This window comes from Streptomyces sp. NPDC005878 (genome assembly GCF_040629815.1).
Lineage (GTDB): Bacteria > Actinomycetota > Actinomycetes > Streptomycetales > Streptomycetaceae > Streptomyces.
In genome coordinates, this window is the sequence record NZ_JBEXWK010000002.1 from 216468 (window position 1) to 270265 (window position 53798).

Genomic DNA, 53798 nt, shown 5'->3' on the forward strand with positions numbered 1-53798 from the left:
ACCACCACTTCCTGGTCGACCTGGAGCCGTTCGGGCTCAAGAACGACAACGAGGTCTACTTCGCGGCCGACCGGCCCTACGGTCTGATCGAGGCAACGATCCTGCGGGACGGTGTCGAGCCGCGCATCCCCGTCGACATGACCAACCTCTGACGCGGAGCGCCCCCGGACTCCGCCGCCCGGGGGCGCGTTCCTCACTCGGCACCCGTGGGCCGCCCGGCCCCGGCACTCAAATCCTCTAGGGTCCTGCCGTGCCCACTCGTCTCAGCAGCAGAAAAAGAGGAAGCACGATGGCACCATCGGCAGCCCAGCGCATCGTCATCGAGAACTGTGCGATCGCGACCGTAGACGCCGACGACACCGAGTACGCCTCGGGACACCTCGTCGTCGCCGGCAACACGATCGAGTCGATCGGCGCGGGCAGTGCCCCGCAGGGCCTGGAAAACGTGGTCCGCCGCATCGACGGCACCGGCCACCTGGTGACCCCCGGCCTGGTCAACACGCACCACCACTTCTACCAGTGGATCACGCGCGGCCTGGCCACCGACCACAACCTCTTCAACTGGCTCGTGGCGCTCTACCCCACCTGGGCCCGCATCGACGAGCAGATGGGCCGCGTCGCGGCGCAGGGCTCGCTCGCCATGATGGCCCGCGGCGGCGTGACCACCGCGATGGACCACCACTACGTCTACCCGCGGGGCGCCGGGGACCTGTCGGGCGCGATCATCGGCGCCGCCTCCGAGATGGGGGTCCGCTTCACCCTCGCCCGCGGCTCCATGGACCGCGGCAAGAAGGACGGCGGGCTGCCGCCGGACTTCGCCGTCGAGACCCTGGAGGGCGCGCTCGCCGGGACCGAGGAGACCGTGGACCGCTTCCACGACGCCTCGTTCGGCGCGATGACGCAGGTGGCGGTGGCTCCGTGCTCGCCGTTCTCGGTCTCCACCGAACTGATGAAGCAGGGCGCGGAGCTGGCCCGCCGCAAGGGCGTACGGCTGCACACCCACGGCTCGGAGACCGTGGAGGAGGAGCAGTTCTGCAAGGAGCTGTTCGGCATGGGCCCCACCGACTACTTCGAGTCGACCGGCTGGCTCGGCGAGGACGTGTGGATGGCGCACTGCGTCCACATGAACGACTCCGACATCGCCGCCTTCGCCCGCACCGGCACCGGCGTCGCCCACTGCCCCTCCTCCAACGCGCGCCTGGCCGCCGGTATCGCCCGGGTCCCGGACATGCTGAAGGCGGGTGTCCCGGTCGGTCTCGGTGTCGACGGCACCGCCTCCAACGAGTCCGGCGAACTCCACACGGAACTGCGCAACGCGCTCCTGATCAACCGTCTCGGCGCCCACCGCGAGGCGGCCCTGAACGCCCGTCAGGCGCTGCGGCTCGGTACCTACGGAGGCGCCCAGGTGCTCGGCCGCGCCGCCGAGATCGGCTCCCTCGAAGCCGGCAAGCTCGCCGACTTCGTGCTCTGGAAGCTCGACACCCTCGCCCACGCCTCCATCTCCGACCCGGTGACCGCCCTGGTCTTCGGCGCCGCCGCCCCGGTGACGGCGTCGTTCGTGAACGGCAAGCAGATCGTCGAGGACAACCGGCTCCTCAACGTCGACGAGGACGCCATCGCCCGCGCCACGCGGGACGAGGCGCAGCGCCTCGCGCGGATCGCCGCGCAGGGCTGATCCCGGACCGGGATTCCCGCCCAGGAGTCCGGCCGAGGGGGACGGCCCTCGGCCGGTCGCCGTGGACCCGAGCGGGGTCCGCGGCAGCCGCGCCCGGGAAGCGCGCACCACCTATACGTGCGCGCTTCCCGGGACGGTGACCCGTGCCCATCCCCGCACGGCGCACCACCCGTACCGCCCGCACCTTCCGTACCCGTACGCGACCCCGCCGTACGCCGTACGCGACACCGCCGCACCCCGCACGCGTCACCCCGCACCACCTCCCTGACACCCGCGTCGCCGCCGACGCGTAACCGACCGGAGGAACCGCCCGTGGCCCCGCAGCCCAGGTTTCGCAACGACGTAAGTGCTCCCGACCCCGCCCAGGAGAAACACCCGGTCGACGAGACCCTGCCTCCCCTGAAGATGTTCACCAGCGGCCTCCAGCACGTGGCCGCGATGTACGCGGGCGTGGTGGCCCCGCCCATGGTCGTCGGACCCGCCGTCGGGCTCACCCCCGCGGAGACCGCGTTCCTGATCGGCGCGAGCCTCTTCACCGCCGGGCTCGCCACCCTGCTCCAGACCATCGGGTTCTGGAAGGTCGGCGCCCGGCTGCCGTTCGTCAACGGTGTCTCGTTCGCCGGGGTCACCCCGATGATCGCCATCGGCAAGGACCGCGGCCACGAGGGCATGGCCGTCATCTTCGGGGCGGTGATCGTCGCCAGCGTGCTCGGCTTCCTGCTCGCCCCGTACTTCAGCAGGCTGCTCCGGTTCTTCCCGCCCGTCGTCACCGGCACCGTGATCACCCTGATAGGTGTCTCGCTGCTCCCGGTCGCCTTCCGCTGGGCCCAGGGCGGCGACGCCGCGGCCCACGACTACGGTTCGATGAAGAACATCGGCATGGCCGCGCTCACCCTGGTGATCGTGCTCGCCCTGCGCAGGCTGCTGCGCGGCTTCCTCCAGCAGATCGCGATCCTGCTCGGACTGGTCGTCGGCACCCTGGTCGCCGTGCCGTTCCACATGACCAGCCTGGACGCGATCCGCGGCGCGGACGCGGTCGGCTTCCCCACGCCGTTCCACTTCGGCGCCCCGCACTTCGAGGCCGCCGCCATCGTCTCGATGTGCATCGTGATGCTGGTCTGTATGACCGAGTCGACCGCCGACATGCTGGCGCTCGGCAAGATCGTCGGACGGCCCGCCGACGAGCGGACCATCGAGGGCGGACTGCGCGCCGACACCCTCGGCAGCGCGCTCAGCCCGCTCTTCAACGGCTTCATGGCGAGCGCCTTCGCCCAGAACATCGGTCTGGTGGCGATGACCAGGGTGCGCAGCCGCTTCGTGGTGGCCACCGGCGGCGGCATCCTCATCCTGCTCGGGCTCTGCCCGGTGGCCGCGTCCGTGATCGCGCTCGTACCGCTGCCGGTGCTCGGCGGCGCGGGCATCGTCCTGTTCGGCTCGGTCGCCGCCAGCGGCATCCAGACCCTGGCCACCGCCGCCCTGGAGCAGGGCGAGAACGCCCTGATCGTCGCCGCGGCGCTCGGCATCGGGCTGATCCCCATCGCCGCGCCGACCTTCTACGACGCCTTCCCCGAGAACGTCCGCGTGGTGCTCGACTCCGGTATCTCCACCGGCTGCGTGGTGGCGATCGTGCTCAACCTCGCCTTCAACCACCTGGGGAGGAAGGCGAGTTCGCCGGACGGGGCCCCGGTGATCGCGGAGCCCGTGGTGGCCGCGCACTGAGCCCGCGCTGCCCGCACGCGAGCGGCGCGTACGACACCTACCCCGTGTCGTACGCGCCGCTCTGTCATACGGCCGGCTCAGCCGATGTGGTACGGATCGCCGTAGACCTTCCAGTCCAGCGGCGTGTTCAGGTTGAGGTTGCCCTTCTTGAGGAACACCCGCTGCTCGGTGTCGACACGGCTGGTGTCGCTGTGCGCCTCCTCCTGCTTCATCGCCCAGACGCGGGCGTCGAGGAAGGCGTTGAGGTACTTCGTCTCGTCGCCGCCCTGGGACGGCGGCTTCGCCTTGGCCAGCGCCTTCTTGCGGATGCTGCTGAAGCTGGTCGGGTCGCCGCCGTCGCCGTGCATGACGATGGCGTCGTAGTAGATGAACTGTCCGAGCGTGCCCACACCGTCGGCCTTGCCCTGCTTGACGGCGGGGTTGAAGTAGACCCGGTCCCGCTCGTCGTTCTGGGCGTTCTTGAAGGCGGTCTCGGAGGCGGCCGTCTTCCAGTCCCTGGTGAAGTTGGGGTCGAGCCCGGCGTGCGAGTCGCTCCCGTTCACCTTGCGCAGCGCGGGCAGGTACTTCTGGAGCACGTTCCCGGGCTCGCGGGCCGAGTACAGCTCGACCAGGTCGAGCATGTCACCGGTGCCGGAGCAGAACCCGATGATGCCGGCCGTGTAGCCCCGGCCGTCGTCGATGTCCTCGATGTACTTGTACTGGGCCTTCCAGTTCAGTGAGGAGTTCTCCGCGCTGGAGACGAGCTCCATCGCGATTTCCTTCTTGGCCGGGTCGTCGAGCCCGGTAGCCGCTGCTGCCATGGGGGCATTGTGGCTGGTCGCGGCGGTGGCGGTGGCCGCGGGGAGCGCGATCACGGCGGCGCCGAGCACGGCGGACGCGGTGATCCGCAGACGTCGTGCGAGGGCGCTGGAGTGGGGGGTGAGCACCTGACCTCCTGGGGGAGTCGGTCGTTCCCTGTTTTGTTAGGAAACTTTCCTACCACTACCGTGGAGAGCCGTACACCCTTGCGGCAAAAGGAAGTTGAAGATTCGGCGCGGTTCGGGTTCAGTTCACCCGGTGAATGAATCGAGCCGGGTGGAGGCCTTCAGCGACGGCGTCTTCGCCATCGCGATCACCCTTCTGATCCTGGAAATCAAGGTGCCCCCGCACGCGGGCGACCACCTCTGGAGCGACCTGGGGCACCAGTGGCCCTCGTACGCCGCCTATGTGGTGAGCTTCCTGGTCATCGGCATCATGTGGGTCAACCACCACACGCTGTTCAGCTACGTGGTGCGCGTCGACCGCACACTGATGTTCCTCAATCTGCTGCTGCTCATGACGGTCGCGGCGATCCCCTGGCCGGCCGGGCTGATGGCCGAATACCTACGGGAGGACGACGCCTCGCACGTGGCCGCCGCCGTCTACAGCGGGCTCATGGTGGTCATGGCCCTCAACTTCCAGGCGCTGTGGTGGCATGTGACCCGCACCGGCCGCCTCTTCGACGAACGCGTCGACTTCACCGCCGCCCGCGCCACCCGCGCCCGTTTCGCCGTCGGCTCGCTCGCCTATCCGGCGACGGTCCTGCTCGCCTTCGTCTCGGCGCCGCTGACGCTCGCCGCGCACGGCGTACTGGCCGTGTACTACGGCTTCAACCAGCTCAAGGTTCCGACCCGGGAGCCCGTCTGACGTCCCGTACGGCCGCGGGCGCACCGGTGCCCGCGGCCGTACGGGCTCAGGCGGTCCAGCCCGGATCCCGCCCGCTGAGCCCCACCACCCGGTCGAGCGCCGGGGCGTCCCGGGGCACCTCCACGACCGGCCCGAACGCGGGTGCGCGCATCGCGTCGTCGCGGCTCGCCTCGAAGAAGCCCTGCACCACCGCCAGGCTCGCCGCGCCCGGATCGTAGGGCTGCCCGGTCGCCCGCGCCAGGTCCCAGCCGTGGACGACCAGTTCGTTGAGCGCGACCACGCCCGCGATCGCGGCGGGGAACGTGAAGCCGCCCGCCTGGGTGTCACCGTCCCAGGCCTCCGGCGCGCGCCACGCCTCGGCCAGCGCCGCGAGACGCCCCGGCAGCCCGGCGCGCCAGTCGGCGGGCGGCACGGGGGTGACCGACCCCGGGTCGGTGGCGGTAGAGGGACCGAAGTCCTTGCGGGCGGCCGCCTCGAAGGCGGTGGTCAGTCCGTCGAGGTGCCCGATGAGCTCGCGTACCGAGTACGCGGGGCACGGTGTACGCGCCGCGAGCTGCTCCTCGCGTACACCGCCGAGCAGACGGGCCACGGCGTCGGCGGCGGGCCCGAGGTCGGGGCGGGGGGACTGCGGGTGAGTGTCCATGCCGGTACAGACCGGCGCGGCGGGCGGAACTCATCGAAGGGCGGGAGGAATTCCCGGCCGGACCCGGAGCGTCCGCCCCCTTGCCGTACGCCGCCGACTGTGCGATATAGGTCTGGACCAACTCGTACGGAGGGAGGTCCCGGCCGTGCACCACCCCGTCCGCCACGCCGTATCGGTGCTCGCCGCCGCCCTCGCCCTCGCCGCCTGCTCCGCGACCGCCCAGGAGCGGGACGGCACGGCGCCGACCGTACCGGGCGCGGTGACCGCGCAGGCCGGCAGCGCCACCTCCGTGCACGTCATGTGGGAGGCGTCCACCGACGACCGGGGCGTCACCGGGTACGAGGTCCTGAAGGGCGGCACCCGGGTCAGGGCCGTTCCGGGCACCAAGCACATGATCGACGTCGACGGGCTCGCCCCCTCGACCGCCCACAGCTTCACCGTGCGCGCCCGTGACGCCGCCGGCAACCTCTCCGCCCCGAGCGCCCCCGTCACCGTCACCACCCCCGCGCCGAGCCCCGCGGACCACGCGCCGCCCACCGCCCCGGGCGCGCTGCGGGGCCGGGCCGAGGGGAGCCGCGCGGCGCTGCTGAGCTGGCGGCGCGCCACCGACGACGTGGGCGTCACCGCCTACGACGTCTACCAGGAGGACGTACGGATCCACAGCGTCCCCGGGCGCGAGACGAGCGCCCGGGTCACCGGGCTGCGGCCCGGGACCGTCTACACCTTCACCGTCCGGGCCCGCGACGCCGCCGACCGCTCCTCGCCGGACAGCGGCGCCGTGGACCTCACCACGGCGTCCGCGCCGGGCGCGCCCGCCAGTACCGCGCCCACCGGGTTCGGCGCCCGCTACGAGGTGGCGGCGGGGGTGCCGACCGTCGCGCTCTCCTGGCGCCCGCCCGGCACCGGCGGTCCGGTCACCGCCTACCAGCTCTTCCTCGACGGACGGCTGACCACGACCATCGTGTTCGGCGCGGCACCGCCCCCGGGCCGGGCGGCGTACAGCCTCACCGTCTCCGCCGAGAAGCCCGGCACCCGCTACCGCCTCCGGCTCCGCGCCCGCCTCCCCGACGGGAAGTGGGGCGACTTCTCGGCCCAGCGCACGGTCGTCATCGGCGGTACGCCTACGAGGTGAGGCGGCGACCGCCGAACGCGCCCGAGCCGTCAGCCTGCCGCCACCACCTCTCCAGGCCGTCCTGGTCCATCGCGCTCCAGTCCGGCGTCCGCTCGACCAGCCCGGCCCCGAGCTGCCGGCCCAGCTCCACCATGGACCTGCCGGTCGCGGCCCGGCTCGTGCCGTACGCGCGCAGCGCCGCCGGCCAGTCCGGTCCGGCGGTCAGGCACGCCTCCAGGGCGGTGGCGTCCTGGAGCGCCTTGACCGCGCCGCCGCCGGTGTGCGGGCGCGCCACCGTCGCCGCGTCGCCCGCCAGGACCAGGCGGCCGGTGGCGTAGTGCGGCGCGGTGAAGTCGTACATCGGCTGGACGAAGAGCTCCTCGGCGGTGGTCGTACGCACCAACTGGCCCCAGTAGGGCGCGAGGCAGGTGTCGGCGATCTCGGCGAGCCGGGTGTGCAGGGTCGCGGCGAGGGTGCCGGGCGGCAGGCTGGTGGGGTTGTCAAAGCGCGGGCCGAGGTCCGGGGGCGGCGCGGTGTACAGCACCCAGTTGATCCGCAGCCCGCCCCGGCCGTCGGGGATGCGGTAGATGATCACGTGCCCGCCGGGGAACACGGCGTACACGCAGTCCTCGTCGGGCCACAACTCCGGCGCCATCAGCCGCTCGGCCGCGAAGGCGCCCCGCCAGGCCAGATAGCCCGCGTAGCGCGGACGCACCTCGGGGCAGGCGGCCGTGCGAACCACCGAGCGGTAGCCGTCGGCCCCGATCACCAGGTCGAACCGCTCGCTGCCGCCGCCGGTCGCCAGCTCCACGCCGTCCGGGGTGACCTCCACCGCCTCGACGGCCGCCCCGGCCCGGAAGTCGGCGGACTTCGGCACCCGTTCGCGCAGCTCGTGCCAGAGGGGACCCCAGTTGTACGTGCGGAAGGGGAACGGCAGCACCCCGATCCGCCGCCCCAGCGGCGCCGAGCCGTCCCGTACGTACCAGCACCGCCGGCTCAACTGGAGCCAGGGCATGGTGGCGTCGAGGTAGCCGGCCGCCTCCAGCTCCGCGTACCGGTCGTTGTGCACGGCCAGTCCCACGCCCCGGTCCGCGAGCCGGCCCGAGGCCCGTTCGAAGACGGTGACCTCCGCCGCGCCGCCCCGGTGGGCGGCCACGGCCGCCGCGCACCCCGCGATACTGCCGCCGACCACGGCGACCCTGCCTGCGCGTACCATCCGCTCATTCTGGCAGGGCGGACGCGGCGCGGGGCCGGAGGCGAAGGATCCGCCCCGGCCCCGCGTGCGACGGCGTCGGGTCAGCCGACGAGCTGCTCGTAGGCGGGCAGCGTCAGGAAGTCGGCGTAGTCCGCGTCGAGGGAGACCTTCAGGAGCAGGTCGTGGGCCTGCTGCCAGCGGCCGGCCGCGAAGGCCTCCTCGCCGATCTCGGCGCGGATCGCGGCCAGTTCCTCGGTTGCGACCCGGCGGGCGAGGTCGGCGGTGGCGAGTTCGCCGTTCTCGAAGACCACCCCCGCGTTGATCCACTGCCAGATCTGCGAGCGGGAGATCTCGGCGGTGGCCGCGTCCTCCATGAGGTTGAAGATGGCGACGGCGCCCAGGCCGCGCAGCCAGGCCTCGATGTAGCGGATGCCGACCTGGACGGCGTTGCGCAGTCCGTCGTAGGTGGGCCTGGCGTCGAGGGAGTCGATGGCGATCAGGTCGCCGGGCGCCACGGAGACGTCCTCGCGCAGCCGGTCCTTCTGGTTCGGCCGGTCGCCGAGGACCGCGTCGAAGGAGGCCATCGCGATCGGCACCAGGTCGGGGTGCGCGACCCAGGAGCCGTCGAAACCGTCGCCCGCCTCGCGGTCCTTGTCGGCCTTGACCTTCTCGAAGGCGACCTTGTTGACCTCGGCGTCCTTGCGGGACGGGATGAACGCCGCCATGCCGCCGATGGCGTGCGCGCCGCGCTTGTGGCAGGTGCGGACGAGGAGTTCGGTGTAGGCGCGCATGAACGGCGCCGTCATGGTCACCGCGTTGCGGTCCGGCAGGACGAACTTCGCGCCGCCGTCACGGAAGTTCTTGACGATGGAGAAGAGGTAGTCCCAGCGGCCGGCGTTGAGCCCGGCGGCGTGGTCGCGCAGCTCGTAGAGGATCTCCTCCATCTCGTACGCGGCCGTGATCGTCTCGATCAGGACGGTCGCGCGGACGGTGCCCTGCGGGATGCCGACGTAGTCCTGCGCGAAGACGAAGATGTCGTTCCAGAGGCGGGCCTCCAGGTACGACTCCGTCTTGGGGAGGTAGAAGTAGGGGCCCTTGCCGAGCTCGATCAGGCGCTTGGCGTTGTGGAAGAAGTAGAGGCCGAAGTCGACCAGGGCGCCGGGGACCGGGCGGCCGTCGAAGCGCAGGTGGCGCTCCTCCAGGTGCCAGCCGCGCGGGCGCATCACGACGGTGGCGAGCTCGCCCGCGTCCTTCAGCGCGTACGACTTGCCGGACTTCGGGTCGGTGAAGTCGATCTTCCGCTCGTACGCGTCGATCAGGTTGAGCTGGCCCAGGACAACGTTCTCCCAGGTGGGGGCGGAGGCGTCCTCGAAGTCCGCCAGCCACACCTTCGCGCCCGAGTTCAGCGCGTTGATGGTCATCTTGCGGTCGGTGGGACCGGTGATCTCGACCCGGCGGTCATCGAGCGCCGCCGGGGCCGGGGCGACCTTCCAGTCGCCCTCGCGCACGGCCGCGGTCTCGGGGCGGAAGTCGAGGGTGGAGGTGCGGGCGATCTCGGCGCGGCGCTCCTTGCGGCGGGTCAGGAGCTCGTCGCGGCGGGGCGTGAACAGCCGGTGCAGCTCGGCCACGAACGCGAGGGCCGCGTCGGTGAGCACCTCGTCCTGCCGGGGCAGGGGCTCGGCGTCGACGATGGCCAGCGGGGACGGCGCTGGTGCGGACATGTGCTGTCACTCCTTCGCGGGCGGTGCCCTGGCCGGCCGCCCGGAAGCAGAAATGGCACGGAGTGCCAGGCCCCGGGATGCGACTGGGGGCGCCGTCTCAATCAGTCGGGCGCTTCTGAACAGTGGATACTAGTTTCCTCATAGTGGAAGTTCAATGGTTTGTTGATGTCGAGATTCTCCGGGTCGACAGATCGTGGCGCTCGGTGCCACCGTGTTCACTCCAGGTGTACCGGAGGATCAGCCGAGCCGCCCGAGATCCGCCTCGGTGTCGATGTCGTACGGCTCGGCCACGTCCCCGCACTCGACGAGGGCGATCTCCCGCTCGTGCTCCGCGAGATAGGCGCGCGCCCCCCGGTCGCCGTGCGCGCCCGCCGCCACCGACTGCCACCGGTCGGCGCCGAGGAGGACGGGATGGCCGCGCCTGCCGCCGTACGCCGCCGCCGCGAGCGAGGCCGGTGAGCGGTACGCGGCCCGTACCCGCCCGATCGCCTCGGCGCCGATGCCGGGCTGGTCCACCAGGCTCACCAGGGCCGCCCCCGCGTGCGTGCCGCCGAGCGAGGCGAGCCCGACCCGTAGGGAGGAGCCCATGCCCTCGGCCCACTCCGGGTTCTCCACCAGCACACAGCCCTCCAGCCGGGCGCGGGCGCGCACCTCGTCCGCTGCGGCGCCCAGCACGACGTGCACGCCGGTGCAGCCGCCCTCGCGCAGCATCCGCACGGCGTACTCCACCAGCGGGCGCCCCCGGTGCGTCAACAGGGCCTTGGGGCGGCCGCCGAGGCGCCGCCCGCCGCCTGCCGCCAGAAGCAGGCCCACGACCTGCGCTTCGTCGTTCGTCGGAGGTGTCATGGACCCACGTATACCGAATGCGCCCCCCGAATTCCGTCCACACGGTGGCGCGCGCCGGGCGCGATGGCGTTAACTGACCCGCAACTCCCGTCAGTTGACCTTCGCTGACGGGCTGTGAGCGCCAGCACGAAAGCGTGCGTGGGGAAGGAACTTTGTTGCGACGCGTGGAGCAGAGGCCCGTGACCGGCAGTACGGATGCGAAGGTGGCGGGGCTGCGGGTCGCCGTGGCGCGGCTGCGCCGGGAGCTGGCGGGGTATCCGGCGGAGTTCCCCGACCGGGCCGTCGCCGAGGACGAACTGGCGGCGCTGGACGCGATGGCGCTCTCGGGCGCGCCGGAGGTGTTACGGCTGCGCCGCTCGCTGTTGCTGATCGCGGGGTCGATAGGGTCGGTGAGCGCGCTGTCCGTGGCCGTGAAGGGGGTCCGGGAGGCGGTGGACCTGTTCGGGGAACCACCGCGCTGAGCCGGCTGCCCGGCGGTGGACGGCGGACCGTCCGCGGCTGGTCACGCGCTCTGCCGGCACATCGGCTCTTGGCCCCCCATCTTCCGGCCCCCCGGCTCCCCGGCTCCCCGCCCGTCGGTTCTCCGGCTCTTGCCCCCGGGCTCAGCCGCCGCCCCGGTCGTCGTCCGCCTCGGGCGGCAGCACCCCCTCCGGGGCGTTCCGGGCGAGCAGCGCGAAGAGCTCGGCCGCCGGATACGCCCGGTCCGCCTCGACACCCGTCGGCGCCGGGGCCGCCGGGACCAGGGTGTCCGAGCCGGGCGAGTGCCGCCAGACGGCGATGAGGTGCACGGCCGGAAGGTGCAGCAGCCGCACCTCCGCGTCGCCCGGCTCGTGCCCGGCCGCCTCCAGCGCGGCGGCCGTCCCCGCCACGAACGGTCCGTAGTTGAGCTGGCTGAAGACGTGCCCGCCCGCCTCGTCCCGTACCGTCTCGGCGAGCGCGACCGGCCCCGAGTCGTGCTGGACGAGATAGCGCCAGGCGACCGGCCGGGCCCGGTCGAGACCGCCCGGCAGATCGGCGAGGCCGATCACGTACATCTGGAGCGGATGGGCGAGCCGGAGCTCGTCGGCCGCGGCGGGCAGCAGGGCCGCGGTGCGGACCCGGCCGAGACCCGCGAGGAGCTCGACCCCGGCCTCCGCGGCCGAGCGCGACTCCTGGGGTGGCTGCGGTACTTGAAGCGCCATGGTCCGTCCCTAAGCCCGGGTGTAGTAGCTGTGGGTCCAGGATCCACTGCCCTGGTAGCTGGTCGCGAGCGTGTTGTAGACCTGGTCGGAGCGGCCGTAGATCGGGTCGTCGACGGCCACGATCGCGTTCGAGCCGCTCTGCGGCGCGTCCACGCCCATCGCGGTGAGGAAGTGGCCGCCGCCGGTCGACCAGCCGATCCGGACGCACAGCGGGCGGCCCGCCTTGATCTCGGACTCGACGCCCGCGAAGTCCACGCGGCTGTTCACCATCCGGTCGAAGTGGCCCACGATCCGCAGCGGATTGTCCAGCGGCTGCTGGCAGTTGCAGCCGGCGCCGCTCGCCCCGCCGCCGCAGCAGTCGGTGCGGCCGGTCTGCGAGTTGGCCACCGCGCACTGGGTCCAGGTGCTGCCCGCGTCGTAGAACCGCGCGATGCTGGTGGAGACCGCCGCCCAGCACCAGTTGGTCTGCTGCTGGGCCTGCATGGTGAAGGCCAGCCGGCCGCCGTCCCAGAGCCGGTGGACGGGCTTGTCGTCGAGGACCGTGATGTCGGTGACGATGTGCAGCGGCGCGCCCCAGTCGACGGTCACCACGAACGTCACCCCGTGGTTGGGGTCGTACGGCGGGGAGTGCGGGCTGATGTTGCTCACCCGTACCGGCGCCGCCCCCGTGAACCGGGGGCTGTGCTTGAGGTCGCCCGGGTCGACACTGAACTCGGAGACCGTGACGATCACCGTCGAGTCGTGGTCGATGGCGCCCCAGTTGAAGTTCAGCGTGGTACGGCCCTGGAGGCCGGCCCAGTACTGACGTGCGGTACGCGGCATCGGCCCCCCTCAGCCGTTCTGGTACTCGATGGCGACCGGCGGGCCGTCCAGGACCGTGATGTCGGTGACGATGTGCAGCGGCGCGCCCCACTCCACGTTGACCGTGAACGTGACGCCGTGGTTGGGGTCGTAGGGCGGGGAGTGCGGGCTGATGTTCTCCACCGTGACCGTGGCGGCGCCGACGAACCGGGGACTGTGCCGGGGATCGTTGTTGTCCACGCTGTACTCGGACGCCGTGATGATCACCGTCGAGTCGTGGTTGATGATGCCCCAGTTGAAGTTGAGCCTGGTGCGTCCTTGCAGATTCCACCAGTACTGGCGGGCTGTCTGTGGCATACGGGGCCTCCACGCGGGTCAGGCCGGACACATGCCGCATGCATGCCCTTCCGGGCGGACGGTGACGCGCAGGCGTAGAGGAAATAAGCCCCGGCCGCCCCTTCAACCGGGCCGCCCGTTCAGCCGGGCCGCCGGATCAGCCGGCGCGCGCCGGCGGCCGCGACCGCCGCCGTGCGCGACTCCACTCCCAGCTTCGCGTAGATGTGGACCAGGTGGGACTTGACGGTCGCCTGGCTCAGGAAGAGCCGCTTGCTGATCTGGAGGTTGGAGAGGCCGTCGCCGACCAGTTGCAGCACCTCCAGCTCCCGGCGGGTGAGCGCCTCGGCGGGGGTGCGCATACGGTCCATCAGCCGGTGCGCCACCGCCGGGGCGAGCGCCGACTGCCCGGCCGCCGCCGTGCGCACGGCCGCCGCCAGCTCCTCCGGCGGCGCGTCCTTGAGCAGGTACCCGGAGGCGCCCGCCTCCACGGCGGCCAGGATGTCGGCGTCCGTGTCGTACGTGGTGAGGACCAGCACCCGGGGCGCGCCCGGCCGCGCGGTGATCGCCGCGGTGGCCTCGGAGCCGTGTGCCCCGGCGCCGAACTGGAGGTCCATCAGCACGACGTCGAAACCGCCCGTGGCCGCCAGCTCCACCGCCCGCTCGGCGGTCGCGGCCTCCCCGGCCACCGTGAAGTCCGGCTCGGTGCCGAGGACGGCGCGCAGCCCCGCCCGGACGATCGGGTGGTCGTCGGCGAGCAGCAGCCTGATCGGTCCGGCGCTCACACCGCGCCCCGTTCCCGTGCCGGCAGCGGCAGGGTGATGGCGACGGCCGTGCCCTGGCCGGGTGCCGACTCGACGCTCAGGGTGCCGCCGAGCGAACGCGCCCGCGACCGCATCGCCGGTAGCCCGAACCCGCCCGTGCCGAAGGGGCGCTCACGACCGGGTTCGAAACCCCTGCCGTCGTCGACGACATCCAGTGCCACCGAGGTGTCCATGAAGCTCAGCGTGATCTCCGCGCGCTGCGCCGCCGCGTGCTGGACGGTGTTGGCGAGCGCCGACTGCGCGATGCGCAGCAGCGCCACCTCGTACGGCGTGGGCAGCTCGACCGGGGTGCCGCTCACCCCGAACCGCACAGCGGGCTCGGGCGTCGAGGCGCACAGGCGCTCCAGCGCGCCCGGCAGCGAGGCCCGCTCCAGACCGGGCGGGGTGAGCGCCCGGACGAACCGGCGGGCCTCCGCGAGGTTGTCCTGGGCGGCCGTACGCGCCTGCTCGACATGGGCGCGGGCCGGGTCGTCCGGCCCCAGCGCGCGCTCGGCGGCCCGGAGCAGGAGCTGGATGGAGGACAGGCCCTGCGCCAGCGTGTCGTGGATCTCCCGGGCCAGCCGTTCGCGCTCGGCGAGCGTGCCCGCCGCGCGCTCCGCCTCGGCGAGCCCGGCGCGGGTCGACACCAGCTCCTCGATCAGCTCGCGCCGCCGCTCGCTCTCGCGGTACAGCGCCTCGTAGCCGAGGACGGTGGCGACCGCCACGGCCGCGCCGAGGAGCGGGCCGATGAAGGCGCCGGGCGTGACCCGCTCGCCGTGGAGCAGGAAGCTCGCGATGGCCGCGCCGGCCGTCGCGAGCACGGTGGGCGGGCCCCAGCGCCGCGGCAGCAGGTGCAGCTGGAGGAAGTACAGGGGGAAGGCCACCCACAGCGCGTCCGGCGACAGCGCCAGCAGCACCAGCCAGGCCGCGCAGAGCGCCCCGAGCCACCAGGCGCCCGCGCGGGTCCGGGGCCGCACGGCGGGGGAGAGCACCCCTGCCGCGTACACCGCGGCCATCGCGCCGACCGCCGCGTACACCGCCGCGTCGCCCGTCGAGCGGACCGCGACCAGCGCGAGGAGTCCGGCGAGCAGCGCGTGCAGACACAGGCGCAGCAGCCGGGCGGCCGGGGCGTGGGGGCGGGAGTCCATAGGACTTCCAGCGTAGGCGGGACCGGCCCCGGCCCGGTCAACCGAAAGTTCGATGTGCGGCTCCGTCCTTCGATCCGGCCGAGGTGTGCTGCGGCGTGATGTCCCGGCGGGGGCGGGCCGGGAGGCTGGAGCCATGTTCGTCGCATGGAGAGACCTCCGGTTCGCCAAGGGCCGGTTCGCGCTGATGGGGACGGTGGTGGTGCTCATCACCCTGCTCGTCGGCCTGCTGTCCGGCCTGACCGCCGGGCTCGCCCGGGACAGCGCCTCGGCGGTCGTCGGGCTGCCCGCCGACCGGCTCGCCTTCGCCGCGCCGCCGGACGGCCGGGCGGTGTCGTTCACGAGCTCATCGCTCGGCCCGGCCGTCTGGGAGGGGTGGCGGCGGGTGCCCGGGGTGCGGGGTGCCGAGCCGGTCGCGATCTCCACGGTGAACGCGCGGGCGGGGGAGCGGACGGAGGCGGTGTCGGTGTTCGCGGTACGGCCCGGCTCGGGGCTCGCTGCCGTACGGGAGGGGGCCGTGGTCCTCAGCCGGGGCGCGGCGGAGGCGCTGCGGGCGCGGGTGGGCGACACGGTGGCCCTTGGGGGCCGGGCGCTGACCGTCGCGGCGGTGCGCGGCGAGGACGCCTACAGCCACACGCCGGTCGTCTGGACGGCGCTGGCGCCCGGGGCGCCCGCCACGGTGGTGGCGCTGACCCTCGGCGACGGCGTGGACCTCGCGGCAGCCGACCGGGCGCTGGGCACCACCACCCGCACCCGGGACGGCGCGCTGGCGGCACTGCCGTCCTACCGGGCCGAGAACGGCTCTCTCCAGCTGATGCGCGGCTTCCTCTTCGCCATCTCGGCGCTGGTCGTCGGCGCGTTCTTCACGGTGTGGACGATCCAGCGCGGCGGGGACATCGCGGTCCTCAAGGCGCTGGGCGCGTCCACGCCCTATCTGCTGCGGGACGCGCTGGGGCAGGCGGTGCTGCTGCTCTGCGCGGGGACGGTGGCCGGGACGGGGCTCGCGGTGGCGGTCGGCGCTCTCGTCGGGGACGCCGTGCCGTTCGCCCTGACCGTCGGCACCACGCTGGTGCCCGCGCTCGTCCTGATCGCCCTCGGCGCGCTCGGCGCCGCCCTGTCCATCCGGCGCGTCACCGCCGTCGACCCGCTGACCGCCCTGGGGAGTGCCCGATGAACGCGCCGCTGGTCCTGGACGCCGTGACACTGACGTACCCGGACGGGGAGGGGCGGCTCACCGCCCTGGACGAGGTGTCCCTCGCCGTGCCGGCCGGGACGGTGACGGCGTGCGTCGGGCCGTCCGGATCGGGCAAGTCCAGCCTGCTCGCCGTGGCGGCGACGCTGATCACGCCCGAGCGGGGGCGGGTGGTGGTCGCGGGGGCCGATACGGGGTCGCTGAGCGCCGCCGAGCGGGCGGCGCTGCGGCGCTCGCACGTCGGGATCGTCTTCCAGCAGCCGAACCTGCTGCCGTCGCTGACGGCGGCCGAGCAGGTGCAGGTGATGGCGCATCTGGCGGGGCGCAGGCCCGGGGCGGCGCGGGAGCGGGCGCTGTCGCTCCTGGACGCGGTGGGTCTCGCGGACCGGGCGGACCGGCGTCCGCACCAGCTGTCCGGGGGTGAGCGCCAGCGGGTGAACATCGCGCGGGCGCTGATGAACGAGCCGGCGGTGCTGCTGGTGGACGAGCCGACCAGCGCGCTCGACCACGCGCGGGGCGCGTCGGTCCTGGACCTCCTGGTCCGCCTCACCCGCGAGCGGGGCACGGCGACGGTGCTGGTCACGCATGATGCGGGGCATTTGGGGCGGGTGGATCGGGTGGTGGGGATGGGGGATGGGCGGTTGCGTGGCTGAGGAAGCGGTCCGGGGGGCGGTTGTTTGGCCGCGCGTTCGCCTGCGGCCCGGCGGTGGGCCGCTCGCGCAGTTCCCCGCGCCCCTTCAGGCTCGGACTTCGTCTGCGGGCCGGTGGTGGGCTGCTCGCGCAGTTCCCCGCGCCCCTAAAGACACAGGCCCGAGCCAGCTTCCCGGGTACGGCCGACCCCCTCAGGGGCGCGGGGAACTGCGCGCCCGGCCACACACCACCCGCAGCGGAAGAACTAACCGCAGGCCCTCAGGGGCGCGGGGAACTGCGCGCCCAGCCACCCACGGCCCGCAGCGAAGGAAGTCGTCCCACGGCCGGCCGGGCGTACGTGGCCGCACTCCTCAGGGGCGCGGGGAACTGCGCGCCCAGCCACCCTCGGCCCGCAGCCGAAGGACTCGCCCCCGGCCCGCCGGGCGTACGTGGCCGCACCCCTCAGGGGCGCGGGGAACTGCGCGGCCAGCCAACACGCCACCCGCAGCCGGAGAACCGCCGCCGCACTCCCGAACTCAAGCCTGGCCCGCCGTGTTCGCCAGCGCCGCCGACAGTTCCTCCGCGATCCCCTGGAGGATCGGGACGATCCGTTCCGTCGCGGTCTCCGTGACCCGGCCCGCCGGGCCCGAGATGGAGATCGCCGCCGCCGTGGGGGAGTTCGGCACCGACACCGCGAGGCAGCGGACCCCTATCTCCTGCTCGTTGTCGTCGACCGCGTACCCCGCCTGCCGCACCTGCTCCAGCGCGTCGAGGAACCCCTCCGGCGTGGTGATGGTCTTCTCCGTCGCCGCGGGCATCCCCGTACGCGCGAGCAGCGCCCGCACCTCCTCCGGCGGGGTGTGCGCGAGGAGTGCCTTGCCCACGCCCGTGGAGTGGGGCAGCACACGACGGCCCACCTCGGTGAACATCCGCATGGAGTGCTTGGAGGGCACCTGCGCCACGTACACGATCTCGTCCCCGTCGAGCAGCGCCATGTTCGCCGTCTCGCCGGTCTCCTCGACCAGCCGGGCCAGATACGGCCGCGCCCAGGTGCCGAGCAGCCGCGCCGCGGACTCGCCGAGGCGGATCAGACGGGGGCCGAGCGCGTACCGCCGGTTGGCCTGCTGGCGTACGTAACCGCAGGCCACCAGCGTGCGCATCAGACGGTGGATGGTCGGCAGCGGCAGACCGCTGCTGGCGGAGAGCTCGCTGAGGCCCACTTCACCCCCCGCGTCGGCCATCCGCTCCAGAAGGTCGAAGGCGCGCTCGAGGGACTGGACGCCACCGCTCGCGGCGGATGGCTTGGAGGCGTCGGTGGTGCTGGCGCTGGACGTCGGCACGGCGCGGTCCTTTCGGCTGGCAGGCGAGGCAGCAGCCTACCTGTGTGTTTCTCGCCGTACAGTGCGTACGTGGGGAGTCCCTGCCGGTCAGCGTGGGTTTGTCCGGTCCGGTGGGGCACCCCGTGGCGATAGCTACATTCTGGGAAGTGAAAGTCTAATTCCATTCTGTGGAAACTTCCAAGACCCACGCCCTCGGCCGCCGCCGGACCCGGACACCCTTGACGGCTCCCTGATCGGCGGGAAGACTCCGGCGTGAAGGCTCCTTCAACAGTTCGTTGAATTTGCTCGTCGCACTCCGCGGGGACCCACACCGCCGCGGACATGCATCCATCGCGGAAGTGAGGGCTCGGGTGTCCGACGTCAACCTGGTACTGCGCTCGTCGCGCGTCATCACGCCCGACGGCACCCGCCCGGCCTCGGTCGCCGTCGCCGGCGAGGTGATCGCCGCCGTGCTGCCGTACGACGCCGAGGTACCGGCCGGGGCGCGCCTGGAGGACTTCGGCGACGACGTGCTGCTGCCGGGCCTCGTCGACTGCCATGTGCACGTGAACGACCCGGGCCGCACCGAGTGGGAGGGCTTCTGGACCGCCACCCGGGCCGCCGCCGCGGGCGGCATCACCACCCTGGTGGACATGCCGCTCAACTCGCTGCCGCCCACCACCACGGTGGCGAACCTGCGCGTCAAGCAGGAGGTCGCCCGCTCCAAGGCGCACGTGGACGTCGGCTTCTGGGGCGGCGCCCTGCCCGACAACGTCAAGGACCTGCGCCCCCTGCACGACGCCGGAGTCTTCGGCTTCAAGGCGTTCCTCTCCCCTTCCGGAGTCGAGGAGTTCCCCGAGCTCGACCAGGACCAGCTCGCCCAGTCGCTCGCCGAGATCGCGGGCTTCGACGGGCTGCTGATCGTGCACGCCGAGGATCCGCACGAGCTGGCCGCCGCGCCGCAGCGGCCCGGCCCCCGGTACGCCGACTACCTGGCCAGCCGCCCCCGGGTCTCCGAGAACACCGCCATCGAGTCGCTGATCGCCGCCGCCAGGCGGGTCGGGGCGCGGGTGCACATCCTGCACCTGTCCTCCTGCGACGCGCTGCCCGCGATCGCCGCCGCCAAGCGCGAGGGCGTCCGGCTCACCGTCGAGACCTGCCCGCACTACCTCACCCTCACCGCCGAGGAAGTCCCGGACGGCGCCAGCGAGTTCAAGTGCTGCCCGCCGATCCGTGAGGCCGCCAACCAAGACCTGCTCTGGGCGGCGCTCGCCGACGGCACGATCGACTGCGTCGTCACCGACCACTCGCCGTCCACCGCCGACCTCAAGACCGAGGACTTCGCCACCGCCTGGGGCGGGATCTCCGGCCTCCAGCTGAGCCTGTCCGCCGTCTGGACTGAGGCCCGCAGGCGCGGCCACACCCTCGACGACGTGGTCCGCTGGATGTCGTCCGCCACCGCGGGACTCGTCGGCCTGGAGCGCAAGGGCGCCATCGAGGCCGGCCGGGACGCCGACTTCGCCGTCCTCGCCCCGGACGCGACCTTCACCGTCGATCCGGCGGAGCTCCAGCACCGCAACCGCGTCACCGCCTACGCGGGCAAGACCCTGCACGGTGTCGTCAAGTCGACCTGGCTGCGCGGGAAGCGCGTCCAGGAGAACGGCACCCTCACCGGGCCCACCGGCCGCCTGCTCGAAAGGAACCACTGAGACCGTGAGCGCCATACCCTCCTTCACCGGTGACGCCAGTCCCTACGGCGGCGGTGACCCGTACGCGGACTACCGCACCGCCGACTTCCCCTTCACGCACTACGCGGACCTCGCCGACCGGCGGCTCGGCGCGGGCGTCATCGCCGCCAACGACGAGTTCTTCGCCGAGCGCGAGAACCTCCTCAAGCCCGCCGCCGCCGAGTTCGACCCCGAGCACTTCGGCCACAAGGGCAAGATCATGGACGGCTGGGAGACCCGCCGCCGCCGCGGTGTCTCGGCCGCCGTGCCGCACCCCACCGAGGACGACCACGACTGGGCCCTGGTGCGCCTGGGCGCACCCGGCGTGGTGCGCGGCATCGTCGTCGACACCGCCCACTTCCGCGGCAACTACCCGCAGGCCGTCTCCGTCGAGGCCACCTCGGTCGCGGGCTCGCCCTCGCCCGAGGAGCTGCTCGCGGACGACGTGAAGTGGGTGACGCTCGTACCCCGTACGGCCGTCGGCGGCCACGCGGCCAACGGCTTCGCCGTCGACGTCGAACAGCGCTTCACGCACCTGCGCGTCAACCAGCACCCCGACGGCGGCATCGCCCGGCTGCGCGTGTACGGCGAGGTCGCCCCGGACCCGGCGTGGCTCCAGGCCCTCGGCACCTTCGACCTGGCGGCCCTGGAGAACGGCTGCCAGGTCGAGGACGCCTCCGACCGTTTCTACTCGCCCGCCACCAACACCATCCAGCCCGGCCGCTCCCACAAGATGGACGACGGCTGGGAGACCCGCCGCCGCCGCGACAAGGGCAACGACTGGATCCGCTACCAGCTGGCGGCGCGGTCCGAGATCCGCGCGGTCGAGATCGACACCGCCTACCTCAAGGGCAACTCGGCGGGCTGGGCGGCGCTCTCGGTCCGCGACGGCGAGGCGGGCGAGTGGCGCGAGATCCTGCCCCGCACCCGTCTCCAGCCCGACACCAACCACCGGTTCGTGCTCGACGCCCCCGCGCCGGCCACCCACGTACGCGTCGACATCTTCCCCGACGGCGGCATCTCCCGGCTGCGCCTGTTCGGCTCGCTCACGAGCGACGGCGCGGCCCGGCTGAACGCCCGCCACCAGGAGCTGGGCGGCTGACGACACCCGCCCCTGCGCGGGGCGCTCCGGCCCGACAGCACCGGAGCGCCCCGCGGTACAGCCACGGCCGGGCCGCGGCCACGCGGCGCCAGGGCGTGGTGCGAAACTCCCGCCTGCCCCGCGACGCCCGGCACGCGCGCTCGCCGCGTTGTCGGGACCGCCCCCGTACACCCGGTACGAAGGCGGCCCTCCGCCTGGCGATCGCACGCACCGGACGCCGCGGGGCCCGCCCTCCGGGCGGACGGCGCCGCTCTCGCCACACGCCCTAGTCGCGCGGCGCGCTGTCCGAGGCGACCAGCAGGGCCGCGCCGAGGACGGCCACCACCACGCCCGCGAAGATCTCGTGTCCGGCCAGGAAATCCGCCCGGTGCAGCACGCTCCACTTCCCGAACCAGCCGGTCCACTCGTGCAGCAGCCCGCCCGCCCCCTGGACCAGCAGCACGAACCCGGTGACTTCCAAGAATCTCTTCATGCCCCGAGCCTGGCCCGCCCGCACCGGCCCCCGCGTCCGCCTTCGGGCTCGGCCCGCGCGGCGAAAGTCTCGGACCGTACGACTTTGGTAGCGCACCCCGCCCGGAACCCGCCACGGCGCCCCTGACCTGCGTAGCTTGGGTGACATGACACCCGCTGGGCCCGAATACCGCTGGCTGCTGCCGTCCGCCGTCGTCGCTCCCGAACTGCCCGGTGACCGGCCCGGCCGCAACCGGCCGCGCCGTACCGTACGGGACTGGATCGTCGACACCTGCGCCTTCCTCTGCGCCGCCGCCATCGGCATGCTCGCCGCCGACGCCATGAGCCAGGCCTCCGACTACTCCGAGACCCTCCAGGCCGCCGACCAGTTGGCGGGAGCCCTCGCCTGCTGCGCGCTCTGGCTGCGCCGGCGCTGGCCCGTCCAGCTCGCCTGGGTGCTCGTCGTCGTCACCCTGGTCGCCCCGGTCGCCGCGGGCGCGGTGCTGGTCGCCCTCTTCGGCGTCGCCGTGCACCGGCCCCTCAAGCCGGTCGTCGCCACCGTCGGCGCCGCGGCCCTGGTCACCTCGTGGGTGCAGCCGGTCCTGCGCCCCGACCCGAGCACCGGCCTGCTGGCCAACGCCATCATGGGCACGCTGATGGTCCTGCTCGCCATGGGCTGGGGCATGCTCGTCCGGGCCAGGCGCCAGCTGGTGGTCGCGCTGCGCGAGCGGGCGGTACGCGCCGAGCGGGAGGCCGCGCTGCGGGCCGAGCACGCCCAGCGGCTCGCCCGCGAGGCCATCGCCCGCGAGATGCACGACGTACTGGCCCACCGGCTCACCCTGCTCAGCGTGCACGCGGGCGCCCTGGAGTTCCGCCCGGACGCGCCCCCGGCCGAGGTCGCCCGCGCCGCCGGGGTCATCCGCGACAGCGCCCACGAGGCCCTCCAGGACCTGCGCCAGATCATCGGGGTGCTGCGCAGCCCCGACGAGGGCGCCGAGGACCGGCCCCAGCCGACGCTGGCCACCCTGGACGCGCTGGTCGCCGAGTCCCGCGAGGCCGGGATGAAGGTCACCCTGGACAGCCGGGTCGGGGACCCGCAGACCGTCCCGGCGGCCACCGGGCGCAACGCCTACCGCATCGCCCAGGAGGCCCTCACCAACGCCCGCAAGCACGCCCCCGGCGCCGAGGTCACCGTGACCGTCACCGGCCGCCCGGGCGACGGGCTCGGCATCGAGGTGCGCAACCCCGCCCCCGTCGGGGACGTGCCCGAGGTGCCCGGGTCGGGGCAGGGCCTCATCGGGCTGACCGAACGCGCCACGCTCGCGGGCGGCCGGCTGGAGCACGGGCCCGTCCCCGGTGGCGGGTTCGAGGTCCGCGCCTGGCTACCGTGGCCCTCATGACCATCCGGCTGCTCGTCGTCGACGACGACCCCCTCGTCCGCGCGGGACTCACCTTCATGTTCGGCGGCTCCGAGGACCTGGAGATCGTGGGGGAGGCCTCCGACGGCTCCCAGGTCGAGGAGCTGACCGACCGGCTGCGCCCGGACGTGGTCCTGATGGACATCCGGATGCCGACCGTCGACGGACTCGCCGCCACCGAACTCCTGCGCGCCCGCCCCGACGCCCCCGAGGTCATCGTCCTGACCACCTTCCACGCCGACGAACAGGTGGTACGGGCGCTGCGCGCGGGCGCCGCCGGGTTCGTCCTGAAGGACACCGCGCCCGCCGAGATCGTCGCCGCCGTACGCCGGGTCGCGGCGGGCGAGCCGGTGCTCTCCCCGGCCGTCACCCGCCAGCTGATGCACCAGGTCGCGGGCGCACCGGAGGGGCCCGGCGGCGACCGGGCGGCCCGGGCCCGGGCGAGGATCGGCCAACTCGCCGAGCGGGAGCGGGAGGTGGCGGTCGCCGTGGGCCGCGGCCAGTCGAACGCGGAGATCTCGGCCGCCCTCTTCCTCAGCGTGCCCACCGTGAAGACCCATGTCTCGCGGGTGCTCGCCAAGCTGGGGCTCAACAACCGTGTCCAGATCGCCCTGCTCGTCCACGACGCGGGCCTCCTCGACGAGGACGGCGACGTAGGCTGAAGCGGACCACCGGAGGGGAACAGACCTATGCCGCTCATCGATCTGCGCGACCACGAGGACTTCACCGCCCACCCGTATCCGTACTACGCGAAGCTGCGCGCGGAAGGGCCGGTGCACCGGGTCCGCACCCGTGAGATGGACGAGGTCTGGCTGATCGTCGGGCACGACGAGGCGCGGGCCGCGCTCGCCGACGGCCGCTTCTCCAAGGACTGGCGGGCGGTCGCCGACGAGAGCCAGTTCACCGCGGTCAGCGCCAACATGCTGGACTCCGACCCGCCGCAGCACACCCGGCTGCGCAAGCTGGTGGCGCGCGAGTTCACCGCACGCCGGATCGAGGCGCTGCGCCCGCGCGTCCAGGAGATCACCGACACGCTGCTCGACACCATGCTGGCCGCCCCCGGCCGCACCGCCGACCTGGTCGACGCGTTCGCCTTCCCCCTGCCGATCACGGTCATCTGCGAACTCCTGGGCGTCCCCGACCTGGACCGGGAGACCTTCCGCAGGCTCTCCAACGAGGCGGTCGCCCCCACCGAGAACGACGGGACGAACGCCTCCGCCCTGGAGATGGGCGCCTATCTGGTCGGGCTCATCGAGGACAAGCGGGCCACCGACCCGGCGGACGACCTGCTGAGCGCCCTCATCCGCACCCGGCACGAGGACGGCGACCAGCTCTCCCCGGACGAGCTCATCGGCATGGCCTTCCTGCTGCTCGTCGCGGGCCACGAGACCACCGTCAACCTCATCTCCAACGGCGTGCGGGCACTCCTCGCGCACCCGGAGCAACTGGCCGCGCTGCGTGCCGACTTCGACGGTCTGATCGACGGGGCCGTCGAGGAGATGCTGCGCTACGACGGTCCGGTGGAGACCGCCACGTACCGCTACGCGCGCGAGGACGTCGAGTGCGGCGGGACCGTCATCCCGGCCGGGGCGACCGTCCTGGTCGGCCTCGCCTCCGCCGGACGCGACCCCGCCCGCCACCCCGACCCGGACCGCTTCGACATCCGCCGCACCCCGCAGAGCCACCTCGGCTTCGGCCACGGCATCCACTACTGCCTGGGTGCCCCGCTCGCCCGGATGGAGGGCCGCATCGCGGTCCGTACGCTCCTGGAGCGCGCGCCCGGCCTCCGACTCGCCGAGGACGCGGGCCCGTTGGAGTGGCTGCCCGGCATGCTCATCCGGGGCGTGCGTCATCTGCCGGTGCGCTGGTGAGCGGCGCGCGCGTACGAAGGGTGAGGCGCGGGTGCCTGTGAGGCGCGGCGACCTCTCAGGTGTGGTGGCCCGTGAGGCGGGCGGCTCATGAGGTGTGGTGCTCACGCCCCGCGGGCGGCCTCCGCCCTGCGCCGGTGCTCGCCGCGCAGCACCAGCGCGGGCCACTCGTCGCCGTACGCCCCGCACACCGAGAGGGACCACAGCGACCACTGCTGCGGCACCGAGTAGTACGGCACCAGCAGCCGCGCGGTGCGCCGCCGGGACACCTTCACCGGGACCAGCGCGGGCAGCACGTCCGGCGGCTGCCCCGCCAGGATCGCCTTGCGGCAGGACGCGCAGGCGGGACGGCGCTCGGCCGCCGCCTCGCGCGGCCCGGTCCGGCGCCGGGCACGCCGGCGGTGCTCCCGGCGCACGGGCGCCCCGGCGCTCTCCGCCGCCGGGTGCAGCGGGTTGTAGTAGCAGCGCTCGGGCGGCCTCGGCGCCGGCTGCCCCGCGCGGCGGGCGTGCAGCGCGGCGAACCGGACCAGGGCGCGCTCGGCCAGGACCGCGGCGGCGGCCAGGTCCGGCAGGTCGGCCGCCTCGTCCAGGAGCTTGCCCGCGGCCTGGAAGGCGTCGAGCACCCACGCGTAGTCGTCCGCGTCCCCACCCGGCCGCGCGCTCTCCACCGCGTCCGCGCCGACCGGGAGTTCGGCCGCCCGCAGCACGTCGCCGACGGCCGTCACCCGGGCCGAGACGAGCCGTTCCAGCCGCTCGCGGGCCGTCCTCCACTCGTCCAGGACACGCTGCTGCTCCTCCCTGGACGGCTCCCACGCCGGCCGCGCCGGACCGGCCGGACCGGCCGGGCGCAGCATCCCCATGAACCACCAGCGCCTGTGCACCGCGCCTCCCCTCGCCGCTGCCAGGGTAGAAGCCGCCGGGGGAGCGGGGGCCGGCGCCTCAGCCGGTGAACTCCGCGAGCGCCACCGGGCGCCGCTCGTGCCGGGAGCGCTCGCACGCCTCCGCGACGCGCAGCGCGTGCAGCGCCTCGCGGCCGTCGCAGGGGTTCGCCAGCTCGCCCCGTACGACCCGTACGAACGCGTCGAGTTCGGCCCGGTAGGCGGGCGCGAACCGCTCCAGGAAGCCGGGCCAGGGCGTGGCGGCGGGCGCGGGCGCCCCCGGCTCGACGGAGGTCAGCGCGGTGCGCTCGCCGAGCCCCACGGCGATCTGGTCCAGCTCCCCGGCCAGCTCCATCCGTACGTCGTACCCGGCGCCGTTGCACCGGGTCGCCGTCGCCGTGGCGAGGGTGCCGTCGTCGAGGGTGAGCAGGGCCGCGGCCGTGGAGACGTCGTGGGCCTCGCGGAACATGGCGGGCCCCGCGTCCGAGCCGGTCGCGTACACCTCGGTCACCTCGCGGCCGGTCACCCACCGCAGGATGTCGAAGTCGTGGACCAGGCAGTCCCGGTAGAGGCCGCCGGAGAGCGGCAGATACGCGGCGGGCGGCGGCGCCGGGTCCGAGGTGACCGCCCGTACGGTGTGCAGCCGTCCCAGGCCGCCCGCCCGGACGCGCTCGCGGGCCGCCGCGTATCCGGCGTCGAAGCGGCGCATGAACCCGATCTGGAGGACCGTTCCCGCGCTCTCCACCTCGTCGAGGGCGGCCAGCGTGCCGGCCAGGTCGAGGGCGATGGGCTTCTCGCAGAAGGCGGGGAGCCCGGCGCGGGCCGCGCGGGCGATCAGGCCGGCGTGCGCGGCGGTCGCCGAGGCGATCACCACCGCGTCCGGCCCGGCGGCGAAGAGCCCGTCGACCGTGGTGGCAGCGGCGCCGGTCCGCCCGGCGGCCCCGGCGGCCCGCGCGGGGTCGGTGTCGGCGACGAGGAGCTCGGTGACCGAGGGGTGGCGGGCCAGCACCTCCGCGTGGAAGGAGCCGATACGTCCCGCTCCGATGAGTCCGATGCGCATGGCCAAAAGGTGGCGGCACCCGGTCGCCCTGTCAAGGGTTTGTCCTGACAATCAGACTTCACGACTTCCCGTCAACATGGCCCGAGCACTACGCTCACCCCGTGTCCAAGCAGCCCAGAAACGCGCCGGATCCCGCCGTGCCGCTCCAGCTCGGCGTGGACCGCACCAGCCCGGTCCCGCTCTACTTCCAGCTCTCCCAGCAGCTGGAGGCGGCCATCGAGCGCGGCACCCTCACGCCCGGCAGCCTCCTCGGCAACGAGATCGACCTCGCGGGCCGGCTCGGCCTGTCCCGTCCCACCGTCCGCCAGGCCATCCAGACCCTGGTCGACAAGGGCCTGCTGGTGCGCCGCAGGGGCGTGGGCACCCAGGTGGTGCACAGCCAGGTCAAGCGCCCGCTGGAGCTGAGCAGCCTCTACGACGACCTGGAGGCGGCCGGGCAGAAGCCCGCCACCCGGGTGCTGCGCAACACCCTGGAGCCGGCCACCGCGCGGGTCGCGGCGGCGCTCGGGGTGGCCGAGGGTGACGAGGTCCACCTGGTCGAGCGGCTGCGGTACGCCCACGGCGAGCCGATGGCCGAGCTGCGCAACTACCTGCCGGGCGGGCTGCTCGCGCTCGACACCCCGCAGCTGGAGGCCACCGGCCTGTACCGGCTGATGCGCGGCGCGGGGATCACCCTGCACAGCGCCCGGCAGTCGCTGGGGGCGCGGGCGGCGACCGCCGCCGAGGCCGCCCTGCTCGCCGAGACCGCGGGGGCGCCGTTGCTGACCATGGAGCGCACCACCTTCGACGACACCGGGCGGGCGGTGGAGTACGGCTCCCACGTCTACCGGGCCTCGCGGTACGCCTTCGAGTTCCAGCTGCTCGTACGGCCGTGAGCGCGGCCGGCCGGACCGGGTGCGATCTCCGCGTAAGAATGTTCGGACAAAGTATTGACGGCTGAGAGCGCCCGCCGCTAGAACTCACGTGCCGCACACCGCGGCCGGGACGGAAGGCGGACCCCATGCGCATACCCCGCACGGCAGCCACGGCGGCGGCGCTCGCCGCGGCCCTCGCACTCGCGGTCACCGGATGCAGCGGTTCGGGCGGCAAGAGCTCCGAGGACAAGGCCGACGACGGCGCCCCGGCCGGCGGCAAGGGCGTCTCCACCCCGCGGATGAAGATCGCGATGATCACCCACGCGGGCGAGGGCGACACCTTCTGGGACATCGTCCAGAGCGGCGCGAAACAGGCCGCGGCCAAGGACAACGCCGACTTCCTCTACTCGGCGAACAAGGAGGGCCAGCAGCAGGCGCAGCTCGTCCAGGCGGCCATCGACCAGAAGGCCGACGGGATCGTCGTCACCCTCGCCAAGCCCGAGGCCGTCCGGGACGTCGTGCGGAAGGCGGTCGCCGCGGGCATCCCGGTCGTCACCATCAACTCCGGCGCGCAGTACTCCAAGGAGCTCGGCGCCCTCGGCCACATCGGGCAGGACGAGGGCGTCGCCGGTGAGGCGGTCGGCGAGCAGCTGAACGCGAACGGCAGGAAGAAGGCCGTCTGCGTCATCCACGAGCAGGGCAACGTCTCGCTGGAGGAGCGCTGCGCCGGGGTGAGGAAGACCTTCAAGGGCTCGGTCGAGAACCTCAACGTCGACGGGACCAACACGCCCGCCGCGACATCCTCCATCGAGGCGAAACTGCAAACCGGCTCCGGGGGATCGGCCATCGACGCCGTCGTCACGCTCGGCGCGCCGATGGCGGCAGCCGCCGTCAAGGCCAAGGGCGGCGCGGGCAGCTCCGCCGAGGTCGACACCTTCGACCTCAACGCCGCCGTGATCAAGCAGTTCAAGGCCAAGGAGATCGGCTTCGCGGTCGACCAGCAGCCCTATCTCCAGGGGTATCTGGCGGTGGACGAACTGTGGCTGCACCGGACCAACGGCAACGTCGTCGGCGGCGGCAGGCCCGTCCTCACCGGGCCCGCCGTCGTCACCGGCAAGGACGTGCCGACGCTGGAGAAGTACACCGCTCGCGGTACCCGATGATCCGCCGCCGACCGGATGTGACCCATACTTGGGCGGCCGGGGCAGGCACGCACCAGTCCCGGGCGCACCTGGGAGTACAGCAAGAGGAGCACGGCGTCGTGGCAAGGGTTCGGACAGGGGTACGCGCGGTGGGCGCGGTGCTGGCGGCGGTGCTCGGGGTTTCCCTGGTGGGATGCAGCAGCACCGGGGGCAAGCGCGCCGAGGACGCGCGCAAGGCGGAGGCCGCCCAGGGCAAGGCGGCGGTGAACACCCCCCGCTGGAAGTTCGCCATGATCACCCACTCGGGCGACGGCGACACCTTCTGGGACATCGTCCAGAGCGGCGCCAAGCAGGCCGCCGTGAAGGACAACATCGACTTCCTGTACTCGCACAGCGACCAGGGACAGCAGCAGGCGCAGTTCGTGCAGACGGCCATCGACCAGAAGGTCGACGGGATCGTCGTCACCCTCGCCAAGCCGGACGCCATGAAGGACGTCGTCGCCAAGGCCGCGAAGGCCGGTATCCCGGTGATCACGGTGAACTCGGGCTCGGAGAAGTCCAAGGAGTTCGGCGCCCTCACCCACATCGGCCAGGACGAGACCATCGCGGGCGAGGCCGTCGGCGAGGAGCTCAACAAGCGCGGCAGGAAGAAGGCGCTCTGCGTCCTGCACGAGCAGGGCAACGTGGGCCACGAGCAGCGCTGCGCGGGCACCAAGAAGTCCTTCAAGGGCGACCTCCAGAACCTCTACGTCACGGGCACCAACATGCCCGACGTCCAGTCCTCCATCGAGGCCAAGCTCCAGGCGGACCGGTCCATCGACTCCGTGGTCACCCTCGGCGCCCCCTTCGCGGACACCGCCGTCAAGGCCAGGAACTCCGCGGGCAGCTCCGCCGAGGTCGACACCTTCGACCTGAACGCCAAGGTCGCCTCCGAGCTCAAGGACGGCACCCTCGGCTTCGCGGTCGACCAGCAGCCCTACCTCCAGGGGTACGAGGCCGTGGACCTGCTCTGGCTCTACAAGTACAACGGCGACGTGCTCGGCGGCGGCCTTCCGGTGCTGACCGGACCCCAGATCATCACCAAGGACGCCGCCGCCGAGCTGGAGAAGTACACGAAGCGGGGGACCCGATGACCGCCACCGCACCGGCGCCCGCGGCCGCCGGGGACGAGCGCCTGATCCACCGGTCCGTGCTGCGCAGGCTGCTCGGCCGCCCGGAGCTCGGCTCGGTCGTCGGCGCCATCGCCGTCTTCGTCTTCTTCTCGATCGTGGCGGACAGCTTCCTGCGCGCCTCCAGCCTCTCGACCGTGCTGTACGCGGCGTCGACGATCGGCATCATGGCGGTGCCGGTGGCGCTGCTGATGATCGGCGGCGAGTTCGACCTGTCGGCCGGTGTGCTGGTGACGACGTCGGCGCTCGTGTCGTCGATGTTCAGCTACCAGATGACGGCCAACGTCTGGGTGGGCGTCGGGGTCTCGCTGCTGACCACGCTCGCCCTCGGCGCCTTCAACGGCTTCATGCTGACCCGGACCAAACTGCCCAGCTTCATCATCACGCTCGGCACCTTCCTGATGCTCACCGGCCTCAACCTCGGCTTCACCAAGCTGATCAGCGGCACCGTCTCCACCAAGTCCATCGCCGACATGGAAGGCTTCGCCTCGGCGAAGAAGGTCTTCGCCTCCCAGCTGAGCGTCGGCTCGGTCGACCTCAAGGTCACCATCCTGTGGTGGCTCGGCCTGGTCGCGGTCGCCACCTGGATCCTGCTGCGCACCCGCTTCGGCAACTGGATCTTCGCGGTCGGCGGCGAGGCCGACGCGGCCCGCGCGGTCGGCGTACCGGTCTACAAGACCAAGATCGGCCTGTACATGGGCGTGGCGTTCGCCGCCTGGGTCTCCGGCCAGCACCTGCTCTTCTCGTTCGACGTGGTCCAGTCCGGCGAGGGCGTCGGCAACGAGCTCATCTACATCATCGCGGCCGTCATCGGCGGCTGTCTGATCACCGGCGGCTACGGCTCGGCGATCGGCTCCGCCGTCGGCGCGTTCATCTTCGGTATGACCAGCAAGGGCATCGTCTACGCCGAGTGGAACCCGGACTGGTTCAAGTTCTTCCTGGGAGCGATGCTCCTGCTGGCCACCCTGCTCAACGCGTGGGTGCGCAAGCGGGCGGAGGCGACGGCATGACGGACGCGACCCTGACCAAGAGCCCCCTGGTGGAGCTCGACGACGTCAGTAAGTACTACGGCAACATCCGCGCCCTGGAAGGCGTCTCGCTGGAGGTCCACGCGGGCGAGATCACCTGCGCACTGGGGGACAACGGCGCCGGCAAGTCCACCCTCATCAAGATCATCGCGGGGCTGCACCGGCACGACTCCGGCGCCTTCCGCATCGAGGGCGAGGACGTCTCGCTCGGCAACCCGCGCGAGGCGCTCGGCCGGGGCATCGCCACCGTCTACCAGGACCTCGCGGTCGTCCCGCTGATGCCGGTGTGGCGCAACTTCTTCCTCGGCTCCGAGCCGACGAAGGGGGCCGGCCCCTTCAAGCGGCTCGACGTCGACCTGATGCGCCGCACCACCCGCTCGGAGCTGCTGCGCATGGGCATCGACCTGCGCGACGTGGACCAGCCCATCGGCACCCTGTCGGGCGGCGAGCGCCAGTGCGTGGCGATCGCCCGGGCGGTCTACTTCGGCGCCAAGGTGCTGGTCCTGGACGAGCCCACCGCCGCGCTCGGCGTCAAGCAGTCCGGCGTCGTGCTCAAGTACGTGGCGGCCGCCCGGGACGCGGGCCTCGGCGTGGTCCTGATCACGCACAACCCGCACCACGCCTACCTCGTCGGCGACCGTTTCGTCCTGCTCAAGCGCGGGGCGATGACCGGCAGTCATCTGCGCAGCCAGATCACCCTGGACGAGCTCACCCGCCAGATGGCGGGCGGCAGCGAGCTGGAGGAGCTCAGCCACGAACTCCAGCGGGCCCCCGAGCCGAACCTGGGCGCCCGGGCCGCCGACAGCGGCGAGTGACGCCCGGGGCGCCCGGGGCGGTACGGGCGCGCGAGGTCCGGCCCCGGCCGGGGTGGCAGAATCGGGCACGGCGGGCGCCGTCCGCCGCCGGCCACCCCGGCTCCCCGAGACCACCAGGGACGACCCGAGTCGTGCGCGCTAATCCGGACACCCCCCTCCCTCGGCGACGGGGTGCGGCCCGATGAACACCTACCGAGGCTCCGCCCGGGCCACCGTCCTGCGCACCGTCGGCACCCGCGAGCGCCGCTCGCACCTGACCGCGCCCCGCGTCCCCACGGTCGGCATCGACATCGGCGGCACCAAGGTGATGGCGGGCGTCGTCGACGCCGACGGCGTCATCCTGGAGCAGATCCGCACCGAGACGCCCGACAAGTCCAAGAGCCCCAAGGTCGTCGAGGACACCATCACCGAGCTGGTCCTCGACCTCTCGGACCGCCACGACGTGCACGCCGTCGGCATCGGCGCGGCGGGCTGGGTCGACGCCGACCGCAGCACCATCCTCTTCGCGCCGCACCTCGCCTGGCGCAACGAGCCGCTGCGCGACGCCCTCCAGTCCCGGCTCGCCGTCCCCGTCATGGTCGACAACGACGCCAACACCGCCGCCTGGGCCGAGTGGCGCTTCGGCGCGGGCCGCGGCGAGGACCACCTCGTCATGATCACGCTCGGCACCGGCATCGGCGGCGCGATCCTGGAGGACGGCCGGGTCAAGCGCGGCAAGTACGGCGTGGCCGGGGAGTTCGGCCATATGCAGGTCGTGCCCGGCGGCCACCGCTGCCCGTGCGGCAACCGCGGCTGCTGGGAGCAGTACAGCTCGGGCAACGCGCTGGTCCGCGAGGCCCGTGAACTGGCCGTCGCGGACTCGCCCGTCGCGTACAACATCCTGGAGCGGGTCAAGGGCAGCATCCCCGACATCACCGGGCCGCTGATCACCGAACTCGCCCGCGAGGGCGACGCGATGTGCGTGGAACTGCTCCAGGACATCGGCCAGTGGCTCGGCGTCGGCATCGCCAACCTGGCCGCCGCTCTCGACCCGTCCTGCTTCGTCGTCGGCGGCGGCGTCAGCGCGGCCGACGACCTGCTGATCGGCCCGGCCCGGGACGCCTTCCGGCGCCATCTGACCGGCCGCGGCTACCGCCCCGAGGCCCGGATCGCCAAGGCGCAGCTCGGCCCCGAGGCCGGCATGGTCGGCGCCGCGGACCTCGCCCGCCTCGTCGCCCGCCGCTTCCGCCGCGCCAACCGCCGCCGGGTGGAGCGCTACGAGCGGTACGCCCAGGTCGCCGAGGCCGTACGCAAGACCGGCTCCGCCCGTGCCACCGAGGAAACGCCGTGATGACCCCCGCGGAGCGGCCCGCCGTGCCGCGCCAGTCGCCGCCCCCGGACGGGAGCCGGCCGCCGGAGGACCGCCGGCACATGATCCGCCGCCGCTGGGTCACCGCCGTGATCATCGTCCTGCTCATCGGGGTCCCGGCCGGCTATCTGGCCATCTCCGCCGGGCAGAGCCGCGACAGCGGGCGCGACAAGGAGAGCGAGGCCTCGGCGACCGGGCTCCAGCACGACTGGCCGTCCAAGACCCAGCGGCGCATCTACGACGTGCCGGTCCCGGACGACGCCACGGACGTGCGGTACTACGAGACCAACAGCTGGAAGGTCAGCAAGCTGTTCGTGTCCTTCAGGACCACCGCCGCCGGTCTCGCCGAGTTCCTGAAGGACTCCGGGAGCAGCACGGCGGCGCTGCGCCCCGGTGCGGTGGCGATCGGGGCCGCCGACGCGAGGAAGGTCGGCTGGACCTTCGCCTCCGGCCACGACTGGGCGGGCACCCGGCACGCCCAGAAGGACCCGCTGCCCACGCAGGAGATCACGGTGGACGAGAGCGACCCCGACAACCCGGTCGTCTTCGTCGTCTCCACGGCCACGCCCTGACGCACCCTCCCGCGCGGCCGCGTCCCCGGGCCGGAATACCGGCAGCAACCATGGGGCTCCGGCGTACGGATATCTGTCACCGCGACATGAGAATGAGAAGCGGGGCGCGATTAATAATAATGACGCGACAGGCCGGGGCGGAGAAATGTGCCGCGCACGGCCGATCGCACCGTGCTACTGTCGATCTCAGTTGCAGTTGTGGCGCCTGAAATCTTGCAGGTGTCCCGCCGGTCCATTCCGGCGGTGACCCTTTCTGGTCCCGGTTATTTCCGGCAGGGTGATCATCACGGCGACACGCAGTGCACACGGTGTGCGCTGCGAGCACCGCCCCGAAGGAGAAATAACATGGCTTCCGGAACTGTTAAGTGGTTCAACGCGGAAAAGGGCTTCGGCTTCATCGAGCAGGACGGTGGCGGCGCTGACGTGTTCGCCCACTACTCGAACATCTCCGCCCAGGGCTTCCGCGAGCTGCTCGAGGGCCAGAAGGTGAACTTCGACATCGCGCAGGGCCAGAAGGGCCCGACGGCCGAGAACATCGTTCTCGCCTGACGTCGACACGCACTTGCGCAGCTGGGGCCCGCACCTTGGGGTGCGGGCCCCAGCTGCTGCGTTTTCAGGGGTTGGTGAACCCCATTCTCCGGCTCGTTCTTGCGATTCTCTGCGCTGCTCGTCCGCTGCGGGAATTCCTTGATACGTGCCACGTCAAGGAAGGTTCCCCGTGGACCGCACGCGCATAAACGACCGCTCCGCCCGCACCCGCACCGGAAATCCCCGCTCCGGCGGTGAATTCCGCTCCGGCTCCTCGCGCCGCCCCTCGGCCCCCGGACGGCGGCAGAACGCGCCCCAGGGTGAGTTCGCGGTCCCGAAGACGCTCACCCCGGCCCTGCCGGCCGTCGAGGCGTTCGCCGATCTGGGCATGCCCGCGCAGCTGCTGGAAGCGCTGGGCCACGAGGGCGTGACCGTACCGTTCCCGATCCAGGCGGCTACCCTGCCGAACTCGCTCGCCGGCCGCGACGTCCTCGGCCGCGGCCGCACCGGTTCGGGCAAGACCCTCGCCTTCGGCCTCGCCCTGCTGGCCCGTACGGCGGGGCTGCGCGCCGAGCCGCGCCGGCCCCTGGCCCTCGTCCTGGTGCCCACGCGCGAGCTCGCCCAGCAGGTCACCGACGCCCTCACTCCGTACGCCCGCTCCGTCAGACTGCGCCTGACCACCGTGGTCGGCGGCATGTCGCTCGGCAGGCAGGCGGCCGCGCTGCGCGGCGGCGCGGAAGTCGTCGTCGCCACACCGGGCCGGCTCAAGGACCTCGTGGACCGCGGGGACTGCCGGCTGGACCAGGTCGCCGTCACCGTCCTCGACGAGGCCGACCAGATGACCGACATGGGCTTCATGCCCCAGGTCACCGAGCTGCTCGACCAGGTGAAGCCCGGCGGCCAGCGGATGCTGTTCTCGGCCACGCTGGACCGCAACGTCGACCAGCTGGTCCGCCGCTATCTGACCGACCCGGTGGTCCACTCCGTCGACCCGTCCGCGGGCGCGGTGACCACCATGGAGCACCACGTCCTGCATGTGCAGGGCGCGGACAAGCACCGGACGACCACCGAGATCGCCGCCCGCGACGGGCGCGTGATCATGTTCCTGGACACCAAGCACGCCGTGGACCGGCTGACCGAGCACCTGCTGAACAGCGGGGTACGGGCGGCCGCGCTGCACGGCGGGAAGTCCCAGCCGCAGCGGACACGGACCCTGTCCCGGTTCCGGTCCGGGCATGTGACGGTGCTGGTGGCGACGAACGTCGCGGCGCGCGGCATCCACGTCGACAACCTCGACCTGGTCGTCAACGTCGACCCGCCGACCGACCACAAGGACTACCTCCACCGCGGCGGCCGTACCGCCCGGGCCGGTGAGTCCGGCAGCGTCGTCACGCTCGTCACGCCGAACCAGCGCCGCGACATGAGCCGGCTGATGGCCGCCGCCGGGATCACCCCGCAGACCACCCAGGTGCGCTCGGGTGAAGCCGAACTGAGCCGGATCACCGGCGCCCAGGCCCCCTCGGGCGTCCCGGTCACCATCACCGTGCCCGCCGAGGAACGCTCCCGCCGCTCCGCCTCCTCCGCACCCCGCGGCCGCCGCGGCACCGCGGGCCGCGGCAGGTCCGGCGCCGACACGGCCCGCCGCACGGCCCAGCGCCCGGCCTCGGCCGAGGCCGCCTAGACCGTTCGCGTCTCCCCCCGCCACCGCGGGCCCGCGCGCACCGCGCCCGGCCCATCGTGAGCGGACCACCCGTCCCCGTCCCCGCAGGAGAGTCCTTTGACACCCGTCCAGACCCGGCAACGCCCCGCCCCTCACCACGGCACGGCCGAGGCCGCCGACCTGTCGGGCCCGCGCGTGAGTGACGACATGACCGTGGAGATGGCCCTGTCCGTCATGGCCGGTGCCCGGGTCGGGTTCCTGCTGCTGTGCGACCGGGACGAGCAGATCACCGGCTCGGTCACCCGGACCCGGCTGGCCGCTGTCCGTGACAGCGCCGCCTACACGGACCGGCTCCGGCTGCGGGACGTCCTCGCCGCCGACGGCCGGCCCGGCTCCACCCCGGGCGTCCTCGCCCTGTTCCGCTGATCCACCCCGCCGTCCCCCGGCCGCCCCGTCGCCCTTCTTCCACCCTGTGAGGCACCATGCGCTGCGTCATCGCCCGTTTCCCCTTCGAGCTCACCAAGAGCGGGGTCGTGACCTCGATGAAGGGTGTGAAGCCCGAGATCATCACGGGGGAGTCCGTGCTCATCGGCCGCCGCCACTACCCCGTCAAGCAGGTGGGCGAGGTCATCACCCGCCAGGACCGCCGCGACTTCACCGGCCAGGAGGTCACCCGGGCCATGGCGCGGCTCGGCTTCAGCTGCCGCGGCCCCGAAGCGGCCGCACCCGTGCCGCTGGCGACGCAGGCCACGCCGATGCAGACCGCCTCGGCGCTGCTGGGCGGCCCCGGCCCGCTGGGGCTCTGACGACGACCGCCGCACGCCGGTCCGTACCGGACAGCGGGTCCGTACAGGACAGCGGGGAAGGGCCCTGCCGACACATGTCGGCAGGGCCCTTCCCCGCTGTACGAGGTCTCAGTGGTCGGAGTAGCTGAAGTCGCCCACGGTCCAGGCGCTCACGTCCTTGATGGCGACGCGGTACATCCCCCCGGTCTCGGGAATCCCGACGTTCCCCTGGAGGATCCGGGCGAGATGGAAGTGCAGATGGGTGGGCTCCCCGTCGTCGTCGGTACGGCCCCGCGGCGGGTCCGCGGTGAAGACGTCGGAGAACGGGCCCAGATGGTCCGAGTCCTTGAGTACCTCCGAGACTCGCTCCCTCCATACGGCTTCGGGAGCCAGCCGGCCGGTGATGACAGCTCCACCGACCACCACGGTCAGCGACATCTGATTGCTCTGCCCGGATTCCACCATGGTGGAGATGCCGACGAGCAGGTCGTCAGGGTTCGACATGGGACGAGATTCTATCCACCCCTCCTCGGCGCCCGGCAGAGGCCCACTTCCCGAAGAGCACCCGCGGTAGGAGATGAGGGGTACGTCACACACGCGGCGCCGGAAGGCAAGGCCTGCGCGGCGGTGACTGGGGCGGATGGTGTTGACTTTCCCCCGGGCCAGGCCGTACGGCGTCCGGGCCACTCGACGCGCCGCACAACGAGGTGACATGACAGCAGACAGTCCGCTGGGCGATCGTCTGGACGACGACGACTACCCCGCCTACACCATGGGCCGGGCCGCCGAGATGCTCGGCACCACTCCCGGCTTCCTCCGGGCCATCGGGGAGGCCCGGCTCATCACGCCCCTGCGCTCCGAGGGCGGCCACCGGCGCTACTCCCGCTACCAGCTGCGGATCGCCGCCCGGGCCCGGGAGCTGGTCGATCAGGGGACCCCGGTCGAGGCGGCCTGCCGCATCGTGATCCTGGAGGACCAGCTGGAGGAGGCTCAGCGCATCAACGCCGAGTACCGCCGCACGGCACAGCGGGCAGCGGACGCCTCCGAGGGCGACGCGGGTGCTGCCTGAAGGCGAGCGTTCCGGCCGGCACCGGGCCCACGACACTCACCGCTGTTCCCGAAACAGTGCACACCGCGCGGTCAATATCTGTTCCCGTCAAGGGAGAGTTCCACGGACCATGCGGGAAGGGTTTGTGTCGTCCCGGGAAAGGTCGAATTAGTCACTCCGCACGGGCCGTTCCGGCGTGCTACTGTCGATCTCAGTTGCAGTTGTGGTTCCCGAAACTTCAAGTGCCCCCACCCGGCTCCGGCCAGGTGGGAGCACTTTTGTCTTTCCGGTTGTATTCCGGGCGGGGTGATCATCGCGGCGACTCGGTGTCCGCACAGTGCGGATGCCGATGCACTGCCCCTAAAGGAGATATGACATGGCTACTGGCACCGTGAAGTGGTTCAACGCGGAAAAGGGCTTCGGCTTCATCGAGCAGGACGGTGGCGGCGCCGACGTGTTCGCCCACTACTCGAACATCGCCGCGCAGGGCTTCCGTGAGCTGCTCGAAGGCCAGAAGGTGAGCTTCGACATCGCTCAGGGCCAGAAGGGCCCGACCGCCGAGAACATCGTTCCGGCCTGACGCTCACGCACCATCTGTAGCTGGGGCCCGCATCCCTCGGGGTGCGGGCCCCAGCTGCTCGCTTTTCCCGCGCGGTTTCCCCCGCACCCCGCAGGACCTCCCGGAACGTATCCGGGGGTTCCCGCGTCGCAGGGTCCTGGCTCAAAGACGCGGCGGCTTCCCGAAAAGCCGCACCGTAGCCGACACCGGCTCTCCAGGTCCCCTCGCGTCACCCACATTCCCAGCACCCGCGCCTCCGGATGATTTCCACCGGAAAGGCACTGCTGCTTTTCACCGGTTCATACTTGTCGTTCTGCATGCCGTTCATTCGCTGCGGGAATTCCTTGATATGGGCCACATCGAGGAAGGTTCCCCATGAACCGCACCATGACGAACGACCGTTCCAGCCGCGCCCGAAGGAGCGGCGGCGACGCCGGAAGGGGCGGCAGCCGCTACGGCTCGCAGGCGCCGCGCCGCTCGGCAGCGCCGGGCCGCTCCGGCGGTTACGGCCGCCGGCCCGCGGCGGTGCAGGGCGAGTTCGCGCTCCCCGAGACGATCACCCCCGCCCTGCCGCCCGTCGAGTCGTTCGCCGATCTCGACATGCCCGCGCAGCTGCTGGCCGAACTGGGCAGGCAGGGCCTGGACGCGCCGTTCCCGATCCAGGGCGCGACGCTGCCGAACTCGCTGGCCGGCCGGGACGTCCTGGGCCGTGGCCGCACCGGTTCCGGCAAGACGCTCGCCTTCGGCCTGGCCCTGCTGGCCCGCACCGCGGGACAGCGCGCCGAGCCCCGCCAGCCCCTGGGGCTGGTCCTCGTACCGACGCGTGAGCTGGCACAGCAGGTGACCGACGCGCTCACCCCGTACGCCCGCACCCTCAGGCTGCGCATGGCCACCGTCGTCGGCGGGATGTCGATCGGCAGGCAGATCAACGCGATGCGCGGCGGAGCCGAGATCGTCGTCGCGACCCCGGGCCGGCTCAAGGACCTCATCGACCGGGGCGACTGCCGGCTGAACCAGGTGGGCGTCACGGTGCTGGACGAGGCCGACCAGATGGCCGACATGGGCTTCATGCCGCAGGTCACCGCGCTGCTGGACCAGGTACGCCCGGAGGGGCAGCGGATGCTGTTCTCCGCGACCCTGGACCGCAACGTCGACCTGCTGGTGCGCCGCTATCTGACCGACCCGGTCGTGCACTCGGTCGACCCGTCGGCCGGTGCGGTCACGACGATGGAACACCACGTCCTGCACGTCCAGGGCGCCGACAAGCAGGCCGCCACGACCGAGATCGCCGCCCGCGACGGCCGCGTGATCATGTTCCTGGACACCAAGCACGCCGTCGACCGGCTGACCCAGGACCTACTCAACAGCGGGGTACGGGCCGCCGCGCTGCACGGCGGCAAGTCCCAGCCGCAGCGCACCCGTACGCTGACGCAGTTCAAGACGGGGCACGTCACCGTGCTGGTCGCGACCAATGTCGCGGCACGCGGGATCCACGTCGACAACCTGGACCTCGTCGTCAACGTCGACCCGCCGACCGACCACAAGGACTACCTCCACCGCGGCGGCCGTACCGCCCGCGCCGGTGAGTCCGGCAGCGTCGTCACGCTCGTCACGCCCAACCAGCGCCGCGGCATGGTCCGCCTCATGTCGGACGCCGGGATCAGCCCGCAGACCACCCAGGTCCGCTCGGGCGACGAGGCCCTGAACCGGATCACCGGCGCCCAGGCCCCGTCCGGCATCCCGGTCGTCATCACCGCGCCGGTGGTCGAGCGCCCCAAGCGCGGCGCGACCTCCCGGGGCCGGCGCCGTCCCTCCGGGGCGCCCCGGCGTACGGCCGCCGCCACGGTGGCGTAACCCAGCGGTCCGCGACGGGGCCGGGGGCCCGGACGGTGCGCCGTCCGGGCCCCCGGCCCCGTCACCACGGCGGCCTGCGGGGCGCGGGCCCGTCCGCGCCGACGCGCCCGTCCGCGCGGTCTCGGTGTGCCGTGTGATCGTTCCTCTGGTGACGCGGCGTGCGGGCGTGTAGCGTTTGCGTCAGCTGTCGTGGTTCGGAGTTCCCCATTGCCCACGCCTTGGCGTGGGCGTTTTGCTGTGCTGTGCCGCAGGAACCAGGGCGATCACCTCCGCCTTCCGCATGGAGCGGGAGGCGTTCATCGACTGGAAGGCATGACTATGGCTACGGGAACAGTGAAGTGGTTCAACGCGGAGAAGGGCTTCGGCTTCATCGCCCAGGACGGCGGCGGCCCGGACGTCTTCGCCCACTACTCCGCCATCAACTCCTCGGGCTTCCGTGAGCTCCAGGAGGGCCAGACCGTGACGTTCGACGTCACCCAGGGCCAGAAGGGCCCGCAGGCCGAGAACATCAACCTCGCCTGACCCCACCCGCTCTGCCCGCCCGCGCGGACGCGCCGCCCCACCCGGGCGAACGCGCCCGCGCGCGCCGGGCGTGCACAGGACCGGGGGCCGCGCAGCAGTCGCCGCGCGGCCCCCGCTTCGTTCGGGCGCCGCTCGCAGGAGCGGATGCGTCCCTACGGCCTTCCGTCAGGCACGCGTCCAGGCGTCGACGAAGGCCCGCCGCCCGGCCGGGTCGTCCGACCTGCGGTCCGCGTGCAGGACGCGCCAGGCGGTGAGTTCGAGGTCCCGCAGCCACAGTTCACCGATGACCTGGGTCTTCAGATCGGGCAGATGGTCGGACTCCCCGAGGGCCTGACCGATCACCTCCCCGGCCGCGACGCGCTGGGACGGCGTCATCTCGTCGACGGCGGAGAGAAGCTGCCGGGCCAGACCGGTCCCCTCGCCCGCCAGCGCGTGCGACACCTCGGCCTTGATGTTGGCGGGCAGCAGGTAGGCGGTCCCCGAGGACCTCCACAGCTCCGACCAGAACCGCTCGCCCGCCTCAGTGGGGGCGGGGAGCGCGGCGAGCAGCCCCAGGAGATGGCCGATGGCCGCGTACCCACTGGAGTGGGCGGCCGCGACGACGGCGATCCCGGCGACCCCCTCCACGTCGAGACGGCCGGCTTCCCCGTCCCGGGCCAGACCCAGCTGATGTCTCAACTGCTCGGTGAGGGGCGCGGATACGTGGGGACGGACTTCAGGGAGCATCGGCGATCCTTGCGGGTAGGCGACCGGAGTTTCCCGTTCGGAAGCTCTGATCGTTCCCAGGAACGGCCGATCTACTCGGACTGCGAGGGACCTGCCGTCGGGGCCCAGGGCCCCGGAGCCGACCCGCCGCAGAGGCGGCCCGTAGCAGTCGAGGAAGTCCTGCCCCCGAGGTGTCGGCCTGACCAGGCCCACCCCGGCTCCTGACCAGGCCCACCCCGGCTAGGGGACACCTCCCGGCAGATGAGAGGGTCGGGCGAGTGAGCGAGACGTCGAAGAACACCCCGGCGTCTGGCTGAGGTGATCGAGTCTCACTATCCCGCGAAGCCCTGGTGGACAGCCGCGACGATGACTTCGCGACGCTCCTGGTCGACACGACGCATCCCAAAGTGCAGGCGCTCTACGAGACTTGGCAATACAAAAAGGTCGGCACGCAGAAGCCCTTTGAGGATTCGCCCGTCTTCACGATCATGGTCAAGCCACTCGCATCTTCTGGTCCGCTGCTGGCGTGAGTCGCAGGTAGCTGCATAGTTGGCCACAACGAGGCGGTCTGCTCGTCCTCAACGCGCTCGTCCTCGTCGGGAGGATCGTTTCTGCTGTGGTGGCGGCGAGGGATCACCCGGCGGCCCCCAGGGTCTTCAGGACGACGATCCCCTCGTCGTCGAGTCGCTGGGTCGCGTAGTGCACTCGTGGTGATCAGGGTCGTACGCGACAGGATGTCGCGGTCGGTCTCGACGAGCGGCCGGCGCTTGTAGAGCAGCCCGAGCGCCCCACGCTTGACCATGAGCGCGTTGTAGGTGGGCGGCTTGCCGGCGTCGCCCGGGGTGGTGGTGACGCGGTCGGACACGAAGACGATGACCCCGCCAATCTGGCCGATCGCGCCCTGCGGGATGACTGCGTCGGCGCCGACCCTTGTCCGGGCTGAGAAAGTTCGGGTCCTTGAAGATCGAGGCCCGCTGAAGGGAGTGGATCACGAAGCCGACGGCTGCCTTCGTGCACATCGCCGCGGACCTGCAGGCGCGGCCGGACACGTCGATGAGCACACCGGGACTTTCGGTGGTGCACGTGCCTATCTCGCTGACCCCGAGGCGCCCCGGCCGGCTGGCGTGCTGATCGGCTACCCGGGCATGGAGGACGTCGTGGTCGGCGGTCGGCGGCGTGATGATCGGGTCATGCCCCCGAAGCTGCCGCCAAGTGACATGTAGCTGGCGTGACGGCCGTCGCGGACGGTGATTCTCAAGATGACCATCTTTGAGAGTTCTGCGAGAGGCCCGGAAGCGATCACGTTCTCCGCAGGTCGCCGTTCGTAAACGTCGTCTCGAAACCCGTGGCCACTGGACGTCGAACGCACGGGGCCAGGACTCCAGCAGGGGTCCTGGCCCGCATCGGACAACGAATCCTCGCCCTCACCGCCACCATCTGGCACCACCGGGCCAACAGGACATCAATCACACGATCCCTGATCGCCTACAACACTGATCAACACATGGGACCTCACTCGTCTAGGGGGAACCGCGGGAAACCCCGCCCGTCGCCCAACCCCCCGGTTGCCTGCGGGGGTTAGGTGACGGGTACAGCCCCTGGCTGCTGGCGGAGACGGACTGCCCATCGACCGCAGTCAACGGCTAGTAGGGATGGCCATCGGCTCAGGCGCATGAGTGAGGTGCCTGCGAAGGGACGGCGTGAGGGCGTGGAGTACGCAGTGGACACCGCGAACAACGATCGGATCGGGGTGGTGGAGGGACGCTTCGAAGGAAGTGTGTACCTGCGTCCGCCTGGTGGCGGGACGCAGTGGGCGACGGCGCCGGATGCCCTGCGCCCCGCGCGCCTGGAGGAGCTGGTGCGGGCCCGGGTCCTGAACACTCCCGTGGCCCCCGTGCGGGGGTGGCGCTGATGTGGGCACCGCCGATCGGGGTGACCCCGGGGCGGAGGCCCGGACCGGGACCGGGACCGGTGCCGGTGCCGGTGCCGTTCAGGCGCGCCGTACGCAGGAGGCCCTTCCGCAGGTACGCACTGTGCACCCACCCCACGGTGTCGGCCGGCAGCCCGTTCTGTGAGCGCGCGTCCGGGCTCACGGAGAGGTAGCCGCCGTCGACGAAGTGCTCTTTCGGCAGCAGGTTCCGATCACCGAGATTGGCCAGGATGCCGGGTCGGGTAGGGACTTGGTGTCGTGGACCGGCGCTTTGGTGGTGGTGACGTCAGTGATCACGCTGGGGGCGTCCGGGGCGCAGGTCTCGGTGACGTGCGCGAGGAAGCCCTTTCAACGGGTCTCGCCGCGGCGTGCGTAGCGGGCGCTCACGTCGTAGGGCGAGACGATGGCGATGGCCGAGGGCGCCAGGCCGGCGTCCTCGGGCTCCCGCCACTTCGGTCTGTCCTGTGCGTCAAGGACGTAGTTCTGCACGAGGATCTGGCGCAGAGCCTGGGCCTGCTCGCCGTCGCGGAGGGCGGGCAGGTAGCGGTGGACGTAGCGCAGGAGCAGACGGGCGTCCTCGCCGGTGTCCTCGATCTGGGTGTTGGGCTTGGAGGGGTTCCTTGCAGAGCCGGGCGGCGCGGCCGTAGTGCTTGCCCCAGTCCTCGGTCACCAGGCCGGCCAGCTCGTGCGGCGCCTGGCGGGCGAGTTCCTCCAGAGCGGCGCGCACGGCCTCAGTGACCAGCTCCAGGCGGGTCAGGTCGCCACGAACGAGTGGACGCCCGTCGGCACACCAACCACCACAGTCACACAGGCATGCCAGAGCATGAACGATGCGTGCGTTCAACGCTCACAGGGACGACGACGAGTCCCCGCCGGGCGACCAACCTGCACGCCGCCCTTCTGAGGCAGAAAAACGAAGCGCCTGCCCGACGTGCTCGTCGTGATCAGCAGCTTCGGATGTCACATCCCCGACAGCGTCAGGCACTTACGGGGTGGCGCAGGAGCGCGACGAACCCGCGTCCCCTCTGCTCACAACAGCCCCCGGCGCTCTGGACCGCCGTACACGCGGTCAGACACACCAGAGATCACTGCAGTTGCACGAAAATCATCGCAATTCAATCCGGAGGGCCCGTGGACCGGGCTCCCGGGTGGCTGGGGCAGCAACCGGTACGCCCCGGGAGCACCCCGGCGGGGCCCGGGCCCGGAGGCCCGGGCGCCGGACGTGCGTCGTGCACGGCTGTGCGGCGATGCGCCGACCCGTGGGGCGCGGCGTCGCAGAAGGGCCGGCAGCACCTGCACCGGAACCCGGTCCCCGACGTCAGCCCGGGTGGTCGTGGCGGACGGTGCTACTGCGCACGCGCGGTCTGGCCTGCCTTCAGCCGTTCCGACCGTGCGAAGGGAAGGGCGGGACTGGCCATGTCCTCCGGCCGCTCCTGCTGCTCCTGTTGCGTCTCGTGGAGCACGGTGGTGGCGAGACGGCGCAGGGCGTCGGCGTGTTCGGTGAGGACCCGGTGGGTGTGGGAGTCGTCCGGGTCGGTGAGCAGCAGGCGGGCGGCGGTGTTGATGGCCCGCAGCCGCGGCTTCTGGGCGTCCCGCTGGCAGGCGGGGAGGCATCGCCAGGCGGTGTTGGCGATTGTGACGAGCCGCCAGGTGGGGGAGGAGGTGGGTTCCGCCTCGTAGAAGCGCAGGGCGTGGCGGCTGACCAGCCAGTACGACAGAGCCACCGACGCACCGGTGACGGCGTCGAACGCCAGCCACAGATAGGCGAGCCGGCGGTGCCCGGTCAGTTCGTCGGCCAGCCATGCGAGTCCGGCGCCGCCCGCACCGAAAACAGCAAGAGCGGCCAGGGTGAAGAGCAGCACTGCGGGAAAGAGACCAATACAATTATCGCTCTCCAGGCGCGTCAGCCCTTTCCAGTGGGGGGCGAGATAGCGGGCGTACCGCACAGTCCTGGGGGCGGGCTCGATGATGGCGATACGTCTCGCCCAGCTTACAGCCATAGCAATTTCACTCCACGAGTCGTGAGGGTGCACATTCTGGACATTTGAGGGAACGAGTGGAGTGCGCGTGAGGCCCTGCCGAGAACTTGAAATAACGTTCCTGTGCCGGATGTTACACCGAATAGCGGGGCGCAAAGAAGGCGCATAAAGGCGGCGCGTTCAACTCTGTGCAGACCGGGTCGGTAAATAACTCCGGCGGTCTGCGCCGTGAAATAACGTTTCCTTAAGGCGCCCCACTGTACGGTCCGTACCGAATGGACGCCTTATGCGCAGATGCGCGCCTTCAAGGTCGTATGACGGAATTCCCGGCCGGCGGCGAGCCGCCGCCACGGCGAACGGGGCCACCGAACAGCCGAGTGCGGTGGCCGGCCAGGCGCGGAGCATGCACCGCCCCCACCGGCCGGCCGCCTCGCGCCAGGGCCTACTGCGAACTGTGGGAGGCCGTCTGCCAGTGGTTGAGAATCCCGTCCCAGTTGTACGCGACGGTCTGCGGATCGGCTGGGACATACGGCTCGTAGTAGTCCTGCGTCCAGGCACCGGGATGGCCCGTCAGCGGCTGCGTCGGTACGGCGCCGACACCGGAAAGCGTATACCGGTGGTGCTCCGAAGGCGCCTCGTCGTACCCGGGATCGTCCTCGACCGCCGTCTGGTTACGGGAGCGCCGGTGGCGGCCCGACTCCCGGGCCTGCTGCTCGCTCAGCCGCCCCTCGGCGGACAACTGCTGCACCCGGGTCACCAACTGCACCAGCTCCAGCCCGAACTGGCTGGCCAGAACCGTCAGGTCCAGGCCCTGCTGCCAGCTGTTGACCAGCAACGCGTCCAGCGCGGCTGTCCACGGCTGCCCACCTGGCGTGGGATGGCTCTGCGCGGGCGGCCTGACAGGCGGCGCCGTGTGGTCGCACGACTCCTGCCCAACAGGAGGTTGCTGGTTCTGGGGCGGCTGCGCCTGGGGAGGCGGAGCCTGAGCGGCCTGGCCCTGAGCGGCCTGAGCCCGCCAATAGGCCGACCCCTGCGGGCCCGGCCCCGGCCCCGCCGCCGCTGCCGCCGCCGTCGACGGGGCGTAAGTCTGCCCCGCGACCGGCGGTTCGAACGTGTCACAGGTCTCCGGGACAGTGCCGTCCTGCGGACGCGCCGGGGGGACGAGAAGCGAATCGGCCACGCTCCGCGCGTTCTCCTTGCCCACCGAGCGCCGGGCCTGCCGCACCTCCCGTTCCTGCAGACCCAACAGCCCCGCCACCACCCCGTCACTGCCCACAGTCACGGCGAAGGCGGCCAGCGTCTGGCTTCGGTTGGCCTGTGCCTCATCCAGCGACACCTGCGTCTCCCGCACATGGTCGTCGCTCATACAAAAAGCCCTCGCAAGCACCGCATGCCGTTCCCACAATTGCCTCGGTTCCATACCGCACTTAACGCGTGATGCCATGTTCGGCTCCGCTCCGATTTCATCGCCACCCGATTGGCCGACCCCAACCGTCCGTGAAGCTTGCCCCGCATTCCGCACTGGCCCCCGAATGGTCCAATCCCTCCGGAGCGGAACATCGTTGAACTGAAGTGCCTCAAATCAAAACGCACCTGCTGCGACGCCTGGGATCCTGGATGATGTACTCCGCCGGTCACGAGGGCAACGATCTTCTCCCGCCGCCCGTGTACCTCGAAAACTCCGGAGAAGTCGTCAAACTGGAATACACCGGCGAACCCCTCACCACCCTGCTGGCCGAGCTCGACGAGATCAGGGACGGCACGCATCCCCGCCGCAGATTCCGCCAAGACGTGCAGGAACGGCGCACCCACGCCGCAGTCCCGGCCCAGAAGTCACGGACCGCATCGCCCGAATGAGGGACCGGGCCGCGCGTCCGCCCCCACCGGGTCGACGCGCGCGCCGGCTCGCCCACACAGCCGACGATCCACCAGCGGTCCGCCAGGGGGCGTTACCCCACCGGACATCCAGGACTGATCATGGCCACGTCCACCCCGCCCAGATCTGCATGACGCTGTCCGCCCTCACGGCCACCGCAGCGACCCCCCGACCATCGGGAGAGACCCGCGACCAGCAGAGGCCGCCGGGATCTCCCAGCAGCTGAGGGCCATCTGGCCGGCCACCCAGGCCAGCTGGCAGCCGGCCTGGATCGCCCTCAGCCCGGACGACGACAACATGGCGTACATCGGGAGGAGCATCGACGGCTCCAACCAGTTCGCCGTGGTCGCGCGTGGGACGGTCGGCAACATCACCGACGTTCTAGGCGAGTCGTTCCTTATGAACAACGCGCGGCTCATGGCATGGCTCCGGCCGTCGAGCTTCACGGGTACTGGGGGAAGAACTACGACTTTCGCGATGCCCCGGACGAACCGAGCGACCTCTGGGATCACCGCTGGATACCTGTGTGCACTCTGGGGGAACACAGCTGGGCGAGCGGCCTGTACCTGGATGCTGGTACAGGTGAGCTGTGGTCCTGGGACGAGCATGCCAACCGTCAGGTCGAGTACGAGTCCTTGACCAGCTATCTGGAAGAGATGGCGGATGCTCTGGAGGCACCGGGGCTTTTCACCGGCGCCAGGCCGGGCCTTCAGCACAGCGCGCTCGTGTGGGGGGCGCCGGACTCTCCCGACCCGGCCCATCCATGGGTGGAATTCAGCGGCTGAACTGTCATCCGGTCGTAGAAGACGCGTGTGTGGGGACCGGCCCAGGGCCGGCCCCCACACACGCGTCTTGCGGTGCGCTTATACCTTGCGCCAGGCGCAGGTGGTGTGGACGCTCGTGCAGTGCTCGAAGCCGGGATCGGAGATCGCCAAGGATTCCGCGGTCAAGGCGCGCACCCAGGTGATCAACCAGCTGAAGGCCGTCCTGGTCGTAGCCGATCCGGCCGTGCGGGAGCGGCTGTCCGGCCTGGGTAACCGCGCACTGTTCCGCGCCTGCGCACGCCTCAGCCCGCGCGAGGGCGAAGCTGTTGGGAGCGATGAGGACCCTGTAGCCGAGGCCACTCTCATGACGCTGAGCATGCTGGCTCAGCGCATCGAGCAGCTCACCGGGCAGATCGACGAGCTGAATCAGCGACTGGCCGGGCTCGTTGAACGCCATGCCCCGCAGCTGCTCGCGCCGGTGGGTATCGGCCCGGATTCCGCTGCCACGCTCCTGATCACCATGGGTGACAATCCCGAGCGGCTGAGCACCGAAGCGTCTTTTGCCGCCCTGTGCGGAGTCAGCCCGATCGAGTACTCCTCGGGCGGCCGGAGCTCGCGCCGGCTCAACCACGGCGGCGACCGGTATGCGAATGCCGCTCTGCACCGCATCGTGTTCACCCGCCTGCGCCACGACCCGCGCACCCAGGCGTACTGCGAACGCCGCACCCGGGAGGGCAAGACCCGGCGTGAGATCATCCGATGCCTCAAGCGATATGCCGCCCGCGAAGTCTTCGACCTGGTCAGGACGGTCTCGGCCGACCCCCCGTTATAGGGGCGTCCGTGACAGATGAGAGGGTCAGGCGGGTGAGCGAGACACCGACGAACACCCTGCAATACCGCTGTGACGGGCCAGAAGACGCTCCGGTCCTGGTCCTCGGCCCCTCCCTGGGTACCACCTGGCACATGTGGGACCGCCAGATACGCGAGCTCTCGGAGAGCTGGCGGATCGTCCGGTTCGATCTGCCCGGGCACGGCGGCGCCCCCGCCCTCCCGGCGGTCTCGGTCGCCGAGCTCGGGGACCGGCTGATCGCGACCCTCGACGGGCTGGGGGTCCAGCGCTTCGGGTACGCGGGCAGCGCGATCGGCGCCGCCGTCGGCGCGGATCTGGCGCTGCGCCACCCCGAGCGGCTCGCCTCGCTGGCGCTCGTCGCCGCCTCCGCCCGGTTCGGGACCGCCGACGAGTTCCGGCAGCGCGGGGTCGTGGTCCGCAGCAACGGTATGGACCCGATCGCCCGCAGCGCGCCCGAGCGCTGGTTCACGCCCGCCTACGCCGCGGCCCAGCCCGCCATTGTGGAGTGGGCCGTCCAGATGGTCCGCACCACCGACCCGGGCTGCTACATCGCCGCCTGCGAGGCGCTGGCCGCCTTCGACATCCGGGGCGACCTCGCCCGTATCGGCGTCCCCACGCTGGTCCTGGTCGGCGCCGAGGACCGGGTGACCGGGCCGGGGGACGCGCGCGTCCTGGTCGCGGGGGTGCCCGACGCGCGGCTCGCGGTGGTGCCCGGTGCCGCGCACCTGGCACCGGTGGAGCAGCCCGCCGCCGTCACCGATCTGCTCGTCCACCACTTCTCGACCGCCTGGCACGAGACGCTCCCGGCGATCCCCGTCCCGGCCGGCCCCCCGGTCGCCGCGGCCCCGCAGCCACCGCACGCCCCGGCCCCGCACGCCCCGGCCCCGCACGCCCCGGCCCCGCACACCCTGCACGTGCCCGTCCCGCTGGCCGCCGAGCCCGTGGTCTCCCCGGGCGTCGCGGCCGAGGCGCGGCCCGACCCGTACGAGCGCGGCATGAAGCTGCGGCGCGAGGTCCTCGGGGACGCGCGCGTGGATGCCGAGACCGCCGACGCGGACGGCTTCACCGGCGCCTTCCAGGAGCTCGCCACCCGCTACGCCTGGGGCGAGGTGTGGGACCGCGACGGGCTCGACCGGCGCACCCGGGCCGTCGTCGCGCTCGCCGCGCTGGTGGCGGGCGGCCACCTCGACGAGGTCGCGGCCCACACCCGGGCCGCGCTGCGGGCCGGGCTCACCCCCGACGAGATCAGGGAAGTGCTGCTCCAGACGTCCGTGTACTGCGGGCTCCCCGCGGCGGGCGCGGCCTTCCGGGCCGCCGCCGCGGTCATCCGCGAGGAGACCACCCCGCAGCCCTGAGAGCCTGGCCTTGTACCCCCGCCCGCGTCCCGACTGGGGGCGAAGCCGGGCCTGTGCGCGGTCCGGGCGCCGCGGCCCGCGCCGTAGCAGGATGGGGGCATGAGTCTGAAGCTGACCAAGAAGACCCACGCCTGCGTCCGGCTGGAGAAGGACGGCCGGACGCTGGTCATCGACCCGGGCGCCTTCAGCGAGGCGGACGCCGCGCTCGGCGCCGATGTCGTCCTCGTCACCCACGAGCACCCCGACCACTTCGCCGAGGACCGGCTGCGCACCGCCCTGGAGGCCAACCCGGCGGCCGAGATCTGGACCCTGCGCAGCGTCGCGGAGAAGGTCGCGGCGGCCTTCCCGGGCCGGGTCCACACCGTCGGGCACGGTGACGCCTTCAGCGCGGCCGGGTTCGACGTCCAGGTCCACGGCGAGCTGCACGCGGTGATCCACCCGGATCTGCCGAGGATCACCAATGTCGGCTTCCTGGTGGACGGTTCGCTCTTCCATCCCGGGGACGCGCTGACGGTCCCGGACCGGCCGGTGGACACGCTGATGGTGCCGGTGCAGGCGCCGTGGAGCAAGATCTCCGAGGTGATCGAGTACGTACGGGAGGTCGCCCCGCGCCGGGCCATCGACGTCCACGACGCGCTCCTGACCGATCTGGCCCGGCCGATCTACGACACCCACCTGGGCAATCTGGGCGGGGCCGACCACGCGCGGCTGAGCCCGGGGGAGTCGACGGACCTGTGACTGTCGGACCCCGCCGTTAGGCTGGTCCGCATGCGCATCGCGACCTGGAACGTCAACTCGATCACCGCCCGGCTGCCCCGTCTCCTGGCCTGGCTGGAGAGCACCGGCACGGATGTGCTGTGCGTTCAGGAGACCAAGACCACCGAGGAGGGCTTCCCCGCCGCCGAGCTCCGCGAGCTGGGCTACGAGTCGGCGGTGCACGCCACGGGGCGGTGGAACGGAGTGGCGCTGGTCTCCCGGGTCGGCCTGGAGGACGTGGTGCGGGGCCTGCCCGGCGACCCCGGCTTCGAGGACACCCTGGAGCCCCGCGCCGTCTCCGCGACCTGCGGCGGAGTCCGCCTCTGGTCGGTATACGTGCCGAACGGCCGCGAGGTCGGCCACGGCCACTACGAATACAAGCTGGCCTGGTTCGAGGCGCTGAGGGCGGCCGTCGCCCAGGAAGCGGCGGGGGAGCGCCCGTTCGCGGTGCTCGGTGACTTCAACGTCGCCCCCACCGACGAGGACGTGTTCGACGTGGCGTTCTTCGAGGGCCAGACCCATGTCACCCCGCCGGAGCGGGCCGCGCTCTCCGCGCTGCGCGAGGCGGGCCTGTCCGACGTGGTCCCGCGCCCCCTGAAGTACGACCGTCCGTACACGTACTGGGACTACCGCCAGCTCTCCTTCCCCAAGAACCGGGGCATGCGCATCGACCTGGTGTACGGCAACGCCCCGTTCGCCAAGGCCGTCAAGGACAGCTACGTGGACCGCGAGGAGCGCAAGGGCAAGGGCGCGTCCGACCACGCGCCGGTCGTCGTCGACCTGGAGATCTGAGAATCACACTCCGCCCTCGGATCTGAGAATCACACTCCGCGTGCCGGTGGTGCGCGGGTGAGGGCGAATGGGACGCTGGGCGCCATGAACATCCTGGACAACTGGCGCAAGCGGCACGGTTCGCGGCGGACGGCGGTGCTCGCCGAGGCGGTGCAGACCGATCCGGAGGGTGTGGGGGAGCTGCTCGCGGAGTGCGAGCTGCTCCGGGTCAGGGCGCAGCAGGCCGGGCTCGAACTGGACGACAGCCCGGCCTCGTTGGCCGCGCTCGACCAGCTGCCGCCGCGCTGGCGGGACGACCCCGAGGAGCTGCCCGGGCTGGGCAACGACGCCGGCCTGTATCTGGGCACGGTGCTCGTACGGACGGTCGAGGGCGCCTCCTGGCAGGTGTGGCCGGGCGGGCAGCCGGTGGTGCGGCTCGCCTCGGGGCGCGAGATCGACGTGGTGGGCGCCGGAGGGGAGTGGGCGGCGAGCGGCACGCCCGAGCTCTCGCAGATCTACGCGGAGGCCTCCGAGGTCTGACCGTCGCGCCCCGGTCCCTCCCGTACCGGGGACCCAACTCATCAGTAACCCAAAATACGGTTTATGTCCTGTTCGTGCGTGTCGAGATGAAGTCCCTTTCCGGGCTGGATAGTTTGCGCTGACCTCGACACAGCGATGAGTGGGCAGGACAGTGTATGGCCGTCGATCCGTTGATCGAGCTGCGTGACGTCAACAAGTACTACGGGAAGTTGCACGTCCTGACGGACATCAACCTCACCGTCGGACGCGGGGAGGTGGTGGTCGTCATCGGCCCGTCCGGCTCGGGCAAGTCGACGCTCTGCCGGACGGTGAACCGCCTGGAGACGATCGAGTCGGGGTCGATCACCATCGACGGCCGTCCGCTGCCGGAGGAGGGCAAGGGGCTCGCGGCGCTCCGCGCCGAAGTGGGCATGGTCTTCCAGTCCTTCAACCTCTTCGCCCACCGGACCGTCCTCTCCAACGTCTCCCTCGCCCAGATCAAGGTCCGCGGCCGCAAGAAGGACGAGGCCGACCAGCGCTCGCGCGAACTCCTCGACCGGGTCGGCCTCGCCTCCCAGGCCGACAAGTACCCGGCGCAGCTCTCCGGCGGTCAGCAGCAGCGCGTCGCCATCGCGCGCGCCCTCGCCATGGACCCCAAGGTCATGCTCTTCGACGAGCCCACCTCCGCACTCGACCCGGAGATGATCAACGAGGTCCTGGAGGTCATGCAGTCGCTGGCGCGCGAGGGCATGACCATGGTCGTCGTCACCCACGAGATGGGCTTCGCCCGCTCCGCCGCCAACCGCGTCGTCTTCATGGCCGACGGCAGGATCGTCGAGGACCGCACCCCCGAGGACTTCTTCACCAACCCGCACAGCGACCGGGCCAAGGACTTCCTCTCCAAGATCCTCAAGCACTGAACGGGGAGTGGACGCAACCATGACGCGTACGCGACGCGCGCTGGCCGCGCTGGCGCTGGTCCTGGCCGCCGGCGGCTGCGGCAAGTCGGGCAGCCCGCCGGTCAAGGGCCCGCAGCCCGACCAACTGCCCCGCTACCAGGTCATGACCGGCTTCTCGCTGCCCGCCTCGACGGTGTGGCGGCGGGCGAAGAACCGCGGCCACCTGGTCGTCGGCGCCAAGGAGGACCAGCCCTACATGGGCGAGAAGGACCCGGCCACCGGCGTCTACTCGGGCTTCGACATCGAGATCGCCAAGATGATGTCCGCCTCCCTCGGCTTCGACCCCAGGTCCATCGAGTTCAAGACGATCGCCTCCGCCAACCGCGAGACCGCCCTCCAGAACGGCCAGGTCGACTACTACGTCGGCACCTACACCATCAACGACAACCGCAAGAAGCTGGTCGGCTTCGCCGGGCCCTACTACATGGCCGGCCAGGGCCTGCTGGTGCGCACCGACGAGGACGGCATCGACGGCCCGCGGGACCTGAACGGCAAGCGCGTCTGCTCGGCCGCGGGATCCACCCCGTACCAGCGCATCCAGAAGGACTACCCGAAGGCCGATCTCGTCGCGTACGACACGTACTCCGTCTGTGTGGACAACCTGCTCACCTTCCAGGTCGACGCCGTCACCACCGACGACACCATCCTCAGCGGCTACGCGGCCAAGGTGCCCGACGAGCTCAAGGTCGTCGGCAAGCCGTTCTCCAAGGAGCCCTACGGCATCGGGGTGCCCCGCGGCGACAACTCCCTGCGCTTCGCCCTCGACGACGCCCTCGCGACCCACGAGAAGAACGGCGACTGGCAGAAGGCGTACGACGCCACGCTCGGCCTGTCGGGACGCAAGGCCGCGCCCGCCCCGCCCATCGACCGCTACCCGGCGAGCTGAGGCCCCGCATGGACGTCCTGACCAAGAACTTCTCGCTGTACGGCAAGGGTCTCCTCGGCACCGTCGAGCTCACCGTCTACGC

At 72.0% G+C, this 53798-nt stretch carries 60 protein-coding genes and 1 pseudogene (2 of these 61 cut by a window edge); 42 read left to right on the forward strand and 19 right to left on the reverse strand.

Features of this window, described 5'->3' with window-relative positions:
- From pucL to ABZ404_RS04910, 4 genes are all read left to right on the forward strand, one after another.
- On the forward strand, positions 1-152 hold the 3' end of the coding sequence (gene pucL, locus ABZ404_RS04895) for a factor-independent urate hydroxylase (protein WP_358831420.1). Its footprint begins 796 nt before the window's first position; the window shows 152 of its 948 coding nt (coding positions 797-948); its start codon lies beyond the left edge, outside the window; it ends in the stop codon at positions 150-152.
- A 137-nt stretch (positions 153-289) separates the two neighbouring features.
- Positions 290-1675 (forward strand): 8-oxoguanine deaminase, encoded by a 1386-nt coding sequence (locus ABZ404_RS04900; protein ID WP_358831421.1) that lies wholly within the window; start codon positions 290-292, stop codon positions 1673-1675.
- A gap of 143 nt (positions 1676-1818) precedes the next feature.
- Positions 1819-1968, forward strand: coding sequence for a hypothetical protein (locus tag ABZ404_RS04905; RefSeq protein ID WP_358831422.1), 150 nt, complete (start codon positions 1819-1821; stop codon positions 1966-1968).
- A 19-nt stretch (positions 1969-1987) separates the two neighbouring features.
- Entirely contained in the window at positions 1988-3394 is a 1407-nt protein-coding gene (locus ABZ404_RS04910) for a nucleobase:cation symporter-2 family protein (protein ID WP_358831423.1), read from the forward strand.
- A 77-nt stretch (positions 3395-3471) separates the two neighbouring features.
- Here ABZ404_RS04910 and ABZ404_RS04915 read toward each other — a convergent pair whose 3' ends face one another.
- Positions 3472-4248 (reverse strand): chitosanase, encoded by a 777-nt coding sequence (locus tag ABZ404_RS04915; protein WP_358831438.1) that lies wholly within the window; start codon positions 4246-4248, stop codon positions 3472-3474.
- Positions 4249-4450: 202 nt separating this feature from the next.
- Here ABZ404_RS04915 and ABZ404_RS04920 point away from each other — a divergent pair, with 202 nt between their 5' ends.
- Entirely contained in the window at positions 4451-5059 is a 609-nt protein-coding gene (locus ABZ404_RS04920) for a TMEM175 family protein (RefSeq protein WP_358831424.1), read from the forward strand.
- Between the two features lie 46 nt (positions 5060-5105).
- Here ABZ404_RS04920 and ABZ404_RS04925 read toward each other — a convergent pair whose 3' ends face one another.
- Positions 5106-5702, reverse strand: coding sequence for a TIGR03086 family metal-binding protein (locus tag ABZ404_RS04925; RefSeq protein ID WP_358831425.1), 597 nt, complete (start codon positions 5700-5702; stop codon positions 5106-5108).
- 145 nt (positions 5703-5847) lie between these two features.
- Here ABZ404_RS04925 and ABZ404_RS04930 point away from each other — a divergent pair, with 145 nt between their 5' ends.
- Positions 5848-6834, forward strand: a complete 987-nt coding sequence (locus ABZ404_RS04930) for a fibronectin type III domain-containing protein (protein ID WP_358831426.1) — start codon at positions 5848-5850, stop codon at positions 6832-6834.
- On the opposite strand, the gene ABZ404_RS04935 is transcribed toward ABZ404_RS04930, so the two are convergent.
- From ABZ404_RS04935 to ABZ404_RS04945, 3 genes are all read right to left on the reverse strand, one after another.
- A complete protein-coding gene (locus ABZ404_RS04935; RefSeq protein ID WP_358831427.1) occupies positions 6824-8029 on the reverse strand; it encodes an FAD-dependent monooxygenase in 1206 nt (401 codons plus the stop codon). The genes ABZ404_RS04930 and ABZ404_RS04935 overlap by 11 nt on opposite strands.
- Before the next feature lie 80 nt (positions 8030-8109).
- The gene (gene aceB / locus ABZ404_RS04940) at positions 8110-9729 is read right to left on the reverse strand and encodes a malate synthase A (protein WP_358831428.1); all 1620 of its coding nucleotides are present in this window, start codon (positions 9727-9729) and stop codon (positions 8110-8112) included.
- Positions 9730-9966: 237 nt separating this feature from the next.
- Complete coding sequence (locus ABZ404_RS04945; RefSeq protein WP_358831429.1) at positions 9967-10575, reverse strand: nucleotidyltransferase family protein; 609 nt, start codon at positions 10573-10575, stop codon at positions 9967-9969.
- Between the two features lie 152 nt (positions 10576-10727).
- Between ABZ404_RS04945 and ABZ404_RS04950 the strand changes: the two genes are divergently transcribed.
- On the forward strand, positions 10728-11036 hold the full coding sequence (locus tag ABZ404_RS04950; protein ID WP_358831430.1) for a DUF5955 family protein: 309 nt from the start codon (positions 10728-10730) through the stop codon (positions 11034-11036).
- A gap of 141 nt (positions 11037-11177) precedes the next feature.
- On the opposite strand, the gene ABZ404_RS04955 is transcribed toward ABZ404_RS04950, so the two are convergent.
- The 5 genes from ABZ404_RS04955 to ABZ404_RS04975 all read right to left on the reverse strand — a co-directional run bounded on the left by ABZ404_RS04955 (position 11178) and on the right by ABZ404_RS04975 (position 14841).
- Positions 11178-11756, reverse strand: a complete 579-nt coding sequence (locus ABZ404_RS04955) for a hypothetical protein (RefSeq protein ID WP_358831431.1) — start codon at positions 11754-11756, stop codon at positions 11178-11180.
- A gap of 9 nt (positions 11757-11765) precedes the next feature.
- On the reverse strand, positions 11766-12578 hold the full coding sequence (locus tag ABZ404_RS04960) for a papain-like cysteine protease family protein (RefSeq protein WP_358831432.1): 813 nt from the start codon (positions 12576-12578) through the stop codon (positions 11766-11768).
- 9 nt (positions 12579-12587) lie between these two features.
- The gene (locus ABZ404_RS04965) at positions 12588-12914 is read right to left on the reverse strand and encodes a hypothetical protein (RefSeq protein ID WP_358831433.1); all 327 of its coding nucleotides are present in this window, start codon (positions 12912-12914) and stop codon (positions 12588-12590) included.
- Between the two features lie 119 nt (positions 12915-13033).
- Positions 13034-13675, reverse strand: a complete 642-nt coding sequence (locus tag ABZ404_RS04970) for a response regulator transcription factor (RefSeq protein WP_358831434.1) — start codon at positions 13673-13675, stop codon at positions 13034-13036.
- Positions 13672-14841 carry a sensor histidine kinase gene (locus tag ABZ404_RS04975; protein ID WP_358990126.1) on the reverse strand — a complete coding sequence of 390 codons (1170 nt, stop codon included), beginning with the start codon at positions 14839-14841 and terminating at the stop codon, positions 13672-13674. Before ABZ404_RS04975 ends, ABZ404_RS04970 begins: the two co-directional genes overlap by 4 nt.
- A 133-nt stretch (positions 14842-14974) precedes the next feature.
- Here ABZ404_RS04975 and ABZ404_RS04980 point away from each other — a divergent pair, with 133 nt between their 5' ends.
- Entirely contained in the window at positions 14975-16012 is a 1038-nt protein-coding gene (locus ABZ404_RS04980) for an ABC transporter permease (RefSeq protein ID WP_358836957.1), read from the forward strand.
- Complete coding sequence (locus ABZ404_RS04985) at positions 16009-16683, forward strand: ABC transporter ATP-binding protein (protein ID WP_358836958.1); 675 nt, start codon at positions 16009-16011, stop codon at positions 16681-16683. The genes ABZ404_RS04980 and ABZ404_RS04985 overlap by 4 nt, the downstream gene beginning before the upstream one ends.
- A 513-nt stretch (positions 16684-17196) precedes the next feature.
- On the opposite strand, the gene ABZ404_RS04990 is transcribed toward ABZ404_RS04985, so the two are convergent.
- Positions 17197-18000 carry an IclR family transcriptional regulator gene (locus ABZ404_RS04990; RefSeq protein WP_358836959.1) on the reverse strand — a complete coding sequence of 268 codons (804 nt, stop codon included), beginning with the start codon at positions 17998-18000 and terminating at the stop codon, positions 17197-17199.
- A 350-nt stretch (positions 18001-18350) separates the two neighbouring features.
- Here ABZ404_RS04990 and allB point away from each other — a divergent pair, with 350 nt between their 5' ends.
- Together allB and alc are read left to right on the forward strand one after the other, a co-directional pair.
- Positions 18351-19688: an allantoinase AllB gene (gene allB, locus ABZ404_RS04995; RefSeq protein WP_358836960.1), complete on the forward strand. Its 1338-nt coding sequence runs from the start codon at positions 18351-18353 to the stop codon at positions 19686-19688.
- A gap of 4 nt (positions 19689-19692) precedes the next feature.
- Entirely contained in the window at positions 19693-20808 is a 1116-nt protein-coding gene (gene alc / locus ABZ404_RS05000; RefSeq protein WP_358836961.1) for an allantoicase, read from the forward strand.
- Positions 20809-21073: 265 nt separating this feature from the next.
- On the opposite strand, the gene ABZ404_RS05005 is transcribed toward alc, so the two are convergent.
- Positions 21074-21280, reverse strand: coding sequence for a hypothetical protein (locus ABZ404_RS05005; RefSeq protein WP_358836962.1), 207 nt, complete (start codon positions 21278-21280; stop codon positions 21074-21076).
- A gap of 145 nt (positions 21281-21425) precedes the next feature.
- Between ABZ404_RS05005 and ABZ404_RS05010 the strand changes: the two genes are divergently transcribed.
- The 3 genes from ABZ404_RS05010 to ABZ404_RS05020 are packed head-to-tail and all read left to right on the forward strand — an operon-like array spanning position 21426 to position 24547.
- Positions 21426-22658 (forward strand): histidine kinase, encoded by a 1233-nt coding sequence (locus ABZ404_RS05010; protein WP_358990129.1) that lies wholly within the window; start codon positions 21426-21428, stop codon positions 22656-22658.
- On the forward strand, positions 22655-23338 hold the full coding sequence (locus tag ABZ404_RS05015; protein ID WP_358837709.1) for a response regulator transcription factor: 684 nt from the start codon (positions 22655-22657) through the stop codon (positions 23336-23338). Before ABZ404_RS05010 ends, ABZ404_RS05015 begins: the two co-directional genes overlap by 4 nt.
- 27 nt (positions 23339-23365) lie before the next feature.
- Positions 23366-24547, forward strand: a complete 1182-nt coding sequence (locus ABZ404_RS05020) for a cytochrome P450 (protein WP_358837710.1) — start codon at positions 23366-23368, stop codon at positions 24545-24547.
- A gap of 101 nt (positions 24548-24648) precedes the next feature.
- Here the strand turns inward: ABZ404_RS05020 and ABZ404_RS05025 are convergent, their stop codons facing one another.
- Both ABZ404_RS05025 and ABZ404_RS05030 read right to left on the reverse strand, forming a co-directional pair.
- Positions 24649-25425: a hypothetical protein gene (locus ABZ404_RS05025; RefSeq protein ID WP_358990132.1), complete on the reverse strand. Its 777-nt coding sequence runs from the start codon at positions 25423-25425 to the stop codon at positions 24649-24651.
- Positions 25426-25483: 58 nt separating this feature from the next.
- Positions 25484-26482 (reverse strand): Gfo/Idh/MocA family oxidoreductase, encoded by a 999-nt coding sequence (locus ABZ404_RS05030; RefSeq protein WP_358836344.1) that lies wholly within the window; start codon positions 26480-26482, stop codon positions 25484-25486.
- A 155-nt stretch (positions 26483-26637) separates the two neighbouring features.
- Between ABZ404_RS05030 and ABZ404_RS05035 the strand changes: the two genes are divergently transcribed.
- The 11 genes from ABZ404_RS05035 (at position 26638) to ABZ404_RS05085 (ending at position 36404) form a co-directional block, all read left to right on the forward strand.
- Positions 26638-27357, forward strand: coding sequence for a GntR family transcriptional regulator (locus ABZ404_RS05035; RefSeq protein ID WP_358836353.1), 720 nt, complete (start codon positions 26638-26640; stop codon positions 27355-27357).
- 125 nt (positions 27358-27482) lie between these two features.
- Positions 27483-28499: a substrate-binding domain-containing protein gene (locus ABZ404_RS05040; RefSeq protein WP_358836345.1), complete on the forward strand. Its 1017-nt coding sequence runs from the start codon at positions 27483-27485 to the stop codon at positions 28497-28499.
- Between the two features lie 98 nt (positions 28500-28597).
- A complete protein-coding gene (locus ABZ404_RS05045; protein ID WP_358836346.1) occupies positions 28598-29611 on the forward strand; it encodes a sugar ABC transporter substrate-binding protein in 1014 nt (337 codons plus the stop codon).
- Positions 29608-30657 carry an ABC transporter permease gene (locus tag ABZ404_RS05050; RefSeq protein WP_358836347.1) on the forward strand — a complete coding sequence of 350 codons (1050 nt, stop codon included), beginning with the start codon at positions 29608-29610 and terminating at the stop codon, positions 30655-30657. Before ABZ404_RS05045 ends, ABZ404_RS05050 begins: the two co-directional genes overlap by 4 nt.
- Entirely contained in the window at positions 30654-31490 is an 837-nt protein-coding gene (locus ABZ404_RS05055; protein ID WP_358836348.1) for an ATP-binding cassette domain-containing protein, read from the forward strand. The genes ABZ404_RS05050 and ABZ404_RS05055 overlap by 4 nt, the downstream gene beginning before the upstream one ends.
- A gap of 181 nt (positions 31491-31671) precedes the next feature.
- On the forward strand, positions 31672-32820 hold the full coding sequence (locus ABZ404_RS05060) for an ROK family glucokinase (RefSeq protein ID WP_358836349.1): 1149 nt from the start codon (positions 31672-31674) through the stop codon (positions 32818-32820).
- Positions 32820-33410 carry a hypothetical protein gene (locus ABZ404_RS05065; RefSeq protein ID WP_358836350.1) on the forward strand — a complete coding sequence of 197 codons (591 nt, stop codon included), beginning with the start codon at positions 32820-32822 and terminating at the stop codon, positions 33408-33410. The genes ABZ404_RS05060 and ABZ404_RS05065 overlap by 1 nt, the downstream gene beginning before the upstream one ends.
- A gap of 345 nt (positions 33411-33755) precedes the next feature.
- Positions 33756-33959 (forward strand): cold-shock protein, encoded by a 204-nt coding sequence (locus ABZ404_RS05070; protein ID WP_358836351.1) that lies wholly within the window; start codon positions 33756-33758, stop codon positions 33957-33959.
- Between the two features lie 169 nt (positions 33960-34128).
- Positions 34129-35619 (forward strand): DEAD/DEAH box helicase, encoded by a 1491-nt coding sequence (locus ABZ404_RS05075; protein WP_358990135.1) that lies wholly within the window; start codon positions 34129-34131, stop codon positions 35617-35619.
- Positions 35620-35805: 186 nt separating this feature from the next.
- Positions 35806-36024 (forward strand): CBS domain-containing protein, encoded by a 219-nt coding sequence (locus ABZ404_RS05080; protein ID WP_358837946.1) that lies wholly within the window; start codon positions 35806-35808, stop codon positions 36022-36024.
- Between the two features lie 56 nt (positions 36025-36080).
- The gene (locus ABZ404_RS05085) at positions 36081-36404 is read left to right on the forward strand and encodes an SCO5918 family protein (protein WP_358837945.1); all 324 of its coding nucleotides are present in this window, start codon (positions 36081-36083) and stop codon (positions 36402-36404) included.
- A gap of 108 nt (positions 36405-36512) precedes the next feature.
- On the opposite strand, the gene ABZ404_RS05090 is transcribed toward ABZ404_RS05085, so the two are convergent.
- On the reverse strand, positions 36513-36887 hold the full coding sequence (locus tag ABZ404_RS05090) for a hypothetical protein (RefSeq protein WP_358837629.1): 375 nt from the start codon (positions 36885-36887) through the stop codon (positions 36513-36515).
- Positions 36888-37095: 208 nt separating this feature from the next.
- On the opposite strand from ABZ404_RS05090, the gene ABZ404_RS05095 reads away from it, so the two are divergent.
- From ABZ404_RS05095 to ABZ404_RS05110, 4 genes are all read left to right on the forward strand, one after another.
- Positions 37096-37452 (forward strand): MerR family transcriptional regulator, encoded by a 357-nt coding sequence (locus ABZ404_RS05095; RefSeq protein WP_358837630.1) that lies wholly within the window; start codon positions 37096-37098, stop codon positions 37450-37452.
- Between the two features lie 355 nt (positions 37453-37807).
- Entirely contained in the window at positions 37808-38011 is a 204-nt protein-coding gene (locus ABZ404_RS05100; protein WP_004986771.1) for a cold-shock protein, read from the forward strand.
- A gap of 354 nt (positions 38012-38365) precedes the next feature.
- Positions 38366-39844: a DEAD/DEAH box helicase gene (locus tag ABZ404_RS05105; protein WP_358837631.1), complete on the forward strand. Its 1479-nt coding sequence runs from the start codon at positions 38366-38368 to the stop codon at positions 39842-39844.
- A 318-nt stretch (positions 39845-40162) separates the two neighbouring features.
- Positions 40163-40366 carry a cold-shock protein gene (locus tag ABZ404_RS05110; RefSeq protein ID WP_030325187.1) on the forward strand — a complete coding sequence of 68 codons (204 nt, stop codon included), beginning with the start codon at positions 40163-40165 and terminating at the stop codon, positions 40364-40366.
- Between the two features lie 165 nt (positions 40367-40531).
- On the opposite strand, the gene ABZ404_RS05115 is transcribed toward ABZ404_RS05110, so the two are convergent.
- The gene (locus ABZ404_RS05115) at positions 40532-41092 is read right to left on the reverse strand and encodes a hypothetical protein (protein WP_358834710.1); all 561 of its coding nucleotides are present in this window, start codon (positions 41090-41092) and stop codon (positions 40532-40534) included.
- 329 nt (positions 41093-41421) lie between these two features.
- On the opposite strand from ABZ404_RS05115, the gene ABZ404_RS05120 reads away from it, so the two are divergent.
- The 3 genes and pseudogenes from ABZ404_RS05120 to ABZ404_RS05130 all read left to right on the forward strand — a co-directional run bounded on the left by ABZ404_RS05120 (position 41422) and on the right by ABZ404_RS05130 (position 42983).
- Positions 41422-41601: a hypothetical protein gene (locus ABZ404_RS05120; protein ID WP_358834709.1), complete on the forward strand. Its 180-nt coding sequence runs from the start codon at positions 41422-41424 to the stop codon at positions 41599-41601.
- Between the two features lie 519 nt (positions 41602-42120).
- Positions 42121-42243: pseudogene (locus tag ABZ404_RS05125) on the forward strand (M20 family peptidase); the annotation flags it as partial.
- A 500-nt stretch (positions 42244-42743) separates the two neighbouring features.
- Complete coding sequence (locus ABZ404_RS05130) at positions 42744-42983, forward strand: hypothetical protein (protein ID WP_358834708.1); 240 nt, start codon at positions 42744-42746, stop codon at positions 42981-42983.
- A 366-nt stretch (positions 42984-43349) separates the two neighbouring features.
- Here ABZ404_RS05130 and ABZ404_RS05135 read toward each other — a convergent pair whose 3' ends face one another.
- The 3 genes from ABZ404_RS05135 to ABZ404_RS05145 form a co-directional block, all read right to left on the reverse strand.
- Positions 43350-43490 (reverse strand): hypothetical protein, encoded by a 141-nt coding sequence (locus tag ABZ404_RS05135; RefSeq protein WP_358834707.1) that lies wholly within the window; start codon positions 43488-43490, stop codon positions 43350-43352.
- Positions 43491-44347: 857 nt separating this feature from the next.
- Entirely contained in the window at positions 44348-45001 is a 654-nt protein-coding gene (locus tag ABZ404_RS05140; RefSeq protein WP_358834706.1) for a hypothetical protein, read from the reverse strand.
- Between the two features lie 421 nt (positions 45002-45422).
- The gene (locus ABZ404_RS05145; protein WP_358834705.1) at positions 45423-46346 is read right to left on the reverse strand and encodes a hypothetical protein; all 924 of its coding nucleotides are present in this window, start codon (positions 46344-46346) and stop codon (positions 45423-45425) included.
- Positions 46347-46597: 251 nt separating this feature from the next.
- Between ABZ404_RS05145 and ABZ404_RS05150 the strand changes: the two genes are divergently transcribed.
- The 10 genes from ABZ404_RS05150 to ABZ404_RS05195 form a co-directional block, all read left to right on the forward strand.
- Positions 46598-46837 carry a hypothetical protein gene (locus ABZ404_RS05150; protein ID WP_358834704.1) on the forward strand — a complete coding sequence of 80 codons (240 nt, stop codon included), beginning with the start codon at positions 46598-46600 and terminating at the stop codon, positions 46835-46837.
- A gap of 441 nt (positions 46838-47278) precedes the next feature.
- Positions 47279-47641: a hypothetical protein gene (locus ABZ404_RS05155; protein ID WP_358834702.1), complete on the forward strand. Its 363-nt coding sequence runs from the start codon at positions 47279-47281 to the stop codon at positions 47639-47641.
- A gap of 85 nt (positions 47642-47726) precedes the next feature.
- Positions 47727-48452, forward strand: coding sequence for a transposase (locus ABZ404_RS05160; protein WP_358834701.1), 726 nt, complete (start codon positions 47727-47729; stop codon positions 48450-48452).
- A 32-nt stretch (positions 48453-48484) separates the two neighbouring features.
- Positions 48485-49825, forward strand: a complete 1341-nt coding sequence (locus ABZ404_RS05165) for an alpha/beta fold hydrolase (protein ID WP_358834700.1) — start codon at positions 48485-48487, stop codon at positions 49823-49825.
- Between the two features lie 99 nt (positions 49826-49924).
- On the forward strand, positions 49925-50563 hold the full coding sequence (locus tag ABZ404_RS05170) for an MBL fold metallo-hydrolase (protein ID WP_358834699.1): 639 nt from the start codon (positions 49925-49927) through the stop codon (positions 50561-50563).
- Positions 50564-50593: 30 nt separating this feature from the next.
- Positions 50594-51373, forward strand: a complete 780-nt coding sequence (locus tag ABZ404_RS05175; RefSeq protein WP_358834698.1) for an exodeoxyribonuclease III — start codon at positions 50594-50596, stop codon at positions 51371-51373.
- Positions 51374-51457: 84 nt separating this feature from the next.
- Positions 51458-51892, forward strand: coding sequence for a DUF6278 family protein (locus ABZ404_RS05180; protein WP_358834697.1), 435 nt, complete (start codon positions 51458-51460; stop codon positions 51890-51892).
- 155 nt (positions 51893-52047) lie between these two features.
- The gene (locus ABZ404_RS05185; RefSeq protein WP_358834696.1) at positions 52048-52791 is read left to right on the forward strand and encodes an amino acid ABC transporter ATP-binding protein; all 744 of its coding nucleotides are present in this window, start codon (positions 52048-52050) and stop codon (positions 52789-52791) included.
- Between the two features lie 19 nt (positions 52792-52810).
- Positions 52811-53716: a glutamate ABC transporter substrate-binding protein gene (locus ABZ404_RS05190; RefSeq protein WP_358834695.1), complete on the forward strand. Its 906-nt coding sequence runs from the start codon at positions 52811-52813 to the stop codon at positions 53714-53716.
- 8 nt (positions 53717-53724) lie between these two features.
- Positions 53725-53798 carry the start of an amino acid ABC transporter permease gene (locus ABZ404_RS05195; RefSeq protein ID WP_358834694.1) on the forward strand. It continues 571 nt past the right edge of the window, so only the first 74 of its 645 coding nucleotides appear in the window; its start codon is at positions 53725-53727; its stop codon lies off the right edge, out of view.

What these genes read in the sequence shown, in the direction of transcription:
- ABZ404_RS04900 (WP_358831421.1), top strand. Translation starts at nt 290, where the DNA reads ATGGCACCATCGGCAGCCCAGCGCATCGTCATCGAGAACTGTGCGATC.
- ABZ404_RS04925 (WP_358831425.1), bottom strand. Translation starts at nt 5,702, where the DNA reads ATGGACACTCACCCGCAGTCCCCCCGCCCCGACCTCGGGCCCGCCGCC.
- ABZ404_RS04935 (WP_358831427.1), bottom strand. Translation starts at nt 8,029, where the DNA reads ATGGTACGCGCAGGCAGGGTCGCCGTGGTCGGCGGCAGTATCGCGGGG.
- aceB (WP_358831428.1), bottom strand. Translation starts at nt 9,729, where the DNA reads ATGTCCGCACCAGCGCCGTCCCCGCTGGCCATCGTCGACGCCGAGCCC.
- ABZ404_RS04945 (WP_358831429.1), bottom strand. Translation starts at nt 10,575, where the DNA reads ATGACACCTCCGACGAACGACGAAGCGCAGGTCGTGGGCCTGCTTCTG.
- ABZ404_RS04955 (WP_358831431.1), bottom strand. Translation starts at nt 11,756, where the DNA reads ATGGCGCTTCAAGTACCGCAGCCACCCCAGGAGTCGCGCTCGGCCGCG.
- ABZ404_RS04960 (WP_358831432.1), bottom strand. Translation starts at nt 12,578, where the DNA reads ATGCCGCGTACCGCACGTCAGTACTGGGCCGGCCTCCAGGGCCGTACC.
- ABZ404_RS04965 (WP_358831433.1), bottom strand. Translation starts at nt 12,914, where the DNA reads ATGCCACAGACAGCCCGCCAGTACTGGTGGAATCTGCAAGGACGCACC.
- ABZ404_RS04975 (WP_358990126.1), bottom strand. Translation starts at nt 14,841, where the DNA reads ATGGACTCCCGCCCCCACGCCCCGGCCGCCCGGCTGCTGCGCCTGTGT.
- ABZ404_RS04980 (WP_358836957.1), top strand. Translation starts at nt 14,975, where the DNA reads ATGTTCGTCGCATGGAGAGACCTCCGGTTCGCCAAGGGCCGGTTCGCG.
- ABZ404_RS04985 (WP_358836958.1), top strand. Translation starts at nt 16,009, where the DNA reads ATGAACGCGCCGCTGGTCCTGGACGCCGTGACACTGACGTACCCGGAC.
- ABZ404_RS05005 (WP_358836962.1), bottom strand. Translation starts at nt 21,280, where the DNA reads ATGAAGAGATTCTTGGAAGTCACCGGGTTCGTGCTGCTGGTCCAGGGG.
- ABZ404_RS05010 (WP_358990129.1), top strand. Translation starts at nt 21,426, where the DNA reads ATGACACCCGCTGGGCCCGAATACCGCTGGCTGCTGCCGTCCGCCGTC.
- ABZ404_RS05015 (WP_358837709.1), top strand. Translation starts at nt 22,655, where the DNA reads ATGACCATCCGGCTGCTCGTCGTCGACGACGACCCCCTCGTCCGCGCG.
- ABZ404_RS05020 (WP_358837710.1), top strand. Translation starts at nt 23,366, where the DNA reads ATGCCGCTCATCGATCTGCGCGACCACGAGGACTTCACCGCCCACCCG.
- ABZ404_RS05030 (WP_358836344.1), bottom strand. Translation starts at nt 26,482, where the DNA reads ATGCGCATCGGACTCATCGGAGCGGGACGTATCGGCTCCTTCCACGCG.
- ABZ404_RS05040 (WP_358836345.1), top strand. Translation starts at nt 27,483, where the DNA reads ATGCGCATACCCCGCACGGCAGCCACGGCGGCGGCGCTCGCCGCGGCC.
- ABZ404_RS05050 (WP_358836347.1), top strand. Translation starts at nt 29,608, where the DNA reads ATGACCGCCACCGCACCGGCGCCCGCGGCCGCCGGGGACGAGCGCCTG.
- ABZ404_RS05055 (WP_358836348.1), top strand. Translation starts at nt 30,654, where the DNA reads ATGACGGACGCGACCCTGACCAAGAGCCCCCTGGTGGAGCTCGACGAC.
- ABZ404_RS05060 (WP_358836349.1), top strand. Translation starts at nt 31,672, where the DNA reads ATGAACACCTACCGAGGCTCCGCCCGGGCCACCGTCCTGCGCACCGTC.
- ABZ404_RS05065 (WP_358836350.1), top strand. Translation starts at nt 32,820, where the DNA reads ATGACCCCCGCGGAGCGGCCCGCCGTGCCGCGCCAGTCGCCGCCCCCG.
- ABZ404_RS05070 (WP_358836351.1), top strand. Translation starts at nt 33,756, where the DNA reads ATGGCTTCCGGAACTGTTAAGTGGTTCAACGCGGAAAAGGGCTTCGGC.
- ABZ404_RS05080 (WP_358837946.1), top strand. Translation starts at nt 35,806, where the DNA reads ATGACCGTGGAGATGGCCCTGTCCGTCATGGCCGGTGCCCGGGTCGGG.
- ABZ404_RS05085 (WP_358837945.1), top strand. Translation starts at nt 36,081, where the DNA reads ATGCGCTGCGTCATCGCCCGTTTCCCCTTCGAGCTCACCAAGAGCGGG.
- ABZ404_RS05090 (WP_358837629.1), bottom strand. Translation starts at nt 36,887, where the DNA reads ATGTCGAACCCTGACGACCTGCTCGTCGGCATCTCCACCATGGTGGAA.
- ABZ404_RS05095 (WP_358837630.1), top strand. Translation starts at nt 37,096, where the DNA reads ATGACAGCAGACAGTCCGCTGGGCGATCGTCTGGACGACGACGACTAC.
- ABZ404_RS05100 (WP_004986771.1), top strand. Translation starts at nt 37,808, where the DNA reads ATGGCTACTGGCACCGTGAAGTGGTTCAACGCGGAAAAGGGCTTCGGC.
- ABZ404_RS05105 (WP_358837631.1), top strand. Translation starts at nt 38,366, where the DNA reads ATGAACCGCACCATGACGAACGACCGTTCCAGCCGCGCCCGAAGGAGC.
- ABZ404_RS05110 (WP_030325187.1), top strand. Translation starts at nt 40,163, where the DNA reads ATGGCTACGGGAACAGTGAAGTGGTTCAACGCGGAGAAGGGCTTCGGC.
- ABZ404_RS05115 (WP_358834710.1), bottom strand. Translation starts at nt 41,092, where the DNA reads ATGCTCCCTGAAGTCCGTCCCCACGTATCCGCGCCCCTCACCGAGCAG.
- ABZ404_RS05130 (WP_358834708.1), top strand. Translation starts at nt 42,744, where the DNA reads ATGAGTGAGGTGCCTGCGAAGGGACGGCGTGAGGGCGTGGAGTACGCA.
- ABZ404_RS05140 (WP_358834706.1), bottom strand. Translation starts at nt 45,001, where the DNA reads ATGGCTGTAAGCTGGGCGAGACGTATCGCCATCATCGAGCCCGCCCCC.
- ABZ404_RS05145 (WP_358834705.1), bottom strand. Translation starts at nt 46,346, where the DNA reads ATGAGCGACGACCATGTGCGGGAGACGCAGGTGTCGCTGGATGAGGCA.
- ABZ404_RS05150 (WP_358834704.1), top strand. Translation starts at nt 46,598, where the DNA reads ATGATGTACTCCGCCGGTCACGAGGGCAACGATCTTCTCCCGCCGCCC.
- ABZ404_RS05155 (WP_358834702.1), top strand. Translation starts at nt 47,279, where the DNA reads ATGGCTCCGGCCGTCGAGCTTCACGGGTACTGGGGGAAGAACTACGAC.
- ABZ404_RS05170 (WP_358834699.1), top strand. Translation starts at nt 49,925, where the DNA reads ATGAGTCTGAAGCTGACCAAGAAGACCCACGCCTGCGTCCGGCTGGAG.
- ABZ404_RS05175 (WP_358834698.1), top strand. Translation starts at nt 50,594, where the DNA reads ATGCGCATCGCGACCTGGAACGTCAACTCGATCACCGCCCGGCTGCCC.
- ABZ404_RS05180 (WP_358834697.1), top strand. Translation starts at nt 51,458, where the DNA reads ATGAACATCCTGGACAACTGGCGCAAGCGGCACGGTTCGCGGCGGACG.
- ABZ404_RS05185 (WP_358834696.1), top strand. Translation starts at nt 52,048, where the DNA reads ATGGCCGTCGATCCGTTGATCGAGCTGCGTGACGTCAACAAGTACTAC.
- ABZ404_RS05190 (WP_358834695.1), top strand. Translation starts at nt 52,811, where the DNA reads ATGACGCGTACGCGACGCGCGCTGGCCGCGCTGGCGCTGGTCCTGGCC.